The sequence below is a fragment of the Streptomyces sp. NPDC046866 genome (assembly GCF_040704625.1).
Lineage (GTDB): Bacteria > Actinomycetota > Actinomycetes > Streptomycetales > Streptomycetaceae > Streptomyces.
In genome coordinates, this window is record NZ_JBEYXN010000002.1 from 1 (window position 1) to 54,544 (window position 54,544).

The 54,544-nt window shown below is 75.3% G+C and carries 52 protein-coding genes and 1 tRNA gene (1 of these 53 cut by a window edge); 12 read left to right on the top strand and 41 right to left on the bottom strand.

What is annotated here, in order from left to right:
* Window positions 1-231 precede the first annotated feature (231 nt).
* The 7 genes from AB0953_RS03295 to AB0953_RS03325 form a co-directional block, all read right to left on the bottom strand.
* Window positions 232-1,359 carry an acyl-CoA dehydrogenase family protein gene (locus tag AB0953_RS03295; RefSeq protein WP_366857678.1) on the bottom strand — a complete coding sequence of 376 codons (1,128 nt, stop codon included), beginning with the start codon at window positions 1,357-1,359 and terminating at the stop codon, window positions 232-234.
* Window positions 1,356-2,543 carry an acyl-CoA dehydrogenase family protein gene (locus tag AB0953_RS03300; protein ID WP_366857679.1) on the bottom strand — a complete coding sequence of 396 codons (1,188 nt, stop codon included), beginning with the start codon at window positions 2,541-2,543 and terminating at the stop codon, window positions 1,356-1,358. The genes AB0953_RS03295 and AB0953_RS03300 overlap by 4 nt, the downstream gene beginning before the upstream one ends.
* Entirely contained in the window at window positions 2,540-3,517 is a 978-nt protein-coding gene (locus tag AB0953_RS03305; RefSeq protein ID WP_366857681.1) for an NADPH:quinone oxidoreductase family protein, read from the bottom strand. Before AB0953_RS03305 ends, AB0953_RS03300 begins: the two co-directional genes overlap by 4 nt.
* 547 nt (window positions 3,518-4,064) lie before the next feature.
* Entirely contained in the window at window positions 4,065-4,829 is a 765-nt protein-coding gene (locus tag AB0953_RS03310; RefSeq protein WP_366857682.1) for a PIG-L deacetylase family protein, read from the bottom strand.
* Between the two features lie 270 nt (window positions 4,830-5,099).
* Complete coding sequence (locus tag AB0953_RS03315) at window positions 5,100-6,410, bottom strand: alpha/beta fold hydrolase (RefSeq protein WP_366857683.1); 1,311 nt, start codon at window positions 6,408-6,410, stop codon at window positions 5,100-5,102.
* 196 nt (window positions 6,411-6,606) lie between these two features.
* Window positions 6,607-7,692: an S-(hydroxymethyl)mycothiol dehydrogenase gene (locus AB0953_RS03320; RefSeq protein WP_366857684.1), complete on the bottom strand. Its 1,086-nt coding sequence runs from the start codon at window positions 7,690-7,692 to the stop codon at window positions 6,607-6,609.
* A 73-nt stretch (window positions 7,693-7,765) separates the two neighbouring features.
* Window positions 7,766-8,869 (bottom strand): LysR substrate-binding domain-containing protein, encoded by a 1,104-nt coding sequence (locus AB0953_RS03325; protein WP_366857685.1) that lies wholly within the window; start codon window positions 8,867-8,869, stop codon window positions 7,766-7,768.
* 70 nt (window positions 8,870-8,939) lie between these two features.
* Here AB0953_RS03325 and AB0953_RS03330 point away from each other — a divergent pair, with 70 nt between their 5' ends.
* Both AB0953_RS03330 and AB0953_RS03335 read left to right on the top strand, forming a co-directional pair.
* A complete protein-coding gene (locus AB0953_RS03330) occupies window positions 8,940-9,842 on the top strand; it encodes a dihydrodipicolinate synthase family protein (RefSeq protein ID WP_366857686.1) in 903 nt (300 codons plus the stop codon).
* A gap of 404 nt (window positions 9,843-10,246) precedes the next feature.
* The gene (locus AB0953_RS03335; RefSeq protein ID WP_366857687.1) at window positions 10,247-11,005 is read left to right on the top strand and encodes a LysM peptidoglycan-binding domain-containing protein; all 759 of its coding nucleotides are present in this window, start codon (window positions 10,247-10,249) and stop codon (window positions 11,003-11,005) included.
* 76 nt (window positions 11,006-11,081) lie between these two features.
* Here the strand turns inward: AB0953_RS03335 and AB0953_RS03340 are convergent, their stop codons facing one another.
* The 10 genes from AB0953_RS03340 to AB0953_RS03385 form a co-directional block, all read right to left on the bottom strand.
* Window positions 11,082-11,687: a response regulator transcription factor gene (locus AB0953_RS03340; protein WP_366857688.1), complete on the bottom strand. Its 606-nt coding sequence runs from the start codon at window positions 11,685-11,687 to the stop codon at window positions 11,082-11,084.
* Between the two features lie 4 nt (window positions 11,688-11,691).
* Window positions 11,692-12,858, bottom strand: a complete 1,167-nt coding sequence (locus AB0953_RS03345) for a sensor histidine kinase (RefSeq protein WP_366857689.1) — start codon at window positions 12,856-12,858, stop codon at window positions 11,692-11,694.
* An 89-nt stretch (window positions 12,859-12,947) separates the two neighbouring features.
* Window positions 12,948-13,889 carry a squalene/phytoene synthase family protein gene (locus AB0953_RS03350; protein WP_366857690.1) on the bottom strand — a complete coding sequence of 314 codons (942 nt, stop codon included), beginning with the start codon at window positions 13,887-13,889 and terminating at the stop codon, window positions 12,948-12,950.
* A 79-nt stretch (window positions 13,890-13,968) separates the two neighbouring features.
* Window positions 13,969-15,747, bottom strand: coding sequence for a protein kinase (locus AB0953_RS03355; RefSeq protein ID WP_366857691.1), 1,779 nt, complete (start codon window positions 15,745-15,747; stop codon window positions 13,969-13,971).
* 27 nt (window positions 15,748-15,774) lie between these two features.
* Window positions 15,775-17,349, bottom strand: a complete 1,575-nt coding sequence (locus AB0953_RS03360; protein ID WP_366858152.1) for a peptide-N4-asparagine amidase — start codon at window positions 17,347-17,349, stop codon at window positions 15,775-15,777.
* A 169-nt stretch (window positions 17,350-17,518) separates the two neighbouring features.
* Entirely contained in the window at window positions 17,519-17,998 is a 480-nt protein-coding gene (gene rraA, locus AB0953_RS03365) for a ribonuclease E activity regulator RraA (RefSeq protein ID WP_366857692.1), read from the bottom strand.
* 570 nt (window positions 17,999-18,568) lie between these two features.
* On the bottom strand, window positions 18,569-18,841 hold the full coding sequence (locus AB0953_RS03370) for a GlsB/YeaQ/YmgE family stress response membrane protein (RefSeq protein ID WP_361916217.1): 273 nt from the start codon (window positions 18,839-18,841) through the stop codon (window positions 18,569-18,571).
* An 86-nt stretch (window positions 18,842-18,927) separates the two neighbouring features.
* Window positions 18,928-19,290 carry a hypothetical protein gene (locus AB0953_RS03375; RefSeq protein ID WP_366857693.1) on the bottom strand — a complete coding sequence of 121 codons (363 nt, stop codon included), beginning with the start codon at window positions 19,288-19,290 and terminating at the stop codon, window positions 18,928-18,930.
* The gene (locus AB0953_RS03380) at window positions 19,287-20,177 is read right to left on the bottom strand and encodes a hypothetical protein (protein WP_366857694.1); all 891 of its coding nucleotides are present in this window, start codon (window positions 20,175-20,177) and stop codon (window positions 19,287-19,289) included. The genes AB0953_RS03375 and AB0953_RS03380 overlap by 4 nt, the downstream gene beginning before the upstream one ends.
* Window positions 20,174-21,178 (bottom strand): phosphatase PAP2 family protein, encoded by a 1,005-nt coding sequence (locus tag AB0953_RS03385; RefSeq protein ID WP_366857695.1) that lies wholly within the window; start codon window positions 21,176-21,178, stop codon window positions 20,174-20,176. The genes AB0953_RS03380 and AB0953_RS03385 overlap by 4 nt, the downstream gene beginning before the upstream one ends.
* Before the next feature lie 211 nt (window positions 21,179-21,389).
* Here AB0953_RS03385 and AB0953_RS03390 point away from each other — a divergent pair, with 211 nt between their 5' ends.
* Window positions 21,390-22,043 carry a TetR/AcrR family transcriptional regulator gene (locus AB0953_RS03390; protein ID WP_366857696.1) on the top strand — a complete coding sequence of 218 codons (654 nt, stop codon included), beginning with the start codon at window positions 21,390-21,392 and terminating at the stop codon, window positions 22,041-22,043.
* A gap of 182 nt (window positions 22,044-22,225) precedes the next feature.
* On the opposite strand, the gene AB0953_RS03395 is transcribed toward AB0953_RS03390, so the two are convergent.
* The 7 genes from AB0953_RS03395 to AB0953_RS03425 form a co-directional block, all read right to left on the bottom strand.
* A complete protein-coding gene (locus AB0953_RS03395; protein ID WP_366858153.1) occupies window positions 22,226-22,768 on the bottom strand; it encodes a TerD family protein in 543 nt (180 codons plus the stop codon).
* A gap of 231 nt (window positions 22,769-22,999) precedes the next feature.
* Window positions 23,000-24,187 carry a VWA-like domain-containing protein gene (locus AB0953_RS03400; protein WP_366858154.1) on the bottom strand — a complete coding sequence of 396 codons (1,188 nt, stop codon included), beginning with the start codon at window positions 24,185-24,187 and terminating at the stop codon, window positions 23,000-23,002.
* 62 nt (window positions 24,188-24,249) lie between these two features.
* Entirely contained in the window at window positions 24,250-25,437 is a 1,188-nt protein-coding gene (locus tag AB0953_RS03405) for an AAA family ATPase (protein WP_366857697.1), read from the bottom strand.
* Window positions 25,434-27,260: an ankyrin repeat domain-containing protein gene (locus AB0953_RS03410; protein WP_366857698.1), complete on the bottom strand. Its 1,827-nt coding sequence runs from the start codon at window positions 27,258-27,260 to the stop codon at window positions 25,434-25,436. The genes AB0953_RS03405 and AB0953_RS03410 overlap by 4 nt, the downstream gene beginning before the upstream one ends.
* The gene (locus AB0953_RS03415) at window positions 27,257-28,396 is read right to left on the bottom strand and encodes a gala protein (RefSeq protein WP_366857699.1); all 1,140 of its coding nucleotides are present in this window, start codon (window positions 28,394-28,396) and stop codon (window positions 27,257-27,259) included. The genes AB0953_RS03410 and AB0953_RS03415 overlap by 4 nt, the downstream gene beginning before the upstream one ends.
* Window positions 28,397-28,455: 59 nt before the next feature.
* A tRNA-Arg gene (locus AB0953_RS03420) sits at window positions 28,456-28,528 on the bottom strand.
* Window positions 28,529-28,585: 57 nt separating this feature from the next.
* Window positions 28,586-29,683, bottom strand: a complete 1,098-nt coding sequence (locus tag AB0953_RS03425) for a hypothetical protein (protein ID WP_366857700.1) — start codon at window positions 29,681-29,683, stop codon at window positions 28,586-28,588.
* 220 nt (window positions 29,684-29,903) lie between these two features.
* Between AB0953_RS03425 and AB0953_RS03430 the strand changes: the two genes are divergently transcribed.
* On the top strand, window positions 29,904-30,722 hold the full coding sequence (locus AB0953_RS03430; protein ID WP_366857701.1) for a glutamate ABC transporter substrate-binding protein: 819 nt from the start codon (window positions 29,904-29,906) through the stop codon (window positions 30,720-30,722).
* A gap of 60 nt (window positions 30,723-30,782) precedes the next feature.
* Here AB0953_RS03430 and AB0953_RS03435 read toward each other — a convergent pair whose 3' ends face one another.
* Complete coding sequence (locus AB0953_RS03435; protein WP_366857702.1) at window positions 30,783-31,349, bottom strand: DJ-1/PfpI family protein; 567 nt, start codon at window positions 31,347-31,349, stop codon at window positions 30,783-30,785.
* 294 nt (window positions 31,350-31,643) lie between these two features.
* Between AB0953_RS03435 and AB0953_RS03440 the strand changes: the two genes are divergently transcribed.
* Both AB0953_RS03440 and AB0953_RS03445 read left to right on the top strand, forming a co-directional pair.
* Window positions 31,644-32,471, top strand: a complete 828-nt coding sequence (locus AB0953_RS03440) for an endonuclease (protein WP_366857703.1) — start codon at window positions 31,644-31,646, stop codon at window positions 32,469-32,471.
* Between the two features lie 165 nt (window positions 32,472-32,636).
* Complete coding sequence (locus AB0953_RS03445) at window positions 32,637-32,942, top strand: DUF3040 domain-containing protein (protein WP_366857704.1); 306 nt, start codon at window positions 32,637-32,639, stop codon at window positions 32,940-32,942.
* Between the two features lie 27 nt (window positions 32,943-32,969).
* On the opposite strand, the gene AB0953_RS03450 is transcribed toward AB0953_RS03445, so the two are convergent.
* The 3 genes from AB0953_RS03450 to AB0953_RS03460 form a co-directional block, all read right to left on the bottom strand.
* Window positions 32,970-34,526: a glycoside hydrolase family 20 protein gene (locus tag AB0953_RS03450; RefSeq protein ID WP_366857705.1), complete on the bottom strand. Its 1,557-nt coding sequence runs from the start codon at window positions 34,524-34,526 to the stop codon at window positions 32,970-32,972.
* A 122-nt stretch (window positions 34,527-34,648) separates the two neighbouring features.
* On the bottom strand, window positions 34,649-35,101 hold the full coding sequence (locus tag AB0953_RS03455) for a heme-binding protein (protein WP_366857706.1): 453 nt from the start codon (window positions 35,099-35,101) through the stop codon (window positions 34,649-34,651).
* Window positions 35,102-35,159: 58 nt separating this feature from the next.
* Entirely contained in the window at window positions 35,160-36,341 is a 1,182-nt protein-coding gene (locus AB0953_RS03460; protein ID WP_366857707.1) for an MFS transporter, read from the bottom strand.
* A gap of 169 nt (window positions 36,342-36,510) precedes the next feature.
* Here AB0953_RS03460 and AB0953_RS03465 point away from each other — a divergent pair, with 169 nt between their 5' ends.
* Window positions 36,511-36,984, top strand: coding sequence for a MarR family transcriptional regulator (locus AB0953_RS03465; RefSeq protein ID WP_366857708.1), 474 nt, complete (start codon window positions 36,511-36,513; stop codon window positions 36,982-36,984).
* Window positions 36,985-37,014: 30 nt separating this feature from the next.
* Window positions 37,015-37,722 (top strand): ribonuclease H, encoded by a 708-nt coding sequence (locus AB0953_RS03470; protein WP_366857709.1) that lies wholly within the window; start codon window positions 37,015-37,017, stop codon window positions 37,720-37,722.
* Window positions 37,723-38,305: 583 nt separating this feature from the next.
* Here the strand turns inward: AB0953_RS03470 and AB0953_RS03475 are convergent.
* The 4 genes from AB0953_RS03475 to AB0953_RS03490 form a co-directional block, all read right to left on the bottom strand.
* The gene (locus tag AB0953_RS03475) at window positions 38,306-39,004 is read right to left on the bottom strand and encodes a sigma-70 family RNA polymerase sigma factor (RefSeq protein WP_366857710.1); all 699 of its coding nucleotides are present in this window, start codon (window positions 39,002-39,004) and stop codon (window positions 38,306-38,308) included.
* An 8-nt stretch (window positions 39,005-39,012) separates the two neighbouring features.
* Entirely contained in the window at window positions 39,013-39,507 is a 495-nt protein-coding gene (locus AB0953_RS03480; protein WP_366857711.1) for an LAETG motif-containing sortase-dependent surface protein, read from the bottom strand.
* A gap of 147 nt (window positions 39,508-39,654) precedes the next feature.
* A complete protein-coding gene (locus tag AB0953_RS03485; RefSeq protein WP_366857712.1) occupies window positions 39,655-41,289 on the bottom strand; it encodes a glycosyltransferase in 1,635 nt (544 codons plus the stop codon).
* A 90-nt stretch (window positions 41,290-41,379) separates the two neighbouring features.
* Window positions 41,380-41,754 carry a YbjQ family protein gene (locus tag AB0953_RS03490; protein ID WP_366857713.1) on the bottom strand — a complete coding sequence of 125 codons (375 nt, stop codon included), beginning with the start codon at window positions 41,752-41,754 and terminating at the stop codon, window positions 41,380-41,382.
* A gap of 498 nt (window positions 41,755-42,252) precedes the next feature.
* Between AB0953_RS03490 and AB0953_RS03495 the strand changes: the two genes are divergently transcribed.
* Entirely contained in the window at window positions 42,253-42,843 is a 591-nt protein-coding gene (locus AB0953_RS03495) for an SH3 domain-containing protein (RefSeq protein WP_366857714.1), read from the top strand.
* Window positions 42,844-42,867: 24 nt separating this feature from the next.
* Here AB0953_RS03495 and AB0953_RS03500 read toward each other — a convergent pair whose 3' ends face one another.
* From AB0953_RS03500 to AB0953_RS03515, 4 genes are all read right to left on the bottom strand, one after another.
* A complete protein-coding gene (locus AB0953_RS03500) occupies window positions 42,868-43,221 on the bottom strand; it encodes an NTP pyrophosphohydrolase (protein WP_366857715.1) in 354 nt (117 codons plus the stop codon).
* A 42-nt stretch (window positions 43,222-43,263) separates the two neighbouring features.
* Window positions 43,264-44,205, bottom strand: coding sequence for an AAA family ATPase (locus AB0953_RS03505; RefSeq protein ID WP_366857716.1), 942 nt, complete (start codon window positions 44,203-44,205; stop codon window positions 43,264-43,266).
* Window positions 44,206-44,208: 3 nt separating this feature from the next.
* Window positions 44,209-45,423, bottom strand: coding sequence for an RNA ligase (locus AB0953_RS03510; RefSeq protein WP_366857717.1), 1,215 nt, complete (start codon window positions 45,421-45,423; stop codon window positions 44,209-44,211).
* Between the two features lie 119 nt (window positions 45,424-45,542).
* Window positions 45,543-45,977, bottom strand: coding sequence for a VOC family protein (locus AB0953_RS03515; RefSeq protein WP_366857718.1), 435 nt, complete (start codon window positions 45,975-45,977; stop codon window positions 45,543-45,545).
* Window positions 45,978-46,019: 42 nt separating this feature from the next.
* Between AB0953_RS03515 and AB0953_RS03520 the strand changes: the two genes are divergently transcribed.
* Together AB0953_RS03520 and AB0953_RS03525 are read left to right on the top strand one after the other, a co-directional pair.
* Entirely contained in the window at window positions 46,020-46,733 is a 714-nt protein-coding gene (locus AB0953_RS03520; protein ID WP_366857719.1) for a response regulator transcription factor, read from the top strand.
* Complete coding sequence (locus AB0953_RS03525; protein WP_366857720.1) at window positions 46,730-47,443, top strand: YoaK family protein; 714 nt, start codon at window positions 46,730-46,732, stop codon at window positions 47,441-47,443. Before AB0953_RS03520 ends, AB0953_RS03525 begins: the two co-directional genes overlap by 4 nt.
* Window positions 47,444-47,483: 40 nt before the next feature.
* On the opposite strand, the gene AB0953_RS03530 is transcribed toward AB0953_RS03525, so the two are convergent.
* Window positions 47,484-48,473, bottom strand: coding sequence for a hypothetical protein (locus AB0953_RS03530; RefSeq protein ID WP_366857721.1), 990 nt, complete (start codon window positions 48,471-48,473; stop codon window positions 47,484-47,486).
* 112 nt (window positions 48,474-48,585) lie between these two features.
* Window positions 48,586-49,329: a VOC family protein gene (locus AB0953_RS03535; protein WP_366858155.1), complete on the bottom strand. Its 744-nt coding sequence runs from the start codon at window positions 49,327-49,329 to the stop codon at window positions 48,586-48,588.
* A 305-nt stretch (window positions 49,330-49,634) separates the two neighbouring features.
* Here AB0953_RS03535 and AB0953_RS03540 point away from each other — a divergent pair, with 305 nt between their 5' ends.
* Window positions 49,635-51,317, top strand: a complete 1,683-nt coding sequence (locus tag AB0953_RS03540; RefSeq protein WP_366858156.1) for a ubiquinol-cytochrome c reductase cytochrome b subunit — start codon at window positions 49,635-49,637, stop codon at window positions 51,315-51,317.
* A 25-nt stretch (window positions 51,318-51,342) separates the two neighbouring features.
* Here the strand turns inward: AB0953_RS03540 and AB0953_RS03545 are convergent, their stop codons facing one another.
* From AB0953_RS03545 to AB0953_RS03555, 3 genes are all read right to left on the bottom strand, one after another.
* A complete protein-coding gene (locus tag AB0953_RS03545) occupies window positions 51,343-51,732 on the bottom strand; it encodes a cytochrome c oxidase subunit 4 (RefSeq protein WP_366857722.1) in 390 nt (129 codons plus the stop codon).
* Window positions 51,722-53,434 carry a cytochrome c oxidase subunit I gene (gene ctaD, locus AB0953_RS03550; RefSeq protein ID WP_366857723.1) on the bottom strand — a complete coding sequence of 571 codons (1,713 nt, stop codon included), beginning with the start codon at window positions 53,432-53,434 and terminating at the stop codon, window positions 51,722-51,724. The genes AB0953_RS03545 and ctaD overlap by 11 nt, the downstream gene beginning before the upstream one ends.
* Window positions 53,435-53,620: 186 nt before the next feature.
* A protein-coding gene (locus AB0953_RS03555; protein ID WP_366857724.1) for a glutamate--cysteine ligase crosses the window boundary here: on the bottom strand, window positions 53,621-54,544 show its 3' portion. It continues 156 nt past the right edge of the window; only the last 924 of its 1,080 coding nucleotides appear in the window; its start codon lies off the right edge, out of view — the gene reads right to left on this strand; its stop codon occupies window positions 53,621-53,623.

The window sequence follows — 54,544 nt, forward strand, 5'->3', positions numbered from 1 at the left end:
CTGCTGGCGATGTCGGCGAACTCCCCGCTGTGGGACGGCCGCGACACCGGTTTCGCCCAGGTAACCCGGCTCCGCCGGGCACCGGGCTCCGCCCGGACCCGCGCCTCAAACGCCGGCGAGGCCGAAATGGCCCACCCCCCGCTTCGAAAGCGGGAGGTGGGGCGGGGGGATGCCCGGCCCCGGGGCGGAAGGGGGCGGTGGGTGCCCGGCCCGGGGCGGAAGGGGGCGGGGTTACGGAGACGGGAGTTCGGCGAAGTCGGCGACCAAGGTGTGGTGGTGGCCCGCGGTACCGAGGGCAAGGGCATCGGCCTTGGCCCGCTTCAGGTAGAGGTGGGCCGGGTGCTCCCAGGTCATCCCGATGCCGCCGTGCAGCTGGACGCACTCCTCGGCCGCCCGCACCGCGACCCCGGAGCAGTACGCCTGGGCCACGGCCACCGTGAGCGGCGCGTCCGGGGAGCCGGTGGCCAGGGCGTCGGCCGCGGCGCGGGCCGCCGCCCGGGCCGAGGCGACGTCCAGCCACAGCCGGGCGAGCCGGTGCTTGAGGGCCTGGAAGGAGCCGACGGGCCGGTTGAACTGGTGCCGGGTCCGCAGGTACGCCACCGTCTGCGCCAGGCACCACTCGGCCACCCCCAGCTGCTCCGAGGCGAGCAGCCCCGCTCCCGACAGCAGGGCCCCGGCCACCGCCGCCCGGGCCGTGGCCGGGTCGGCGATCCGGATGCCCTGCGCCCGGTCCAGGGTGACGTCGGCGAGCGGCCGGGTCAGGTCCAGCGCGACGAGCGGGCTCAGCGAGGCCGCCGAGGCCTCGACCGCATGGAGCCCGGTGTCCGCGAGGACCAGCAGCACGTCGGCGGCGACGGCGTCCGCCACGGTGGTCACCCGGCCGGTCAGGATCCCGCCGCCCGAGTCCCGTACGGGGGCGGGCAGGCGCGCACCGGGCGCGAGGGTCAGCGGCACCGCCGGCACGCACACCCGCCGCCCCGCCGCCAGTTCCCGTACGAGCGCAGCGGCATCGGCGCCGTCGCAGCCGAGCAGTACCTCGGTCGCCAGGACCGCACTGGTCAGGTACGGGACGGGGGCGACGGCCCGCCCCAGCTCCTCCAGGACCACGGCGGCCTCGCGGTGGCCGGCGCCCTGCCCGCCGAGCTTCTCCGGCACGAGCAGCCCGGCCGTGCCGATCCCGGCGGCCAGGGTCTGCCAGAGCGCCGGGTCGTGGGGCCGGGCGGTCTCGATCCGGGCGAGCACGGCGGCGGGCCCGCAGCGGTCGGCCAGCAGGTCCCGTACGGAGGCGCGAAGGCCCTCCTCGGTCTCGGAGTAGAGCAGGTCGAGCGGGGCGCTCGGGAACGTCGCGGCACCGGTCATCGGGAGAGGTCCTTCCAGGCGGTGTCCTTGTCGTCGCGCGGTTCGGCGGGCAGCCCGAGGACGCGCTCGGCGACGATGTTGAGGAGGATTTCGCTGGTGCCGCCCTCGATGCTGTTGCCCTTGGCGCGCAGGTAGCGGTAGCCGGCGTCGCGGCCGGTGAAGTCGACGAGTTCGGGCCGGCGCATCGTCCAGTCCTCGTACACCAGGCCCTCTTCGCCGAGGAGCTCCACCTCAAGGCCGCTGATCTCCTGGTTGAGCCGGGCGAAGGCCAGCTTCATGCCGGAGCCCTCGGGGCCGGGCTGCCCGGCGGCGAGCTGCTGGCGCAGCCGCTCGCCGGTGAGCCGGACGACCTCGGCCTCCACCCACAGCTGCAGCAGCCGCTGGTGCAGGGCGTGGGTGCGCAGTGCGGGACGTTCGCGCCAGGCGGCGGCGACCGGGGCGATCATCCCGCCCTCGCGGGGGACGCGCATGCCGCCGATGGAGACGCGCTCGTTCATGAGGGTGGTGCGGGCGACCTCCCAGCCCTGGCCGACCGCGCCGAGGCGGTGGCTGTCGGGGATGCGGACGCCGGTGAGGAAGACCTCGTTGAACTCGGCCTCGCCCGTGATCTGGCGCAGCGGCCGGACCTCGACGCCGGGGGCGTGCATGTCGCACAGGAAGTAGGTGATGCCCCGGTGCTTGGGCAGGGCCGGGTCGGTGCGGGCGATGAGGATGGCCCAGCGGGCGGTGTGGGCGCTGGAGGTCCACACCTTCTGCCCGTCCACCACCCACTCGCCGGCCGCCTCGTCGAGGACGGCGCGGGTGCCGAGGGCGGCGAGGTCGGATCCGGCTCCGGGCTCGCTGAAGAGCTGGCACCAGACCTCGTCGCCGACCCACAGCGGGCGCAGGAAGCGCCGCTTCTGCTCCTCGGTGCCGTACGCGAGGATCGTGGGCGCGGCCATCCCGAGGCCGATGCCGATGCGGCGCGGGTCGTTGTCGGGGGCTCCGGCGGCCTCCAGTTCGGCGTCGACGACGGCCTGGAGGGCGCGGGGCGCGCCGAGTCCGCCGAGGCCCTCGGGGTAGTGCACCCAGGCGAGGCCGGCGTCGAAGCGGGCCCGCAGGAAGGCGGTGCGGGGCGTGTCGGCGGGCGGGTGCGCGGCGAGGAGGTCGCGGACCCGGGCGCGCAGGGCGTCGGCGGTGGTCACCCTCGGGCACCCCCGTCCAGGGACGGTACGACGACCAGCCGGCCGGTGGTGGTCCCGTCGGCGACGCGCTGCACGGCGTCGGCGGCCGCGGCGAGCGGGAGGCGTTCGCTCACGAGCGGGGTGACGGCGCCTGCGGCGGCGAGGCGGGTGAGCTCGGTGTGGCAGGCGAGGACCGCGGCCGGGTCCTTGGCGGCGTACAGGCCCCAGTGCAGGCCGAGGATGGAGTAGTTCTTGACGAGGGCGTGGTTGAGGGCGGGGGCGGGGACGATGCCGCCGGCGAAGCCGACGACGACGATCCGGCCCTCGAAGGCCACGCACTTGGTGGAGGCGGTGTACGCGTCGCCGCCGACCGGGTCGTAGACGACGTCGGCGCCGCGGCCGCCGGTGAACTCCTTGACCCGCGCGGCGACGTCCTCGGCGGTGCGGTCGACGACCAGGTCGCAGCCGAGCTGCTCGGCGGTGCGGGCCTTGGCCTTGCCGCCGACGACCCCGATGACGGTGGCGCCGGCGGCCTTGCCGAGCTGGACGGCGGCGCTGCCGACTCCGCCGGAGGCGGCGTGCACGAGCAGGGTCTCGCCCGGCTGGATGCGGGCCCGGCGGTGCAGGCCGAACCAGCCGGTCTGGTAGCCGATGTGCAGGGCTGCGGCCTCCGCGTCGTCGAGGCCGTCGGGGGCGGGCAGCAGGGCGCGGGCCGGGGCGGTGACGTACTCGGCGAAGCCGCCGTGCGGGAGGCTGGGGTTGGCGATGACGCGGCGGCCGTCCTCGGTCTCGCCGCAGATCTCCACCCCGGGGGTGAAGGGCAGCGGCGGCCGGATCTGGTACTGGCCGCGGGCCAGCAGTGCGTCGGGGAAGTTGACGTTGGCCGCGAGGACCTTCAGCCGCACCTCCCCCTCGCCGGGGACGGGTTCGGGAACCTCCTCGAGGCGCATGGCCTCGAGGGGTTCGCCGGGGGTGTGCACTCGCCATGCCTGCATCCGGGGCCTCCAGCCGCCGTCGAGGAACCACGCTCCGCGGGCATACTAAGCAGTCGCTTGCCCATCTGTGAACCGGCGGCTGGGGTGGATGCGGGCCCCGGCCGTCCCGGCCGAAGGAATCCGGACACCGGGCGGCGTCCGCCGTCGGGCGCACCCGGACCTGCCGGCCGCCGGCGGGACGGTGCGGCTCGGCTTCCCCCGGAGGCCCGGCGGCCCACGGCGGGGCAGCAGCCGGGCGGCTCAGCCCCGTACGCACGTGGCGCTCGCGGCGGTGGCGGTCGCCGGCGAGGGGGCGCATCCGTGCGGGGCCGGGGCCCGGACACCGTGCCGGGGGACGGCGCTGCCGGCTGGACGAGGCCCCGTAGGGAACGAACGGCCTCGGCCGGGACCGGGCACACGGCCCGGACGGCGAGGGCCTGTGGGGGGAGTTCTCCAAGTGGCCGGTGCTCGACCTGCGGTGAGGTGCGGGAGCGGGGCGCGGATCCCGGCCGCGGCTCAGCGGACCGGTCCCGCGCACCCGGCTCCCTTTGCGGTGGGGAAGGCGCTGTCAGCGCGGGAAGAGTTCGAACGTCACCGCCGGGCGGCCGCCGAAGCGGGCGCCGGCCTGCTCGGCGAATCCGCCCAGGAAATTGCGGCAGTACTCCTCCGGGTCCTGGTCGGTGAGGACCTCTATGTACGCCTTGTGCTCCATCAGGGACTTGACCGCCCGCTCCATGCCCGGACCGGCGTCCGTGGCGTGCGTCGGGGTCGGGGAGCCCGACACGGCGACCCAGCGCACCCCGTTCCAGGGCTCCAGGCCGTGTTCCGTGCGCAGCTCGGGGAAGATCCACCGGTTGCCGGCGTCGGCGGCCGCGTCCAGGACGGCCCGGCCGACGGCCTTGTGGTCGGGGGTGTTCCAGAAGCCGCCGCCGTCCCGGCCGCCCCAGGTGTCGCGGTGGTTGAGGGTGATGACCAGCTCGGGGCGGTGGCGCCGGATGGCGGCCGCGATGTCCCGGCGCAGGTCCAGGCCGTACTCGATGACGCCGTCGCGGTAGTCGAGGAACTCCACCTCGGACACGCCCACCACGGCCGCGCTGGCGCGCTGTTCGGCCTCGCGCAGCGGACCGCACTCCTCGGGCGCGATGGTGTCGATGCCGGCCTCGCCCCGCGTGGCCAGCAGGTAGACGACCTCGCGGCCGCCGTCCGTCCAGTCGGCGATGGCCGCTGCGCAGCCGTATTCCAGGTCGTCGGGATGGGCGACCACCGCCAGGGCGCGCTGCCAGTCGGTGGGCATGGGCTCCAGGGGCGCGTGCGAGTGCTTCTGTTCGGTCATGTCCGCACCCTAACCAACTCCCCCTCACCGCAGGCCGGATGAGCCGTAGCCGGACCGGGTCGTGGGGGTGGTGGAGCGGGCCGAGCCGATGCGCGGCGGCCGGCTGCACCGCATCGCGAGGGTCGTGGTCCGCGACCCCGCCGGGCGGATCCTCGTCCACCGCCGCCCCGCGGAGGCCTCCCGCTTCGCGGGGCAGCTCAACGGCCTGGTCGGCGGGTACCGCAGCGCCGGCACTCGCTGGGGGGCGTGGCGGCCGGGGCGGGGGGCCGGTCAGGCCTCGTCGCGGGTGAGGGACAGGAGGCGGTTCAGGACGCGGGGGCCGCCGGCGCGGATGCCGTCGTGTTCGAACTCGTCCGTCACCCAGGTCCGCAGGCCCCGTACGGCCGCGGCGGTGGCCAGGGAGTGGGCGGTGTCCACGTACATGTCGTCGTGGTAGACGGCGGCGGCCACCGGGACCTCGTTGGCGGCGAGCCGCTCGGGGTCGTAGAGGGGGCCCCAGCCGGTGCGGGCGGCCAGCAGTTCCGCGGTTTCCCGCAGCGGGGCGAGGGCCGGGTCGACGGCGAAGTGCCAGGGGTGGATGGTCTCGCCGGTGAAGAGCAGGGGCTCCCCGCCCGCGAGGGCCTTGGCGGCGTCGAAGCCGGCGTGGTCCGCGCGGACCCGCTCGGCGGCCCAGGCGGTGGGCGCGGCCGGGTCCTGGGCGTAGATGGCCTCGTGGAGGACCGCGTACAGGGGGTGGCCGGCGAAGGAGAGCCGCTGGTGCACGCCCTCCAGGAAGGCGTCGGAGAGGACGGGGCCGGCCGTGGACGGCACGAAGGCGTCCTCCAGCAGGTAGTGCAGCTGGTGGCTGCCGTCGCCGCCGCCGAGCATGATGCCGAGGGACTGGAAGGCCTCGACGGTCAGCAGGTAGCCGCCGGGCAGTTCGGCCGGGCGCTCGGCGAGGTGGGCCGCGATGCGGCGGGCCCGTTCGACGTCCATCGGGTAGCGGGCGTAGTGGGCGAGGTTCTTGCGCCGCATGCGCGGGTAGGCCGCCGCGTACACCTCGTCGGCGGTCGCGTCGAGTGAGGGCAGGCCGCCGGCGATCAGGGCCGCCGCCAGTCCTTCGGGGGCCGTGGACAGGTAGTGGGTGGTGCAGAAACCGCCGAAGCTCTGCCCGAGGACGGTCCAGGGGGCGCCGCCGGTCAGCACCCGGCGGATGGCCTCGGCGTCGCGGACGATGGAGTCGGCGCGGAAGTGCGCCAGGTAGGCGGCCTGCTGCTCGGGGGTGCCGCGCAGGGGCAGGGTCTGCCGGTTCAGCGGGGTGGAGCGGCCGGTGCCGCGCTGGTCGAGGAGGAGGACCCGGTGGTCGGTCAGGGCCCGGTCCAGCCAGGCCTGCCGGCCGGTGAAGCGGCGGGCGCCGAAGCCGGGGCCGCCTTCGAGGTAGAGCATCCACGGCAGCGCCTCGGGGTCCCGTCCGGCCGCGACGACCTCGCGCGCGTACAGCTCGATCCGCTCGCCGTCGGGCCGGCTGTGGTCGAGCGGCACGGTGAAGCGGTGGTCGGTGAGGACGACCCCGGGCTGGCGGTAGGTGCGTTCGGCGGTCACGACGGCCCCTGGGGGTTGAGGGTGCGGGTGCGGGCGGGCGCGGTGTGCCCGCGGCCCGGTGGGGCCGCGCGGGACACGGGCCGCGGCGGTGCGGCCGAGTGTATTACGGGCCCCTCCCCGCCCTTCCCGGCCCCGCCTCCGGGGTGCGGGCACGGGGGGCGGGACCGGCGGGCGGGACCGGGGCGGCAGGCGGCGGCTAGAACTCGACCACCGAGCGGAGGACCTCGCCGCGCTCCATGCGGGCGAAGGCGGCCTCGACGCCGTCGAGCGGGATCGTCTCGGAGACGAAGGCGTCGAGGTCGAGCCGGCCCTGCAGGTAGAGGTCGATCAGGAGCGGGAAGTCGCGCTCGGGCAGGCAGTCGCCGTACCAGGAGGACTTCAGGGAGCCGCCGCGGCCGAAGACGTCCAGCAGCGGCAGTTCGAGCTTCATGTCGGGGGTCGGGACGCCGACCAGGACCACGGTGCCGGCCAGGTCGCGGGCGTAGAACGCCTGCTTGTAGGTCTCGGGGCGGCCGACCGCGTCGATGACCACGTCGGCGCCGTTGCCGCCGGTGAGGTTCTGGATCGCCTTGACCACGTCCTCGGTGCGGCCGTTGACGGTGTGGGTGGCGCCCAGGCCGCGGGCCCACTCCAGCTTGCGGTCGTCGAGGTCGACGGCGATGATCCGGGCGGCCCCGGCGAGCCGGGCGCCCGCGACGGCCGCATTGCCCACGCCGCCGCAGCCGATGACGGCCACGGAGTCGCCGCGTCCGACGCCGCCGGTGTTCAGGGCGGCGCCGAGGCCGGCCATGACCCCGCACCCGAGGAGCCCGGCGGCGGCAGGCGACGCGGCCGGGTCGACTTTGGTGCACTGCCCGGCGGCGACCAGGGTCTTCTCGGCGAAGGCGCCGATCCCGAGGGCCGGGGAGAGCGGGGTGCCGTCCTCCAGCGTCATGGGCTGGGTGGCGTTGTGCGTGGCGAAGCAGTACCAGGGGCGCCCGCGCTTGCAGGCCCGGCAGGTGCCGCACACCGCCCGCCAGTTCAGGACCACGAAGTCGCCGGGCGCCACGGAGGTGACGTCCGGACCGACGGACTCCACGATCCCGGCGGCCTCGTGGCCGAGGAGGAAGGGGAACTCGTCGTTGATGCCGCCCTCGCGGTAGTGCAGGTCGGTGTGGCAGACCCCGCAGGCCTGGACGCGGACCAGCGCCTCGCCGGGGCCGGGGTCCGGCACGAGGATCGTCGTCGTCTCCACCGGTGCGCCCTTGCTCCGCGCGATGACCCCGCGTACGCGATGCGTCACGTCATACCCCGCTCTGTTCGGATCTGTCTGGATCACGAAACGTACACGGGACGGGCGTCGTACGGGAGTTGTGTCACGTTCCGGCCTGCGCCGTGGCGAGTTCCCGCGGTACGGCGGCGCGCAGTGCCGCCGTGAAGGCGGCCACGGCCGGGTGGGCGGCGGCGCCGCTGCGGAAGGCCACCTTGGTGCGCCGCTCCATCAGCAGCCGGGTGAGGGAGACGCCGGGATCCGGCCGGGCCGGAATGCCGAGCTGCGGTACGACGGCCACGCCCTGGCCGGCGGCGACCAGGGCGAGCACGGTGGCGAACTCGTCCACCCGGTGGCGCACGCGCGGGGCGAAGCCGGCGGCCTGGCAGGCCCGTACGGCCATGGCGTGGCACAGGGTGCCGGGCGTGGCGGTGATCCAGGGGGCGTCCGCGTGGGCGCGCAGGACGGAGCCCTGGTCGAACCGGGGCACGGGTTCCGCGGCGTGCACGGGAGCCGGGAAGGGGCCGGCGGCACACCGCGGGTCGGGGTCAAGGTCGGGAACCGGATCCGGGTCCGGGGCCGGACCCGGGCCCGACGCCGGATCCCGGTCCGCGGCCGGGTCCGACGCAGGGTCACGCTCCGCGGCAGGGGCGGGGTTCGGGGTGCGGGTCGGCGGGTCCGCGGGGGCGGCGAGGTACATCGCCTCGCTGCACAGGGGCGTGGTGGCGAGCCCCGGCTCGGGCGGCGCGGGCACGAAGTCGTACTCGTGGACCAGCGCCACGTCGAGGTCCCCGGCCCGCAGCGCGTGCGCCACGGCCGCCGGATCGATCTCCGACACCATGGGCTCCAGCCCCGGATGGCGCCGGGCCAGCGTGACCAGAGCGGCCGGGACGATGGCCCGGGTGGCGGTGGGGAAGGCCCCGATGCGCAGGGCTCCGGCCAGGCCGCTGCGCGCCTCGGCGAGGTCGGCGGCCGCCTCCTCCAGCCGCTCCAGGACGGCCTCGGCATGCCGGACCAGGTTCTGGCCCACCGGGGTGAGCCGGACCCGGCGGCCCGTGCGCTCCAGCAGCGGCAGGCCCGCCTCGCGTTCGAGGACCCCCAGTTGCTGGGACACGGCCGAAGGGCTGAAGGAGAGGGCCTCGGCCACGGCGGCGATCGTCCCGCGGCGGGCCAGTTCGCGCAGCAGGCGCAGGCGTCGTACGTCGAGCATCGGATCAGCTTACGGTTCGGGTAAGAAATGCGAACTGGATTCGGCGGTCCGGGCGGGCGAGGCTCCTCCCATGGCACAGGACATCGCCCTTCACGGGATCCACGTACCCCTCATCACCCCCTTCTCCCCCTCCGGCGGCGTCGCCGCCGAGGCCCTGGAGGCGCTCGCCCACGAGGTGCTCGACGACGGCGCCGCCGGGATCGTCGCCCTCGGCACCACCGGCGAGGCCGCCGCCCTCGACGAGGCGGAGCGCGACCTCGTCACGGACGTCTGCGCCCGGGTCTGCCGGGAGCGCGGGGCCGTGCTGACCGTGGGCGCCGGGGCGAGCGGCACCCGGGCCGCCGAGGCCTCGCTCGCCCGGCTCGCGCGGTGGCCGGAGGTCCGGGCGGCGCAGGTGACGGTGCCGTCGTTCGTCCGGCCCGCGGCGGAAGGGGTGTTGGCGCACTTCACGCGGCTGGCCGAGGTGAGCCCCGTACCTCTGGTCGTCTACCACATCCCGTACCGGACCGGGCAGCCGCTGGACGCCGGGGCGCTGCGCCGGCTCGGGGAGATCCCGGGGGTCGCCGGGATGAAGTACGCCGGCGGCGGCATCGACGCCGACACGGTGGCGCTGCTCGGCGCCCTGCCCGAGTCCTTCTCGGTGCTGGCGGGCGACGACGTGTACCTGTCGCCGATGCTGGCGCTCGGCGCGACGGGCGGGATCCTCTCCTCGGCGCACCTGGCGACGGCGCGGTACGCGGAGCTCGTGGCGGCCTGGCGGGCGGGCGACGTGGCGCGGGCCCGGGCGCTGGGCCACGCCCTCGCGGCGCTTTCGGCGGCGGCCTTCGGCGAGCCGAATCCGACCGTGGTCAAGGGTGTGCTCCATGCGCAGGGGCGGATTCCGACGGCCGACGTGCGCCTTCCGCTGCTGCCGGCGAGCCGGGCGTCGGTCGAGGCGGCGCTCGGCGCGCTGGAGGAGCTCGCCCGGCTCTGAGGTCGTGGCGAAACCCCTCGAAACGGCAGCGGGCGCGCCGGAAAGCGCCCGCTGCGGGCGGTTGGGAAGGAACCGGCCCTGATGCCCCGAAACAGGTACATGAATAGAGGGTTTGTCCGTTTTGAGAATCGGGCTCCGCGCCCGTGATGTCAGTCACGCAAACACCGACAACATCAATTTCCCCGGAGAAGCGGTTCCCCTTTCCCGGAAAGGAATTCCGGGTTTTCGCAAAGGGCCCTCCAAGGTCATTTTCCGCCCCGGCACGGGAAAGTCGATCACCGGGTGCAATTCGAGCCTTGTTCCCTCCCCGCGGACTCGCTTACGGTCACGTCGTTCCCGGCGGGCAGCTACCGAATCCGGCCGCCGCCAGGGGTCCCCCGCACCCGTACGTGAGGAATTCCGCCATGCCCGGACAGGGTAAGCACCGCCGCCCGAAGCAGCGTCCGATCGTCCGCAAGCTGGCCTTCGCCGGCACCGGCGGCGCAGCCCTGGCCCTGCCCCTGATCAGTGCGACGACCGCCGGGGCGGCCGTCACCCAGGAGCCGGCCGCCGCGCCGGCGGCGACCACGGCGGTCCTGCCCGCCGCCCAGCCGGCCGCGGCCCAGGCAGCGGCGCCGGTGACCTACTCCGTGGCCGTGGGAGACACCCTGTCGAAGATCGCCGCCGAGCACTCCGTCAGCGGCGGCTGGCAGGCCCTCTACGCGGCCAACCGGGCCGTCATCGGCAGCAACCCCTCGGTCATCCGTCCCGGGACCAAGCTGACCCTCGGCGCCGCGGCCAAGGCGGCCGTCGCCAAGGCGAAGGCGACGGCCAAGGCGGCGGTCAAGCCCGCGGCGAGCTACCCGAACAACCTCGACGGCTGGATCCGCGAGTCGCTGGCCATCATGGCCAAGCACGGAATCCCTGGTACGTACAACGGAATTCACCGCAACGTGATGCGCGAGTCCTCGGGCAATCCGCTCGCCATCAACAACTGGGACTCCAACGCCGCGATGGGCATTCCCTCCAAGGGCCTGCTCCAGGTCATCGACCCGACCTTCCGCGCCTACCACGTCCCCGGAACGTCGATGAACTCCTACGACCCCGTCGCCAACATCACGGCCGCCTGCAACTACGCGGCCGCCCGCTACGGCTCCATCGACAACGTCAACGGCCCCTACTAGTCCGGCCCCTCCGGGCCCGGCCCGTACCGCTCCGGCCGGTCCCCGGTCCCGCCGCTCCGTGCCCGCGGGCCCGCCGTCACAGCCACCCCTGGCGGCGGGCCGCACGGACGGCCTCCATCCGGTTGCGGGTGCCGGTCTTGCCGATGGCCGACGACAGGTAGTTGCGCACCGTCGACTCGGACAGGTGCAGCCGCGCGGCGATGTCGGCGACGGTCGCGCCGTCGGCCGCGGCGTTCAGCGCCTCGGCCTCCCGCGGCGTCAGCGGGTTCGGCCCGGCGCTCAGCGCGGCGGCCGCGAGCGCGGGGTCGATGACCTTCTCCCCCGCCAGCACCCGCCGTATCGATGCGGCCAGTTCCTCCACCGGCCCGTCCTTGACCAGGAACCCCGCGGCCCCCGCCTCCATCGCCCGGCGCAGGTAGCCCGGCCGCCCGAAGGTGGTCAGGATCAGCACCCGGCAGCCCGGCAGGCGTGTGCGCAGCTCCGCGGCCGCGTCCAGGCCGCTGCGGCCCGGCAGTTCGATGTCGAGCAGCGCCACGTCCGGCCGTGCCTCCAGGGCGGCGGGCACGATCCGGTCTCCCGCGCCGACCTGGGCGACGACCTCGATGTCCTCCTCCAGCCCCAGCAGCAGCGCCAGCGCCCCGCGCATCATGCCCTGGTCCTCCGCCAGCAGGACCCTGATCATCGGCTCACTCCTCGGTTGCATGTCCGCCGGCCTCCACCGGGAGTTCGGCCGCGACCCGGAAGCCGCGCCCGGCGGCCGGTCCGCCCTCCAGGGTGCCGCCGGCCGCCGCCAGGCGTTCGGCCAGGCCGGTCAGGCCGCTGCCCGGCGGGGCCGAGCCTACGCCGTTGCCGTCGTCGGTGATCACCAGGCGGACCCGCTCCGCCGAGCTGCGCAGCTCTATCTCGCACCGGGCGGCCCCGCTGTGCCGGATGGCGTTGGTCACGGCCTCCCGGACCACCCAGCCGAGCAGGGCGGCCTCCTGCGGCGGCAGCGGGGGTCCGGACTGCCGTACGACGGGCTCGATGCCGGCGGCGGTCAGCGCGCCGCGGGCCCGGTCGAGCTCCGCGGCGAGGCTGGCCTCGCGGTAGCCGGTGACGGCTTCGCGGATCTCGGTCAGCGCCTGCCGGCCGATGGATTCGATGTCGCCGATCTGCGCGAGGGCCGCGTCCATGTCCCGGGGGGCGATCCGGCGGGCCGCCTCCGACTTGACCACGATCACCGAGAGGGTGTGGCCCAGCAGGTCGTGCAGGTCGCGGGAGAAGCGCAGCCGCTCCTGGTCGACCGCGGTCCGCGCCAGCTCCTGCCGGGTCTCGCGCAGGGTGCGGACGGTCTCGGCCAGGGCCAGGATGGCGGCGGTGACCATCCCGGACAGCAGGGTGCCGTAGACGATGCCGAGCGCGTCCCAGCCGTCCTGCCGGCCGGTGACGGCCCCCGCGAGGCCGGTGACGGCCAGCATCACGGGGCCCAGCGCCCGGCCGCGGACCACCGCCCCGGTGGCCAGCCCCCACAGCGGGAAGAACAGCAGCCAGTTGCCGCCGTACGCCAGGGCGAGGGCGCAGGTGGTGGCGCCCAGGGCGGCCAGGCACCACCGGGTGCTCGCTGCTTCCCGGGTCCGCTCGTCGAAGGCGCGGAACACCAGCGTGACGTAGAGCGAGTCGAAGACGAACAGCCCGAGGATGCCGACCCACGGGTTCGGGGTCTCGCCGTGGACGATGTTGGAGACCGCGCCCATGCCGAGCAGCAGCCAGGGCAGCAGGGTGTAGGCGTTGGGCGCCTTCAGCGGGCCCGGCGGGTCCTCGGGGCGGCGCTCGGGGGCGGCTCCGGCGTGCGGTGGTGCGGTCTTCTGCGGCATGGCCCCCACGCTACGGAGCGGCGGGAGCCGCCCGGCAGAGCCGCTCGTACCGACCCGGGCCGTACGAATGTCACGGCCGCCCGGCGCCGTCACCCGGCGGCCCGCAGCCAGTCACGGGTCCCGGAGCCGGCAGCGGAACGGGCGCGGGCGCGGGCCAGGGTGCGCAGGGGGGCCATGAGGCCGTAGCCGACGTCCCGGCGCAGCGCGCCCGCGCCGGCCCGCTCGACGGCCGCCAGCTGGTGGGCCATGAGCTCGGTCATCGCGGCGACGACCGGGCGCAGCCCCGGCTCGGTCAGGTCGAGGATGCCGTCGGCGGCCTCCAGGGCTGTCCGGGCGCGCTGCGCTTCGGCGGCGAGCAGGGCGCGTACGGCCGGGGTGTCGCGGGCCTGTTCGAGGTCGGCGCGGGTCACGGAGTGCTCGGCGAGGCGGGCGCGCGGCAGGCAGAGCCGGCCGTCGGCGAGGTCGCCCGCGAGGTCGGCGAGGAAGTCCACGCGCTGGGCGGCGTCGACGAACCGCCGCCATCCGGCGGCCTGTTCGGCGTCGGGTCCGCCCCGGTACTGGAGCCCGATGAAGGCCATCAGGCCCGGCCAGGCGTAGGCGTCGAGGTAGGCCTGGTAGTCCTGCTCGGTGTCGAAGCCGTCGAAGCGCGCCTCGGCGGAGGCGGCGCCGTCGAGGAAGCGGCCGACCCACGGCTCGGGCAGGCCGCGGGAGGCGACGGCGTGGACGTACGCCCGCAGCAGCGGGTCGGGGCTGTCGCCGGTGCCCAGCGCCTCCTCGACGCGCCCGGTGAGCGCGGCCAGGTTCTCGCGGCGCTGCCGGGCGGTGCCGGTCTCGGCGACGTCGTCGACCAGGTTCATGAAGCAGACCCCGGCCGCCAGCGCGGGCACCAGCGGCGGCGCCGCGAGCAGGCGCAGCGTCAGGTAGGGGGCGGGTTCCCGGCGCAGGACCCGGCGCGCGACGTGGGTGTAGTCGTCGCGCAGCCGGGCACTGCGGATGCCGGCCGCCGTGAGGGTGGTGCGCCAGGTGGGCATGGTGGCCGTGCTCCTCGGACCGCGGGTGACCCGTACGCGCGTTCGTCGCTCGTACGGCTGGGCGTACGGGTACACGATGTCAGGAGTGGTAGACCTTCTTGACGTTGCCCTGGGTGTCGGCGTGGACGTAGCCGCCCTGGCCGTACTCGTCGGTGAGGTAGGGCCGCATCGAGGGGGTCTGGTCGAAGAGCCAGGGCTCGATGATGACGTAGCGGGAGCTCGGCTTGTCGACGCCGAGCTCCTTCTTGGCGGTGTCGAGGAGGCCCGGCAGGGCGTCCCAGCTGACGGCGGCCATGTCGATCAGCGGTTCGTCGGCCTTGACCGTGCCGCCGGGGCCGGTGCGGCTCGCGCCGCCGCCGTCGTAGCGCCAGTGGTCGTAGGTCTTGGCGCCTGGGGCGGTGGGGATGTCGGCGAGGACGTACTCCTCGTAGACGGTCATCTCCACGAAGGAGGTGGTGCCCGTCTTCTGCTGGAACGCCTCCACGGCCGCGCGGACGTTGGCGGGCGTGAGCAGGCTGCCCCGGGAGGCGGCCTTGCCGCCGCTCGCGCGCGGGGAGTCCGCCTTCGCACCGGAGGCCGACGCGGAGGGGGCGGGCGCCGCACCGGACGAGGACGGTGCACCGCCTCCCTTCTCGGACGTGTCCGGGGAGCCCGCCCCGGACAGCCCCTGGACCATCCAGAACACCCAGCCCGCCAGCGCCAGCGCGAGGAACCCGCCGATCAGGACCAGGCGGCGGCGCGGGGCGCGCAAAGGCGGCGGGACGGCCGCGGTGACGGAGTACGGGGATCCGCCCCCGGGAGCGAACGGCGGGGGCGCGTACGGCCCGGCGGAGTACGGCATGCCGGCGGGCGGCGTGGCGGACGGCGGGACGGCGCCGGACGGCACGGCGCCGGACGGCACGGCGCCGGACGCGACGGCGCCCGGCCGGGGGCCCGCGAGTTGGGTGCTCGGCGGACCGTACTGGCCCGGCGTCGCCTGCGGGCCGGCCGGCGCCGTGCCCGCGGCGGCGGCCGCGGCCGCGTCCCGGAGCATCTGCTCCAGCTGCGCCGCGTCCGGCCGCACGGCCAGGTCCCGTACGAGCAGCCGCTCCAGTACGGGCCCCAGCGGGCCGGAGCGCACCGGCGCCGGGATCGGGTCCTCCAGCACGGCGACGACGGTGGCCAGGCTGGTGGCCCGGCGCAGCGGGCTGGTCCCCTCGGCCGCCACGTACAGGAGCATGCCCAGCGACCACAGGTCGGAGGCCGCGAGCCCCTCCTCGCCGCGCGCCCGCTCGGGCGCGATGTACTCCGGCGAGCCGATGAGCACACCGGTGGAGGTGAGCGCGGTCGAGCCGTGCAGGGCGGCGATGCCGAAGTCGGTCAGCACGGCCGAGCCGTCGGGGCGCAGCAGGACGTTGGCCGGTTTCACGTCGCGGTGGAGGATTCCTTCAGCGTGCGCGGCGCGCAGGGCGGACAGCACGTCCAGGCCGAGGCGGATCACGTCCGCCACCGGCATCGGCCCGGACTCCAGGAGGTCGCTCAGGGAGCCGCCCTTGACGAGCTCCATCACGATCCACGGGTGCCCGTCCGCGCCGTCGGCCGGCTCGACGATGTGGTGGATCGTCACCACGTTGGGGTGCGCGAGGCGGGCCAGGGCCCGGGCCTCGCGCACCGCCCGCTCCCGCAACTGGACGGTGAGGCCGGGCTGGGCCGCGGCCGTCGCCGGGTCCGGCGGGCGCACCTCCTTCAAAGCGACGTCGCGGTGCAGTGCGATGTCGCGGGCGCGCCACACCGTGCCCATGCCACCGGCGCCCAGGGGCGCCATCAGTTCGAATCGGCCGTCGACCAGCTGTCTGCCGGCCGCCTCACTCATGTCCATGGCGGGTCATCGTAGGCGCCGCCGGTGTCAGCAGCGTCGGCGGTCCACCGTCACGGTGCCCTGCGCGGTCGAGACGGTCCTGTCGTAGCAGCCGCGGCCGGTGGGCGCCCCGTACAGCTGGTAGTGCTCGGTGCTGGTGCCGACGGCGTGGCGCTGGTCGCGGGGCACGTTCGCCGTGTAGCTCGCGTCGCCGGTGTACCGGTCGTCGAGGCGGGTCCGGTCGACGGTGCGGCCGCCGCGCAGGGTGGTGGTCTCGGCGCGGTCGCCGAGGGAGATGACGGTGCGCAGCCGGTCGCCGGCGTCGAGGGTGGTCTCGCCGTCCATCGTGTACGTGCGCACGGTGCGGGTGGTGGAGTTGCCGCGGGTCACGCTGTCCTCGTCGGTCCAGGTGCCGGTCAGCGCGTCCTGGTTCTCGCCGTCCGTCCAGGTGTGGGCGGAGGTGTGGTGGACGGAGCGCGTGACGGTGGTGGTGACGCGGCCGTGGGAGGTGTCCAGGCGTCCGGCGACGGTCAGTCGGTGGGCGGCCTCGGTGTCGAGGCGGTGCCGGGCGGTGGGCGTCGCGGGTGTCCAGCGGCTGGAGCCGGCCGGTGCGCTCTCCTCGTGCCGGGTCAGGGCGCCGGTGACGACGGCCCGGCCCCCGTCCTGCCACAGCAGCAGGTTCGCCGGGGTGCTCCAGCCGCTCTGGCCGGCCGGGACCCCCGCGACGGAGACCTCGATGCGGTGCTCGCGGCCGTCGTTGAGCAGGGCGGCGTAGGGGGTGAGGTCGTAGACCACCGGCTGGACGTCGAAGGCGCGCGGCGCGGGCGTGACGTACCACAGGAAGGGGTTGGACCAGCCGCCGGTCCACACCGTCGGGAAGGGGGCGGCGATCCCGGCGAGTTGTCCGTCGACGGCGATGCGGACCTCGCGGTGGGGGCCGCCGGCGGCCTTGCAGGAGTACGGGGCCGCGTCGGGGACGGTCAGGTACCAGAACTCCTCGCAGCCGCCGCCCGATCCGGTGGCGTACACCTCGGCGAGGAGCCGCTCGGTGTTGCGGGGGGTGGTGACGGCGGGGGTGGTGAGGGGGATGACGCGGTCGGGGGTGTCGGGGGCCGCGGAATGCCGCTCGGCGGCGTAGAAGGTGAGGGTGGCCTTGACGTCGATGACGCCGGTGTAGACGTCGTTGACGACGTTCCCGATCAGCATCTCCACGGGCTGGGGCCGGCTGAGGGTGTCGCGGTAGCGGGTGACGTCCTTCTCGACGGACCAGGCGATGCCGTCGGGCGAGGGCTCGGGGGTGGAGGTGCGCAGGATCTCCACGCCGCCCACGGAGAGGTGGCCGAGCCGGTCGAACTGGCGGCCCTTGACCTTGCCGTCGAGGCGCAGGATGACCTTGGCCCAGGGGCCGGTGCCGCAGTCGGCGGGCGGCGTGTAGGTGCCGGTGTACGGGGTGAAGTCGCGGAACTGGGCCTCGGCGAGGGTCAGCTCGCAGGAGCGGGTCGCGGGGCGCTCGACGGGCGGGGCGGCGGTGAGCGGGTCGTGCCAGTCGGTGCCGAACTCCGCGGGGGGCGCGTCGGCCGGGGCCGCTGCGGTGTGGGCCTGCGCGGGTCCCGCGGCGGCCAGCGGGGCCACGGCGAGCGCGAGCGCGCCGAGCAGGCCGGTGATCCGGTGTCGTGTCATGGCCCCGCAGTGAACCGGCCCCGCCCCGCCGCCCGCCAGGCCCGCGGCACCGCGCATGGCCGGATCCCGCCCCCGGGGCGCGGGCGGGGCGCAGCGGCAGCGGTACGGGGGGTCAGGCGGGGAGGACGACCACGCCGTCGTCGTCGGCGTACACCGTCTCGCCGGGGCGGAAGGCGGCCCCGCCGATGGTGACGGGCTCGTCGACGGTGCCCGCGCCGGTCTTGCCGCTCTTGCGCGGGACGGTGCCGAGGGCCTTGATGCCGAGGTCCAGGCCGCCGAGGGCGACGCTGTCCCGGACGGCGCCGTTGATGATGAGCCCGGCCCAGCCGTTGCGCTGCGCGGCGCCGGCGATGAGGTCGCCGCTGAGCGCGGTCCGCAGCGATCCGGCCCCGTCCACGACCAGGACGGCGCCTTCGCCGGGGCTGTTGACGAGGTCGCGCAGCAGGGCGTTGTCCTCGTGGCAGGAGAGGGTCCGCACCGGACCGGCGAAGAGCCGGCGCCCGCCGAACTGGCGGAAGGCGGTGGCGCAGACCGCCAGGTCCTCGCCGTGCTCGTCGTACAGGTCGCTGGTGGGGACGGGTGTGACGGTCATGTCGCTCGGGACTCCTCGCAGCCGGTGGGTCGCGCCGTTCGGCCCAGCCTATGCGGGGCCGCCTGCGGGCAGCTCCGGCCCCCCGTGGCTCCGCCCCGGGGGGCCCGCGCCTCAAACACCGGCGGGGCTGACCCCGCCGGCCCCCACCACGGGCGGAGCCCCACGCCCGGCCGCGCCGGGCCCACTCGGCCTCCGCCCCAAACCCCGCCCCTCAAACACCGGCGAGACTGACCCCGCCGGCCCCCACCACGGGCGGAGCCCCACGCCCGGCCGCGCCGGAGCCGCTGGGACGCCGCCCCAAACCCCGCGCCTCAAGCGCCGGCGGGGCTGGATTGGCCGCCCCTCATGCCAGGCGTCGGCCGGGCGGAGGCCGCCCTCCAGCCTCGCCGGCGCTTGAGGCACGGGGTGCGGGGCGGAGCCCCGATCCTTGTGCCGCCGGGCCGAGACGGCCGGGGCCGGGGCGGAGGCCCCGGGATACGGAGAAAGGGCGGGGCGGGGAGGAGGCTTCGCGCAGCGGCCCCCGGCACCGCTCCGGCTCCGGCGCCGACTCCGGACCGGCCCGGGCCGGCGTCAGTCCCGGGAGCGGGAGTGGCCGAACAGGATGCGGTAGCCGATGAGCAGGACGAGGGAGCCGGCGATGGCGGCGCCCCAGGTGGCGGGGTCGTAGAACTCGTTGGCGATCGGCTTGTCGAGGAACTTCGCGGAGAGCCAGCCGCCGATGAAGGCGCCGGCGATGCCGATGAGGGTGGTGCCGATCAGGCCTCCGGGGTCGCGGCCCGGCAGCAGGAACTTGGCGATGGCGCCGGCGAGCAGCCCCAGGACGATCCAGCTGACGATCCCCATGCCTGTTCACTCCGCTTCGTGGGTGGGTGGTGCGTGGTACGTGTGTCCACTCACCCGGGAGGACGCGGAAGCGGCCGCGGCGGTTCTCAGCTGCGGCGGAGGCGCAGGCAGGCGGCCGTGGTGAGCGCGGCGGCCGTGAGGGCGGCTGCCGCGAGGGCGGTGCGCGAACGGCCGCCGAGCGCGGGCAGGGGCGGCCGGCGGGAGTGGGCGCAGAGCACGGAGCGGTGCGAGGCGAAGGACAGCACCGAGCTGCTGGACAGGGCGCTGAGCAGGGAGCCCGTGCTGAGCCACGAGCCGGCGGAGCCGAGCGAGAGCGCGGAGCCGGCCGATCCGACCGAGAGCACGCTGCCGACGGAGCCGATGGACAGGACCGAGCCCACCGAACCGATGGACAGCACCGAGTGCTTGGACCAGAGCGAGAGGTACGACCCGTCAGCCATGCGGGTCATGCTGCCACACGGGTGGCCGTGGTGGGGGCGGCCGCCGCCGGCGGGGCCGGGATCCCGGTGTGGTCGGCGGCCGGGGCGGTACGGGTCAGCAGCAGGACGCCGCGCGCCGCGGCCAGGGCGCCGGCGAACGCGAGCAGGAGCCCCGGCGCGCCGCCCTGGATGCGCTCGCCCAGCAGGGCCATGCCGATGACGGCCGCGGCCAGCGGGTTGGCCAGGTTGACCACCGCGAGCGGTGCGCCGAGGCCGCCCCGGTAGGCCCGCTGCGACAGCAGCAGCCCGCCGACGGCGAAGACCACGACGAGCAGGGCCACGGCGACGACCCGCCCGCTGAACAGCGATCCGCCGCGGCCGCCGGCCACCGCCACGGTCTGGGTGAGCGCGGAGGCGACGGCGGAGGCGAGCCCGGACGCGGTGGCGTGCCGCAGCCCGGAGCGGACGTCGCGGCGCACCGTCAGGAGCAGGATGGCGGCGGCGGTGGCACCCGAGACGGCGAGGGCCTCGGCGAGGGTGAGGGTGTCGTCGGGGGCGGGCCCGGAGGCGGGGAGCAGGAGCAGGCCGAGCCCGAGGACGGTGGCGAGGGTGCCGCGCCATTCGGTGGCGGCGACCCGGCGGCCGGCGCCGCGCGCGCCCATCGGGACGGCGGCGACGAGGGTGAGGGCGCCGAGGGGCTGGACCAGGGTGAGCGGCCCGTAGCGCAGGGCGGCGGCGTGCAGGAGCGCCGCGGAGGCGTTCAGGCCGGCGGACCACCACCAGGCGCCGTTGCCGAGCAGGGCGCGGGCGGTACGGGCTTCGGCGGCGCGGGCGAGCCGCTCCTGCGCGACTGCGGCCGCCGCATAGGCGGCGGCGGAGGCGAGGCAGAGCACGACGGCGAGGGCGGTGGCGTTCATCGTCCGACCCCCGCGGCCGTGCCGGCGGCGGCCCGGGGCGCCACGGCGCGGCTCCGGGCCCCGGCGGCCCCGGCGGCCCCGGCCCCCCGGACCGCCCCGGGCCCCGCATCCGCGGTCCCGGTCCCGGAGGACTGCGCCCCCTCCGGCCCGGCCCCGGCGGGCTCGTGGTCCGCGGTGCGCCACCGCTGCGGCAGGTGGCGTACCACGGCCAGGGAGCGGGCGGGGGGCTTCGGGCGCCGGATCAGCAGCAGCGCCGCACCCAGGAGGGCCGTGGCGACGACCGCGTCGAGCCAGTAGTGGTTGGCCGTGCCGACGATCACGACCAGGGTCAGCAGGGGGTGCAGCAGCCACAGCAGTCGCCACCGGGACCGGGTGGCCGCGATCAGGCCGAGGGCCACCATCAGCGCCCACCCGAAGTGCAGCGAGGGCATGGCGGCGAACTGGTTGGCCAGGGTGTCGGCCTCGGGGGCGGACCGGTAGACGGCGGGCCCGTACACCTGCGCGGTGTCCACGAGGCGGGCGGCGGCCAGCATCCGCGGCGGGGCGAGCGGGAAGGCGAGGTGCAGGGCGAGCGCGGCGCCGGTCAGTGCGGTGAGCACGCGCCGGGTCCACAGGTAGTGGGCGGGCCTGCGCAGGTACAGCCAGACGAGGAAGAGCGCGGTGGCCGGGAAGTGCACGGCGGCGTAGTAGGTGTTCGCGGCGTGGACCAGCACCTCGCCCGTGCCCCCGGCGACCGCTCCGCCCCCGCCCGGCGCGCCGCCCGGCAGGAGCAGCCGCTGCACGGCGCCCTCGCCGGGCAGGTGCAGGGCGCGTTCGGCGTCCCAGATCCGTCCGGCGTTGCGGAAGGCCTCGTCGGTGCGGTCCGTGGAGAGGAGCCGGCCGCCCTTGTAGACGGCGAACAGGCCCGCGACGAGCAGCAGCTCGCGTATGAGGCGGCGGCGCTGCCCGGTCCCGGCGCCGGGGCCGCCCGCCGGCCCGGCAGGTGTGGTGTGGGAGGTCATTCCCCCGGTCTCTCTTCCTGTACTCGGGCGCCGCCTGTGCGCGGTTGGAGCGTCGGTGCAGAGCGACTGGTCTCGACCACCCCGCTTACCGACACGCCAGTGTATCGATACATTCGCGTATCGATACGCAGGTGTACCGATACGCTCGCGTTCCCGTACACTGGCACCACGCCCCCGAACCGCGCGGAGCCCCCGAGGAGAGCCGCCCACCATGACGTCGACGCCGCCCGCCGCGCGCCGCTCCAAGATCACCCCGGAGCGGGTGCAGGAGTTCTACGACGCCGTCCTGGAGCAGCTGCGCGAACACGGGTACGAGGCCCTGACCATGGAGGGCATCGCGGCCCGGGCCTGCTGCGGCAAATCCACGCTCTACCGGCAGTGGAAGACCAAGCCACAGCTGGTCGCGGCGGCCCTGCGCGCGAACCGCAAGGGAACCCTGGTGGCGGTGGACACCGGCACGCTCGCCAGCGACCTGCGCGAGGCGGCCCGGATCGCGGCCGGCAACTCGGGGCGCGACACGCGCCTCACCGAGGCCGCACTGGCCCACGCGGTGCTCAACGACGAGAAGCTCCAGGCGGCCCTGCGCGAGGCGCTGGTCGAGCCGGAGCTCGCGGCGTTCGACGCGATGGTGGCGCGGGCCGTGGAGCGCGGGGAGATCGCCGCGGACCACCCGGCGGTGGAGTTCCTCCCGGCGCAGCTCATGGGCGTCCTGCGGATCCGGCCCGTGCTGGAGGGGCAGTACGCCGACGCCGACTACCTGGTCCGGTTCGTCGACGCGGCCCTGCTGCCCGCCCTGGGCCTGGCCGGCGAACCGGCGCCCGGGCCGCTCGCGGCCGGCCCGGCGGGCCCGGCACCGGCCCCCTGAACCGGCGGCCCGCCGTCACCGATGACCGGACGGCGGCCCGCCCGCGCTGCCTCGTGGGGACGGCGGCAGCGCGCCACCCGGACCGGGCGGCGCTCACCCGCGGGACGGGGTGAGCGCCGCCCGGTCCGCGCAGGACCGGGCCCCGGCCCTGCCGGCCCGGTCTGCGGCCGCTCCGCACGCCGTCAGGGGCGCGCGGCCCCCATGACCCGGACGAACTCCTCCGGTTCTGCGTCGAAGCCCCGTACGGCGGCGTCCAGCGACCAACTGCCCGCGCCGTCACGGGTGAACAGGGCGACGGTGGCCGCGGTGGCCTCCGGGACGGAGCCGAAATCGCTGACCGCGAGCTCGGTGTACCCCTCGCGGATCCGGACCCCGGTCCCCCCTATGGCGGCGAACGTCTTGCGGCGGCCGCCCCGCGGCCCGGCGTCCTGGATCACCACTCCCACCACGACGCGCACCGACTCCGGTGCCATGCGGTTCAGTTCGAGGGTCATGACCTCGTCGAAGCCGAAGCCCTGGCCGGTGCGGCTGTCCCGGTCGAGGGTGATCGTGCCGTCGGGGGAACGGCTGTCGAAGTGCACGAGCTGGGCGGGCTCGCCGTACGGGTCGGCGGCGGCATAGACCGCCGCGACGATGTCCAGGTCGTGCGGGGGCGCGCCCGCCGGGCTGGGATCCCACCGCAGGGCGATCTCCACCTTGGCCAGCCCCTTGCGCACTGCGTCCACCGCGCTGCTGCTCATCGAACTCCCCCTTCACCGAACGGGTGTTGCTCCGCCATGCTGTCATGCGACCGCTGCCGCGGTCCGGCCGACCGCACGTTCCCGGCCAGTCGGCCGCGCGGAGCCCCCGGAGGCAGGGGAGGGGCGCGCGGTCCGCGGTGCCGGCCCCCGGGCGTTCGGGACGGCGTGGGGGGCGGAGCCGGAGGGCAGAGGCGGCGCCCCCGGGGGCGCCGGTGGTCAGCGGCGGGGGTCGACGCGTACGGTCTCCACCCACGGCGGCGGCTGCGGCGCGGCCTCCCCGATCAGCGCGGCGATCAGCCGGCAGGACGGGGACTCCTCGGGCCACGGCGTGTACCCGTCGGTCAGGACGACGACGATGTTCGGCCGGTCCGGCATGGCCAGGGCGGCACCGATGCCGACCCGCATGTCCGTGCCGCCCCCGCCGGCCAGGGCCACCTGGTCGGTGCTGGTCACCCGGGCCACGGCCTGCACGTCCGCATCGCAGGCGAGGACGGCGACCCGGTTGCCGCGTACGCCGACCTCCCGCAGGACCCCGGTCACTTCGCCGAGGGCGGCGGCGAGGTCGTCCTCGCCCATCGACCCCGAGGTGTCGATGACGATGGCCACCCGCGGCAGCGGCCGGCGCAGGCTCGGCAGCACGACCCGGCCGCCCAGGGCGGGGGTGCGGCGCGAGGGGCGGCGGTAGGTGTAGTCGACCGCGCCGCCCGCCCAGGCTGCGGCCTCCCGGACTGCCCCGGACAGGGCGGTGCGCCAGTCGACGGTGGGTTCGAGGACCTCCTGCGCCCAGCGCTGCCAGCCGGCCGGCAGGGTCCCGCGGCTGCGCTGGTGCGCGCGCATGGCCTGGGCGGTCTGCCGGCGCAGCGCCTCGGCCTCGACCGGGCTGACGCGGGCCGGGCCGGCGCCGCCGAGCTCCCAGGGGCCGGGTACGCCGTGGGCGCCCGACCCGCAGTCCCACGTGCCGGGCGGGGTCGCCGGGATCGCCGGCAGGTACGCCTCGAACAGGCCGCCGGTGTCCAGGCCGAAGAGCCTGGGCTCCATCCGGCCCTCGGGCAGGGCGAGACCGTCGGCGAGGAGGTCGTCGTTGATCTCGCAGTCCTGGGCGATGTTGACCCGCACCCCGTCGCGCTGGTCGGCGGCCGGGAGCCGCCCGGCCCGGCCGTGGTGGTCGCGCAGCAGGTGGGAGACCTCGTGGATCCACACGCCGGCCAGCTCCGCCACCGGCGTCGCGTCCACGAAGGGGGGCGAGACGTAGACCCGCCAGTGCCGGTCCACGGCCATCGTCGCGAGCCGGGCGGAGGGGACGACGGTGAGCGCGTACAGGGCCGAGGCCAGGTACGGCCGGTCCTCGGCCGCCTTGTACCGGGCGGCGAGCAGCTTGGCCCGGTCCAGGCGGCCCTCCGCCACGGCGGGGCCGTCGGCGCCCGCCCCGGACCCCTGTGCGTCCGTCGGACGGTCCACGGCCGGGCTCAGCCGTTGCCGGGCAACGCGCCGGAGAGCTGGAGCAGCTCGACGAAGGCGTCGATGCCCGAGGGCACGGGCCAGTCCAGGTCGCGCATGGCGGCCAGGTCGGCGGCGGCGCGTGCGGCCACGTCGGGCACGCCCGCGTCCACGGCCTTGGCCAGCACGGCCCAGCCCGCCTCCCAGCGGGGCCGGGTCAGATCGCCCTGCACCGCCGCGACCACGGCGATGAGGAACGCCAGCTGCCGGTCGCCGCGTTCGGGCAGGGCGAAGGCGTCGGGGTCGGCCAGGACCCGGTCGGGGTCGGGCAGGTCGAGGTGTTCCAGGTACGAGAGCAGCTCGATCCCGGCGGCTTCCCCGACCGCGCCGGTGAGCGCGGCCGCCAGGGCCTCCCGGTCGGCGCCGGACGCGTACCCGGTGGCCAGCAGCCGCAGCGCCATCTCCCAGGTGCGCGGGGACGGCCAGGCGCGGCCGCGGCCCTCGGCCTCCCCGGGCATGTGGTGGACGAGGCCGGGGCGGGCGGTCAGGAAGCCGGAGACCACGCCGCGGGCGCGGGCGACGGCGCCGGGGATCCGGCCGGGGTCGACCGCGGGGATGGCCACCTCGGGCCAGGTCCCGGCCATGCCGCGGGCCACGGTGCGCGGGCTGTGGGTCCAGTCGAGGTGCACGAACCGGTTGGCCAGGGGCGGGCTGAGGTGCCAGCCGTCCGCGGCGCTGGACGGCGGGTTGGCCGCGGCGACGATCCGGACGGACTCGGGGAGTTCGAGGCTGCCGACGCGGCGTTCGAGGACCACGCGCAGCAGGGCGGCCTGCACGGCCGGCGGGGCGGAGGACAGCTCGTCGAAGAACAGCAGTCCGTGGCCGGTGCGGGCGAGGCGCACCGCCCAGTCCGGCGGGGCCATGGGCACGCCGGTGGTGGCGGGGTCGTCGCCGACGACGGGCAGGCCGGCGAAGTCGGAGGGCTCGTGGACGCTGGCGATGACGGTCTCCAGCTCCACGCCGAGCACGTCGGCGAGCTGCTGCATGCCGGCGGACTTCCCGATGCCGGGTTCACCCCACAGCAGGACCGGCTGGTTGGCCGTCACGGCCAGGGCCAGCGCCTGGAGCTGGGGGTTGGCCGCGGGTTCGGTGCGGGTGGCGCGCAGCCGGGCGCCGAGGGCGTCGGCGGCGGCCAGGGCCGGCGGCTGGGGGCTCATGCGTCCTCGTCCTGGTCGTCCGCGTCCTCGTCGTCCGCGTCCTCGTCGTCCGCGTCCTCCTCGCGGAATTCCATCCAGTCCTCGAACCAGTCGGCGCCGATGTCGGGGAACTCCTCCTCGACCCGCTTGCGCAGGAACGCGAGATCGGTGCGCTGGTAGCGGCGGATCAGCTGGGCCAGGGAGAGTTCCGCCTCGTCGGTGACGTCGATGCGGCAGCCGGCGTCGAGGAGCGCCTTGACCAGGTCTCCCGAGCCGCCGTACTGGACGGCGACCTGGAGCGGGGTCAGGCCGCCGAGGACGGAGCGGGCCTCCCGGTCCAGGCCGGCCGCGAGCAGCCGCGGCAGCAGCTCCTCGTGGTCCAGGAGGTTCAGCACGTGCAGCAGCGTGTAGCCGCGGCCGTCGCGGACCCGGGGGTCCGTGCCGGCGTCCAGCAGGGCCGTGACGCCCGGGGTGTCGCCGTGCTGGGCGCGCAGGAACAGCTCGCGCCGCTCCTGCTTCAGGGCGCGCGGCAGCCACCCCTGGCCGGTTGTCCAGTCGTGCTGGACGGCGAAGCAGCCGGCGACCTCTCCGCCGAAGGCCCGCATGGCGCGCTCGCGCTGCTGCTCCTCGGCGCTGTGGCGCAGCAGGTCCAGGACGCCGCCCTGCGAGCGCACCTCGTGCCACTCGCCGCGGCAGCGCACCCGTACGGCCTCGGGCAGGGCCGGGGCGGCGGGCGGACCGGCGGCGGGGCCGGCCTCGGGGAACAGGGCGGCGGCGACCAGCGGGTGCAGCTCGCGCGGGGTGGTCCGGCCGGTGCGGACGAGGTCGAGGTCGGGCAGCCGGCTCCAGGCGAACAGCGGCAGCCGGGGCACCGCCGGGGCTTCCTCCCGCCCGAGCAGGGACACCTTCAGGCCGCGGGATCCGGTCGGCTCGACCGCGAGGTTGCCGTTCCAGGACAGCGGGATGCGGAACCGGTCGCCCTCGCCGGCCGCCTGCAGGCGCCGGGCCTCCGCCTCCAGGCGGGTGATGTCGAGCAGGCGGCTCCTGGTCAGCGCCCCCGTGTCCGCGGGGCGGCCGTACACCGGGGAGGCCTCGGGTGCGGTCAGGTCGCGCTCGATGCCGGCGGCCTCGTAGGCCTCGTCGAACTCCCCGCGGGCGCAGAGCAGGGCGATCCGCTCCGTGTGCGCGGCCGGGTCGGCGGCGCCGGGGTCGGCGGCCGGCAGCTCGTCCTCGGTCAGCGGCGTGCCGTCGGGCGCGAAGAACGGCAGCCGGGCGGCGCCGGCCGTGAGGCGTTCGCGCAGCTCGGCGGTGTGCCGGCCGTCCCACAGCGGGCGGGCCGCGATCCAGTTCTCGAACCGGTAGCTGTCCGTGTAGGTGTAGTGGTCGTCGCTCTCCTGCTCCTGGCGGAGCTCGCAGTGCAGGCGCAACCGCTGCGGGCCGTCGACCATCGGGCCCGTGGTGGCCGACAGGACGGGTGCGTCCGGGCCCGCTCCGTAGCGGGCGAGCAGGACGCGCACGCCCGGCTTGAGCGTGGTGCGGCCGCCCAGCGTGCGGGGCAGGTGCCAGCGCACCAGGTCGGGGGCGAGGTGGCGCAGGTCGTCCTCGACGGCCTCCGCGACGGAGGTCCCGTAGCGGGAGGCGAGGTCGGACAGGGTGAAGTCGACGTCCACGGCGGCGGCCGCGCAGGCGGCCTGCCACTCGCCGGCCAGCCGGTGTGCGGTGGCCTGCTCGATCATCCAGCCGGGTACGGCGTAGCGGCGGATCCGCTGCCAGGACGAGGCGTCCTCCTGGAGGAAGCCGCCGGGCAGCCGCGCCGGTTCGGGGTGCGTGCCGCGGGCGCTCATCGGTACACGCTCGTGATCGCGCCGAGGTCGGGGTGGGCGGGCCGGGCGGGCCGCAGGCGGGTGGAGAAGGAGCGCTTGACCTTGCGGGGCAGGCCGGGGCCGAGGCCGACGTACTCCAGCGGGGAGCCCTCGGGGACGGCGGCGAGCAGGCACTTCGCGCCGCGCCCGGTGAGTCCGGTGTGGCGCAGCTCCAGGCGGCGCAGCGGGCTGCCGGGGAGCGCGGCGGCGAGGGCGTATGCGCCTTCGTCGCCGGTGGAGTTGGCGGTGGAGCCGAGGCTGCGCTCGGACGGGGGCCGGCCGAGGTCGAGGGTCTCGATGCCGCCGAGGGCGTCGGCGAGGGCGAGGGCGCCGGCGGGGCCGATGCCGTTGCCGCCCAGGCCGAGGCGGACGGGGCGCGCGGGGTCGGCGGCCGCGGCGGCGGCCAGTACCGCGGCGCCCTCGTCGCCGAGGTGGTTGGCGGGCAGGTACAGCTCGCGGACGCCGGCTTCGCGGATGAGGGCGGCGAGCAGCGGGGCGTCGTCCGCGGTGAGGCCGTTGCCGCCGAGGAAGAGCCGCTCCACCGGCGTCTCGCGCGTGCGCAGGGCGTCGAGCAGGAGGCGTACGCCCTCGGTGCCCAAGCCGGTGTTGACCAGGTCCAGGGTGCGCAGGGTGCGGTTGCGCCGGAGCAGGGCGGCGAGGGTGCGGGCCCCGTCCTCGAGGACGGGATTGCGCTTGAGCCACAGGGCCTTGACGGAGCCGTCCTCGGCGAGGGCGTCCGCCAGGGCGGCGACGCCGTCGGGGCCGATCCGGTTGCAGCCCAGGTAGAGGGTGTGCAGGCCGTGGCCTTCGGTGAGGGCGCCGGCGAGGGTGCGGGCGCCCTCGTCGCCGATGGAGTTGGTGCCGAGGAGCAGGTGGCGGGCGTGCGGGGAGCGGGCGGCGGCGGCGACGACCCGGGCGGCGCCGGCCGGGCCGAGCCCCTGCTTGCACAGGTCGACACGGCCGTCCGCCCGCAGGGTGCCGAGGGTGAAGGTCTCGTCGGCCGCGACGGCCTCGGCGGAGGCGAGGCGGGCGAGCAGCGGGTCGAGGCCGGCCGGGTCGGCGAGCGGCAGGTCGGGGTGCTCGATCGCGGGGCACCGTACGGGTATCGGCCGTGTCATCACCACTCCACCGGTTTCCATCGCCGGTGCCCGGCGTCGACTGCGACGTGAAGAAAACGCAAGACCGGTCGGATTCGAACCGACGTCCTCCAGCTCGATGCTTGGGCGCGACGACCTCTGCGCTACGGCCTTGCTGCGCAGATCATAGCGGTACTCCGGACCGAACTCGATCACCAGTTTGAACGGGCGTCACCAGTCGCCGTCCTGCACCGGCTTGCCCGGCCTGGGGGCGTTGCCGAGGGGCGTGACCTGGCCGGGGGCGGGCGGCGTCCACGGCGCGTGGTCGTCGCCGAGCCAGTCGCCGACCGGCTTGACGGAGGCGAGGGAGTCCGTGGGCGCGAGGTCGGTGCCGCTCTCGTCGTAGTAGTCGAACCAGGGCAGCCCGGCCCGGGTGTACGCGGCCCGGTCGACCGGCGAGGGCGGGGCGGGCTCGCCGGTGATCCGGCTCCAGGCCGGGGGCGGCACGAGGTGGACGAAGACCCGCCCGGCGGGCTCCCCGGCCCAGTCCGACAGCGGCCGCTCGTCGCGGTAGACCTCCTGCTGCATGGAGCCTCCGACGCCGAGGCCCATGGCCGGCGCGGGTGCGGCGACGGGCGCCGGGCCACCGCCGGGCCGGGGCGCCTGCGCCGCCGCCGGCGGCGGTACGGGGCCGCCGAAGCCGGGGGCGGAGCCGTAGCCCGGGGCGCCGCCCGGTGCAGCGCCGTACGCGAGGGAGCGGGCGGCGGCCTCCCGGGCGGCCGCCTGCTCGGCCCGCCACCGGGCCAGCGGCGCCGGGGCGAGCGGGAACGCCTGGAGCTGCACGCCGCCGGTGGTCTCCTCGCCGGTGACCTGGCCCTCGACGGTGGCTCCGAGTCCGAGCGGGACGGCCACGAACTGGCGCACGGTGCCGTTGCCGGAGTTGATCCCGTCCAGCCAGGGCTGCCGCGGGAGGACCACGTAGTTCTGGGGGTCCTGCGGGCCGCGCGCGAGGCGGCCGGTCCAGGGCTTGCCGGAGACCGCGCACACCTTGCCGACGCCGACCTGGAGCGCGGCGGGCTCGGTGCTGCGGCCGAAGCTCAGCCACATCGCCTCGCGCAGGTACACCGGCAGCATCACCCCGCCCTTGGCCAGCCACTCGGGCGGCACGGTGTCCGGATGGTCCTCGACTCGGCGCAGCGGGAACTCCCCCAGCCCCGGGGGCAGGGCGTGGGTGCCGGACTCCGGAAGGCGCAATGTCCGGATAAACCGGATTTGCACTCCTTCACCCAGAAACAGCGCATCTCCATCGACTCGTACCGAACCCGCCACCGCGGACGCCCCCCTATATCCCGTTCGAAGCCGTATTCGCCGCAGAAACGCCGGTCGTGCCGGATCGTTACCTCAAGTTTTGCTCAATTCCAGTGACACCGCGGCGGCGGCATTCCTAGCTTCCTCGTACACGCGTCTCGACGCTTTTCACGTACCCCGCGGTTCCACGCGCACCGGCGATCCCGCTCCGCGTCCCGCGTCCTGAGGAAAGAGTTGCAACATGAAGGTCCCCAAGGCCGGAGCGATGGCCGCTGTGATCGGCCTCGCCCTGACCGCCACCGGCTGCGGCGGCGACGAAGGACCCAAGGGGACCCTCTCCATCGGCATCAAGTTCGACCAGCCCGGTGTCGGCCTGCGCGAGGCCGGCGGCACCTTCTCCGGCTTCGACGTGGACGTCTCCACGTACATCGCCAAGGAGCTCGGCTACAAGCCGGAGCAGATCGAGTTCAAGAAGGTCGACAGCTCCGACCGCGAGCTGCTGCTCCAGTACAACGAGGTCAAGTTCGTCGCCGCGAGCTACTCGATCAACGACAAGCGCCGGGAGAAGGTCGACTTCGCGGGCCCGTACTTCACGGCCCACCAGGACCTGCTCGTGCGCGCCGACGACGCCACGATCACCAAGGCCGAGGACCTGAACAACAAGAAGCTCTGCTCGGTCACCGGCTCCACCTCGGCGCAGAACATCAAGCAGAACCTGGCGCCGAAGGCCAGCCTGCTCGAGCTCGACGGCTACTCGGAGTGCGTGATCGCCCTCCAGGACGGCCTGGTCGACGCCATGACCACGGACAACGCGATCCTGGCCGGCTACGCCGCCCAGAAGGGCAACGCGGGCAAGTTCCGGCTCGTCGGGCTGAGCCTGAGCAACGAGAGCTACGGCATTGGCATCAAGAAGGGCAACAAGGATCTGCACGCCAAGATCAACGCCGCCCTCAAGAAGATGGTCCAGGACGGCTCCTGGGACGCGGCCGTGAAGAAGAACTTCGGCCAGGCCAACTTCAAGCACGAGCCCGCCCCGCAGGTCACCTCCGCGAGCAGCTGACGACGCCCGGGGCAGCGGCGAGCGGGAGCGGGCCTCCCCTCGCCGCACCCCGCCCGGGGCTCAGAGCGCCGGCGCCTGGCCGGCCAGCACCTTGAGGAACTCGCGCATCCACGCGGGGTGGTCGGGCCAGGCCCGGGCCGAGACCAGGGCGCCGTCGACCACCGCCTCGGAGTCCTCGAAGGCCGCCCCCGCCGCCTTCATGTCCGGCTCCAGGGCCGGGTACGCGGTCACGCGCCGGCCCTCCAGCTTCGCGGCCGCGGCGGTGATCAGCGGGCCGTGGCAGATCTGGGCGACCGGCTTGTCGGAGGCGGTGAAGGCCGCCACGATGCGCTGCACCTCGGGATCGTTGCGCAGGTACTCGGGCGCCCTGCCGCCCGGCACGACCACGGCCGCGTACTCCTCCGGGTCCACGTCGGCGAAGGCCACGTCGGCGGGCCAGGTGTAGCCCGGCTTCTCCGTGTAGGTGTCGAAGCCCTCCTCGAAGTCGTGCACCACGAACCGCAGCCGCTTCACCGCCGGAGCGGCGATGTGCACCTCGTACCCCTCCTCGCGCAGGCGCTGGTACGGGTAGAGGACCTCCAGCGACTCCGCCGCATCGCCGGTCACGATGAGGATCTTCACTGCCATGGGCTGCTCCCGGTGGGGTGTGCACGGTGGGGTGTTCACGGTCACGGTCTCGAAGCGGCCCGGCCGCGGTCGGGCCCCGGCCACCCTGCCCGGGCCGGCGCGTCCTGCCAAGACCGGGGGGCGGTCCTCACCTGATCGGGGGATTCCGGATGTTCGGCCCAGAGCGAAAGTCCCAGCTCCGCACACGTTGTGTTTACCTGTAGGGCACATGACAATGCGACCCTCTGCTCTGCCACCTGACGTCCCGCCAACTGCCATGGCGGGAGCGGTGCGTGTGAAGAGGTCCCCCACATCATGAAGATCTCCCGCAGAACCCCCTGGGCCATAGGCCTCGCCGCCGGGGCCCTGCTCGTCCTCCCGGCCGCCGCCTCGGCCGGGACGCCGTCCGGGCAGGCCCCCCGTACCGGTGCGACCGCCGCGGCCTCGACGGCCGTCTCCGTCGACACGTACTACGCGGCCGCCGAGGGCAAGACCGGCGCCGAGCTGAAGGCCGCGCTCCACTCCATCATCAAGAACCAGTCCAAGGTCACCTACGACGGCGTGTGGAACGCCCTGAAGGTCACCGACCAGGACCCGAACAACCCGAACAACGTCATCCTGGTCTACTCCGGCCGCTCCCAGTCCAAGTCCAGCAACGGCGGCGGGGCCGACGACTGGAACCGCGAGCACGTCTGGGCCAAGAGCCACGGCGACTTCGGCACCGTCACCGGCCCCGGCACGGACCTGCACCACCTGCGCCCCGAGGACGTCACGGTCAACAGCACCCGCGGCAACAAGGACTTCGACATGGGCGGCAGCCCGGTCGCCGAGGCCCCGGGCAGCTACACCGACGCCGACTCCTTCGAGCCGCGCGACGCGGTCAAGGGCGACGTGGCGCGCATGCTGCTGTACATGGCGGTGCGCTACGACGGCGGCGACGGCTTCGCGGACCTGGAGATGGACGACAAGGTCAACAACGGCACCGCCCCGCTCTTCGGCCGGATCAGCGTGCTCAAGCAGTGGAACCGGCAGGACCCGCCGGACGCCTTCGAGCAGCGCCGCAACCAGGTCATCTACGACGTCTACCAGCACAACCGGAACCCGTTCATCGACCACCCGGAGTGGGTCGACTCGATCTGGTAGCCGCCGCGGCCCCTGCCCGCTCCACGGGGCGGGGGCCCGCGCGGGCCCCGCGGGCGCCGCCCTGGCGGCCGGCCGGGGCCCGCGGGATTGGCCCGCTCGGGGGCGGGTACGCGCAGGTCAGCGGCTGCGGTACGCGCCCGTCGACGGCAGCCGGTGGAGGTCGTGATGGACGGAGCCGGACTCTCCGACCGCGAGCGGCGAGCCCTCTCTGCGATCGAGGACCATCTCAGGCGCGACCGCTCCCTCGACCGGATCATGCGCTTCACCCGCCTGCGCCACCGCGTGATGGCCGCCGCGGGGCTGGCGGCGCTGACCGTGGCCCTGCTGGTCGCCGCCTCCGTGACCGTGTCGGCACCGCTGATCTGGGGCTTCGCCGCCGCCTGGACCCTGACCGTGGTCGCGGCGCTGCCGCTGGTCGGCGGATGGGCCCGGCGCCGCTGGCAGCGCCGGGAGCAGCCGGGCCGCCCGTAGCGCCTCCCCCGGCCCCCGCCCGAAGGGCTACAGCCGGTTCGCCAGGGCCTGGAAGGCCGCCCAGGACCGCTGCGGCGGCCGGGCGTCCCAGACCTTCTGGGACAGCGCGGCGAGCGGCAGCCGGATCCCGGCGGCCACCTGGTCCTGGGTCTGCGCGCCGGCCAGGTCGCACCAGACGGCGAGCCGTGCGCCGAGCACCTGCGGGGCGTACCGCGCGGGCACCGGCGTGGTCCCGCGCAGGACGAGCGGGGTCCACTCCTCGTAGATCCGCCGGCCGGTCGGGTAGGTGAACCCGTTGGGCTGGCCCAGCACGTAGTACAGGTACGCGTCGTTGAGGTTGACGAGCCTGCGGCCCTCGTCCAGGTACTGCACGGGCGGTCGGGCCCCGAGCTCCCGGCCGGTCCAGTACTCGACCCGCAGGTCGGCGGCGGGCCGTACGACACCGCCGGCGAAGAGGCCGTCGTTCCACGCCTCGGGCACCCGGCCGGCGGGCCGCACCACGGCCGCCCGGTCGTTCAGCCAGCCCGTCGCGAGGTCCTGCACCCGTGCGGTGGGCCCGTACCGCTGCTGCGCGGCGCGGGCCAGCTGCGGGAAGGAGGCCTGCGGGTCGCGGTAGACCAGGGCCTGGTACTCGTCGCCGCCCAGGTGCCAGGCCGTGCCCGGGAACAGCGGCAGGTACTCGCGCAGCAGTTCGTCGACCAGCCGGGCGGCCGCCGGTTGGGAGATGTCCACGGCGCCCTTGACGGCGCGGCCCCGGACGTCGCGCAGTTGCAGCTCCGGGTGGGCGCGCAGGACCGCGCCGAGGTGGCCGGGCGAGTCGATCTCCGGGACGACGGCGATGTGCAGGCGGGCGGCGAGCGCCGTGATCCGCCGGACCTCCGCCTTGGTGAGGTGGGGGGTGGAGACGATCTCGGGGTGGGTGTCGGACTGGATCCGGAAGGCCTGGTCGTCGGAGAAGTGCAGGCCGAGCCGGTTGAGCTTGATGTCGCCCATCTCCCGCAGCCGGGCCTCGATCCAGTCGGCGGTGAAGTTCTTGCGGGCGATGTCGAGGTTCAGGCCGCGGTGCGGCTTGGCCGGGGCGTCGCGGACGGTGCCCTCGGGGGCCGAGCCGGCCGTCCGCACCTCCTGTTTGAGGGTGCGGGTGCCGTAGAAGACGCCGGCCTCGTCGGGTCCGGTGATGCGGACGCGGCCGCCCCGGACGGTGACGGTGTACGACTCGGGCGCCCCCGACCCCGGAGCCGCGAGGGCGAGTTCGACGTCGCCGGTGCGGGCGGCGGCCGTGTCGGTGAAGTCCAGGTGCAGTTCGCCGGCCAGCAGCCGGCCCTCGTCGGCGAGCTTCCCGCTGTCGCCCGGGGGTACGACGACCCGCGCGCCGGCGGCGGGCCGCCAGCCGGGGCCCCGGGCGGGGACGTGCTCCCGTACGGCCGGGATGGTCTGCGGGGCGGCGGACAGCGGGGCGGACGGGTCCGGCGAGGGGGCGGTCGGCGAGGGGGCGGCCGCGGAGGAGGCGGTGGAGGTGCCGGCGTGGCTGCGGACGTCTCCCGGTGCTGCCGCCGTGCACCCCGCAACGGCAAGGCCTGCCATCGCGGCGGCCGTGGCCGTCGCGATGGCATGGCTTCTCCTGATCCCTGTGGACTGCCGCATCGTGCACCGTGTCCCCCGTACCAACCTGGCACGGGGGACGCGGGCACGCGAGCCGGGGGCGGTCAGACCGCTGCGGCGAGCGCCGCGAGCGCCGCGGCGGCGAAGCCGTGGTCCTGCTCGGGGCTGGCCCCGCCGACGCCGACGGCGCCGACGATGCGGCCGTCGCGGTGGACGGGCAGCCCGCCCGCGATGAACAGCAGCGGCCGGTCGAGGGCGGTGGGCAGGGTGTGGAAGGGCCCGTCGGGCCGCACGGCGTCGGCGAGAGAGGCGGTCGGGGCGTCCAGCTGGAGGGCGGTGTAGGCCTTGCGGGTGCTGGTCTCGCCGGAGATCAGCACGGCCCGGTCGTCGCGCAGGAAGGCGAGCAGGTGCCCTCCGGCGTCGAGGACGGTGACGCTGACGGTGGCTCCGGCCTCCGCGGCCGCGGCCCGGGCGGCGGCGACGAGGAGCTCGGCGTCCTCGGTGGTCAGCGGGGCGACGGCGGTGCGGGGACGGGCGGGGCTGCCGGGGACTGGCATGGCGCGGTTCTCCGGGGTGAGGGGTGGCGGGGTGGCGGATCGTACGGGCGGGGGCGGTTCAGCGGTGTGCGGCGGCGACGCGTCCCGGGCGGGAGGCGGTGCGCCGCTCCAGTGCGCCGGAGACGGCGGCGAGGACCAGGGCGGAGCCGGCGAGTGCGGCGCCGACCCAGTTCGGGGCGGTCCAACCGAGTCCGGCGGCGATGACGAGCCCGCCGAGCCAGGCGGCGAGCGCGTTGCCCAGGTTGAAGGCGCCGATGTTGACGGCGGAGGCCAGGGTCGGTGCGCCGGCGGCCTGGTCGAGGACCCGCTTCTGCAGCGGGGGCACGGTGGCGAAGCCGAGGGCGCCGATGAGGACGACGGTGGCGGCGGCGCCGGCCTTGGTGTGGGCGGTGACCGTGAAGAGGGCGAGGACCAGGGCGAGGGCGCCCAGGGACCCGTACAGCATGGGCATCAGCGCGCGGTCGGCGAACCGGCCGCCCACGAGGTTGCCGGCGACCATGCCGAGGCCGAAGAGGACGAGCAGCCAGGTGACCGAGGTGTCGGCGAAGCCGGCGACGTGGGTCATCATCGGCGTGATGTAGGTGATCGCGGCGAAGACGCCGCCGAATCCCAGGACGGTCATCGCCATCGCGAGCAGGACCTGGACGTTGCGGAAGGCTGCCAGCTCGTGCCGGATCCGGACGCCCTCGGGCCGGGGCAGCTCGGGGACGAGCCGGGCGATGCCGAGCAGGCCGAGCACGCCGAGGGCGGCGACGATCAGGAAGGTGGTGCGCCAGCCGAGGGTCTGGCCGACCAGGGTGCCGAGGGGGACGCCGACGACGTTGGCCACGGTCAGGCCGGTGAACATCATGGCGATGGCGCCGGCCTTCCGTTCGGGGGCGACGAGCTCCGCGGCGACGACCGAGCCGATGCCGAAGAAGGCGCCGTGGGCGAGGGAGGCGACGACGCGCCCGGCGAGCATGACCCCGAAGACCGGGGCCAGGGCGGAGAGCACGTTGCCGGCGATGAACAGGCCCATGAGGAGCATCAGCATCCGCTTGCGGGGGATGCGCGTGCCCAGGACGGTCATCAGCGGGGCTCCGAGGACGACGCCGAGGGCGTATCCGGTGACGAGGAGGCCGGCGGTGGGGATCGAGACGCCGTATGCGGCGGCGACCTCGGGGAGCAGGCCCATGATCACGAACTCGGTGGTGCCGATCCCGAAGGCCCCGATGGCGAGGGCGAGGAGGGCGAGAGGCATGAGGGGAGGTGTCCTTCAGCGGAGTGGGGGTGCAGTCGGGGAGCCGCTCCAAGCTCACTTGCGGCCGCCGCTTACATGCGTTCACATTAATTGCAGACGCGGGATATTTGCAAACGCGGGCTATTTCGCGTGTGGCCTATCCTGGAGGCCCGGACCGAAGGAGGAGCCCATGACGGCCACGGACAGCGCGCTCACCGCCCTCTCCCAGGGCTGGTGCGCCCTCTCCCTGCTGCACGGGCGGATCGAGGCGCACATCGAGCGGGCCCTGCAGGCCGGGCACGGTCTGAGCGTGCGCGAGTACTCCCTGCTGGACGTGCTCAGCCGCCAGCACAACGGACCGGGCGGCCATCTGCGCATGCACCAGGTGGCCGACTCCGTGGTGCTCAGCCAGAGCGCCACCACCCGGCTGGTCAGCCGCCTGGAGGACCGCGGGCTGCTCAGCCGCTACCTGTGCGACACCGACCGGCGGGGCATCTACACCGACGTGAGCGAGGCGGGCCTGGCCCTGCTCGCCGCCGCCCGGCCGACCAACGACGCCGCCCTGCGCGAGGCGCTGGACGAGGCCGCGGCCAACCCCGCACTCGCCCCGCTGGTCGCGGCCGTGGAGGCCATCGGGCCGCGCGAGGCAGGGCCGCGGTCCTGACCGGCCCCGCGGCTGGGGCATGATCGAAGGATGTCGACACGGATCATTGCCGCCTGTGACGGGGCGGCCAAGGGCAATCCCGGGCCCGCCGGCTGGGCGTGGGTCATCGCCGACGCCGAGGGCCGCCCGGAGCGCTGGGAGGCCGGCCCGCTGGGCCGCGCCACGAACAACGTGGGCGAGCTGACCGCCCTGCAGCGGCTGCTGGAGGCGCTCCCGCCGGGGACGGCCGTCGAGGTGCGGATGGACTCGCAGTACGCGATGAAGGCCGTGACCCAGTGGCTGCCCGCCTGGAAGCGCAACGGGTGGAAGACGGCCGCGGGCAAGCCCGTCGCCAACCGGGAGCTCGTGGAGGGCATCGACGCACTGCTCGCCGAGCGGGACGTGGAGTTCCGCTACGTCCCGGCGCACCGCACCGACGGCGACCGCCTGAACGCCATCGCCGATCAGGCCGCCAGTGACGCGGCCGTCTCCCAGCAGGCGGCCGGGACCGCGCTCGGCAGCGGCGAGCCGCCCGTGCCGGACCCCGGCCGGGCCGCCCCCGCCCGGGGGCCCTCCGCCGCCCCGGCGAAGAAGGCGGCGGCCTCCCGCGCCCGCGGTGGCGGCGGCCGGGTCAAGGCCAAGTTCCCCGGCAGCTGCCCCTGCGGCAAGCCGTACGCCTCCGGGGAGACGATCACCAAGGTGGGCGCCCGCTGGGGCCACCTGGCCTGCGCCGGCGCGGCCGCCCCGGCCGGGGACTGACATCCGGCTCCGGGTGCGGGCGTCCGCCGGGCGGGCGCCCGCCCGGCTCAGGGACGGGTCGTACTCGGGCCCGGTGACGGCGGGAACGGGGTCGGCGGCGCGGACGGGGACGCAGACGGGGGCGCGGCCCGCGACGGGGTCGGCGTCCGCGACCCCGAAGGCGACTGCGGCGGGGTCGTCACCGGCGCCGGCCTGGTCGCGGCACCCGTCGGCGGGGCCGTCGGCCGCGCGGAGGGAACCGCGGAGGGCCGCGGCCCGCCCGGGGCCGGCGACGAGGGGCCCGGCGGGGGGAGTTCGGGCGGCGCGGCCGGCGGCACCGGGCGAGGGGGCCCCGGGTCCGGCGCGAGGAGGGCGTACCCGGCCACCGCCGCGGCGGCCGCCGCGGCGAGGACGGCGGCGGGCAGGGCGAAACGCCGCCACGGCGGCGCCGCACGCACGGACCGGCGGTGCGGGTGCAGGCCCGGCGGCTCGGCGGGCCGCAGATCGCGCACCGTGACGGAGGAGGCGCGGGCGTCCAGGGCCCGGCGCAGCCTGTCCTCGACGGGGCGGCCGCCGGGGCGTTCCACGGACGTGTTGCCGTGCGTCATATGCGTCCCTCCAGAATCCGTTCCAGCGCGTCCAGGGCGCGGCTCGCGTTCGACTTGACCGCGCCCCGGCTGATCCCGAGGGTCGCTGCGATCTCCGCCTCGCTCAGCTCGGCCCAGTAGCGCAGCACGAGGACCTGGCGGCGGCGCGGGGTCAGCCGCCCCAGCGCGGCGAGGACCTCGCGGTGGGCCTCGTCGAGGACCACGTGCTCCTCCGCGGAGGGCACGTCCGCCACGGCCGGAGGCGTCCACGCGCGGGCGGTGCGGCGGCGGCGCAGCACGGAGCGGGAGGTGTTGACGACGGCGGTGCGCAGGTAGCCGAGGGCGTTGTCGACCTCGGCGACGTGTTCGCCGTGGCGCCGGTAGAGGGCGGTGAAGGCGTCCTGGACCACGTCCTCGGCGGTGGCCAGGTCGTCGACGAGCAGGACGGCCAGCCGGACCATGGGCAGCCGGTGCGCGTGGTACAGCTGGGAAACCGTGGGCCGGGTCGCATCGCCGCCGGGGCCGTGGCCGCCGTCGCGGGCGTACGGGTACGCAGACGGGCGGGCGGGCCCGGCGCCGGGTGCGCAACGGGTAGCGGGAGCGGCCGTCCCCGGGCGTTCGCGGCGCAGCACCCGCGCCCGCAGGCCCCGCCACACCCGGCGCAGGCCGGGTACGGCGGGGCCTGCGAGGGGTGCAGGCGGGACGAGGTGGAGCACGGGGGTCCTCAGCCGTTGGCGCGCCGGCGGACGGCGAACAGGGTGCCGGCGCCGGCGGCGACGAGCACGGCCGCCCCGATGCCCAGGGCGGCGGTGGTCGCCGAGGACCCGGTCTGCGCGAGCTCGTGTCCGGCCGGGACGGCGCCGGGCGCCGGCGAGGCCGGAGCGCCGCCCGGGCCGGTGGGCACGGCGCTGGGAGCGGCGGTCGGCGGGTGGCTGACGGACGCCGTCGGGCGGGGGCTCCCCGGCGAGCTCGGCACGGGGGTCGGGCGGGCGCTCGGCGGGGTGGTGGGCGTGGCGCTCGGCGGGGTGGTCGGGACCGCGCTCGGGGCGGGCGACGGCGTCGCGGACGCGGGCGCCGAGACGGGCGCCGCTGCCGGCGCCGGCGCCGCGTACGCGCCGGACACCGGCCCGGCCAGAGCGAGCACGAGGGCCGCCCCGGCGGCGGCGGTGGCGGCTGCGGCCGCCCGGCGGGCGGACGGCAGGGCGCTCTCGAGGTTCATCACGGTGGTTCTCCACGGTCGGTTCGGTCGGTTCGCCGGGCGCGGGATGACGCCCTTCACCCCCGCACGACGCGCGACCCCGCGGGAGGTTGCCGCTGTCGGCGAAAAAGTTTTCGCATCCTCAGGAGCGGGCGCGCCGGGGCCGGTTCATCCCGTGGGCAGCGGGATCCGGCGGACCACCTCGAAGCTCAGGTTCCCGTAGCCCGTGAAGAAGGGGGCCGCGGCGAGTTCGGTGGCGCCGTCGGGATCGCGCGCGAGGACCCGGGCCCGACGGGCCGTCCGGTCCAGGTCCGGCGCGTGCCGCCGGCCCAGCCGGACGGTGCGGGTGACCCCGTCCGCGCGGACGTGGAGGAAGCAGTCCCAGGTGCCCGGCGGGAGCGGGTCTCCCCCGGCCACCGTGGCGAGGTCGAGGTCCGCGCGGAACCCGGCCAGCTCCAGGCCGGGGCCGTGGTCGGCGAGCTCCGGCGCGGGGCGGGCGGTGGCCGGCACCGTGTACTCGCGCGCGGTCTCCCGCTCGCGCAGCGCCAGCTCGCTGGCCGTGCGGGCGGTGCCCAGACCCGGGATCCAGGCGTGGCCGGTGAGCCGGACCCGGGTGCCCTGCCAGGTCATCGACGCCAGCCGGTGCTGGGCCTTGAGCGTGTCGGTCACGTCGAAGAGCACGTCCGGCAGCGCCGCGGCCGGGTCCCGGAAGAGGGGGTAGCAGCGGTAGACGCGGCCGCCCTCGACGCGTTCGCGCGGCGGGGGCTCCTTGGCGGGGTCGTACTCCATGAGCTGTTCGAAGGCGGGCAGCGGACCGCAGGCGAAGGCGTACAGCCGGATCCAGTCGATGCGCGGCAGCTCGCCGCCCATGTCGGGGGTCCAGTACGTCTCCACGAGCGTCCGGGCCCGCGCGTAGACCTCGGCCGTGAACGCCGGGTCGCCGTGGCGGGCGGCCACGGCCGGGCGCAGGGCGGTGCGCAGCAGGCTGCGGAAGTGCCGGCCGAGCATCCGGCGCCGTCCCACCGGGTCGCTCACCCGCTCGGCGACCAGCGCCATGACCCGCTCGATGTGCGCGACCGTCTCGTGGGCGGTCCGGGTGCGGCTGGTGAGGTTCTGCCCGTCGTCGCGGCGGCGCAGGAAGTAGCAGTCGTAGTCGCCGACCACCGATATCCGGCCGGCGGCCAGGTACACGGCGGTGACGAAGAGCTGGTCCTCGCCGTACCAGAGGTCCTCCGGGTAGCGGAGGTTCCCGTCCTCGATGATCTGTCGGCGCATCAGCTTGGCGGAGTGCAGGGACCGGTAGACCTCCGAGGTGTACAGGTCGGCCTGCGGGGCGTGCCGGTGGGCCTTCTCCGACACCGTGCGGCCGATGCCGACCTGCTTGGCGAGGACGACGTCGCTGCCTTCGGCCTCGGCCATGTCCAGCAACCGCTGCAGCGCTTCGGGGCCGAGGCGGTCATCGGCGTCGGCGAAGAAGACGTACCGGCCTCGGGCCAGTTCCAGGGCGCGGTTGCGCGGGGCGCCCGGGCCGCCGGAGTTCGGCTGGTGCAGCACCCGCAGCTGCGGGTGGCGGGCCGCGAAGCGGTCCAGCTCGGCTCCGCTGCCGTCCGTGGATCCGTCGTCCACCGCGATGACCTCCGTGCGGCCGGGGCCGAGGCTCTGGCCCAGGACCGATTCGAGGCATGCGGTGAGGTAGGGCATCGCGTTGTACACGGCGATGATCACGGAGACGTCCGGTACGGGCCCGGAGCCGGACCCGGGCTCGGAGGCGGGCGCGGGCGCGGTCACGGGCTGGTGGTCCATGCACCGAGCATAGGGTTCGGCGCCGGGGACCCGGCCGGGCGGTCCGGACCGCGCGCGCCCGCCGCCTCCTGCGCGGCGGGCGTCGAGGGGTCAGGAACCGGTGGGGGCGAGGACGACGGCCGTGCCGTACGCGCACACCTCGGTCCCGACGTCCGCGGCGTCGGTCACGTCGAAGCGCATCATCAGGACGGCGTTTCCGCCGCGTGCCTTCGTCGCCTCGATGAGGCGCTCCATGGCCTGGTTGCGTGTTTCGACCAGGGTCTTGGTCAGGCCCTTCAGTTCGCCGCCGATCATCGACTTCAGGCCGGCGCCGATCTGGCTGCCGAGGTGGCGGGAGCGCACGGTCAGGCCGAAGACCTCGCCGATGACGTGCTCGACGCGGTATCCGGGGACGTCGTTCGTCGTGACGACGAGGACGCCGGTCCGGTCGGCGCCGGGACCGCCGCTGTAGTCGTTGATGCCCATGCGTCCCACTGTGCGGGCGGCGGCGGGCACCCGCATCCGCAGGGCCGGGCCGCACGACAGGCGGGCGGGCCGTCCCGCTCCTCTCCCCCGGCCGCCGGCCGTGCGCGCGGCTGCACGTCAACCCCCTCGGGTACCACGCTGGTTGTACGGCATGGCCACCCTGGGCGGTAGGCCGAATTCACCCTGTGGATGGGCGAGCCGGGGCGGCACCCGCGCGTAGATTCGCCGGGTCGGCAGCTGTCGACACCGGCCCTGCCGCGAGCGGGGCCCGTCGCGCGGCCGTGCCCGTTCGGGGGCGGGCACGGCCCTGCGCGGTTCCGGACCGGCGGCGCCCCGCACAGACAGGGCAGATTGGGTATTTCGGGCTAAACCGCGGTGCGTCATCGGGGCGGTGCGACGTCCTCTCGCCATAGTCGTGCTTGGCGACCGCCTGGTTGCCGCCCCCGGCCCGCCGTGCAGCGCGCGGCCGGGCGGACGTCTCCACAGAGGAGCCTGCCCATGCAGAAGCCTGCCAGGACCGCCCTCGCTCTCGCCGCCGGAAGCCTGGTGCTCGGCGTGGTCGGCACGGGCGCCGCCGTCGCGGACGGCGGCCGGACCGAAGACCCGTCGTCGCAGCAGGTCGTGCTCGTCGAGCCGCGGGGCGACCAGCCCGGGAAGTACGACGACAGGGACTACGCGGTGGGCAAGGTCGTCGCGCGCGGCTCGCTGAAGGTCCGCAACTACCCGTCCACCAGCGCCCGCGTCATCGGCCAGGTGAAGTCCGAGCAGAGGGTCGCGATCCTGTGCAAGATCCGCGGCGAGAAGGTCGACGGGAACGACCTCTGGTACCGCCTCTACATCAAGAACAAGCACTCCGACGAGCACGGCGACGGCCGGGAGGACGACGGCCGCGGCGACGAGGAAGAGGAGGCGACGGACGAGGGGGCGACGGACGAGGAGGAGGGAGCGGACGACTGGGGCGACTCGGACGACTCGGCCGACCGCGCGGTTGCCCGCAAGGACCGGGGAGGGGATGACAAGCAGCAGGAGAAGGCCTGGGTGTCCGCCCGCTACGTGAAGAACCTGAGCACCGTGATCTGGTGCAACTGACCCTCCGGTCCCCGGGCCGTCCGGTCAGTTCTCCGGGCGTACGGCACGCGGCCCCACGCACTGCGCTCCGTACGCCCGGACCCGGGCGCGCAGCTCCCGGTCCGCCGTGACCACGGTGCAGCCGCGCTCCGCGTACGACGCCGCCAGCTCCACGATCCGGTCGTCCCCGCTCCCGGGCGCCGAGTCCACGCGTACACCGGGTACGGACTCGACGCCCCGGGCGGCTCCTTCGACGACGAGGACGACGTCCTCCCCCTCGGCGCGCTCCCGACGGGCCAGCAGGTCGCGCAGCCGCTCGGCCGCGGCCCGCCGGTCCCGCCACCAGCCGTCGGGGACCGAGCCGACGACGTTCGCCCCGTCCACGATCAGCACGCTCACGTCCCCAGTATGGTCCGCGCGCGGCGCGTCGTGCGCGGCGGCCTAGAAGTCGCCGTAGTTGACCTGCCAGGTCGGCAGCCCCATGCGGCGCCAGACCGCGACCACCCGGTCCCGGTCGTCCAGCGACACCCGTACCGCGTAGCGGTGCCGCACGTGCGCGTCGAACAGCTCGGCCTTGACCACGTCGTCGCGGCGGGTGTCGCCGAGCGGGCGCATCCACAGCTCGTCGTAGGGCACCTCGTGCCGCTCCAGCCACTCCTCCGTCTGCGGACGGTGCTCCTCCCCGCGCCCCGACAGCAGGACGATCCTGTCGCCGTCGGCCCGCCGGAAGGCGTCCAGGGCGTAGCGCACCGGCTCGTTCAGCGCGTCGATCCCGCAGCGCGAGAAGTCGTACGGGCTGCGGTCGCCGGTCAGCGCGAGCGTGCCGTCGATGTCGCACATGACCGCGGAGGGCAGCGAGGGATCGGGCGTGTACGGCTCCACCGGCGGCTGGTCGTTGAACCACTCCGCGGTGAGCCGCCAGCCGCCCTTCCTGGCGCCGGCGTGCTTCTGGGCGAGGATCCGGATGACCTCCTCGCCGACCGGCCGCTCGCGCGCGGCGTCGCGGCGCAGGCACTCCTCCACCGGCACGTCGGTGAAGTCGTGGACGACGAAGGTGGCGCGCCCGGCGACGGCCGCCTTGAGCCGCTTGGGGATGCGGGACGTCAGGTGCGTGTTGTCGACGACCACGTCGAAGCCGTCGTCCACGGCCGCGCGGACCGCGGCGTCCTGGATCGCCAGCACGGTCTGCTCGTGCCGGTACGAGCGGCCCCGCCCGGGGTCCGGCACGTCGAGCATGCTGCGCAGGTCGTCCAGGTTGACGCGGCGCATCCGCCCGGCGGCCTCGGCCTGCAGGGCGCGCGCGGCGGTCGTCTTCCCCGAGGCCGGCAGCCCTGTCATGACGTGGACGACGGGACGTGCGGGCCCTTCGGGTACTGCGGACACTGGTCAGTTCTCCTCATCGGTCGTGAACGGGTCGGACGCCTGCGGCCGGACGTGCCGCCACACGACGAGCTCCGTCGGCCGGTTGTCCAGACGCAGGAATGCCGCTGCGCGGATCCCGCTGTCGGGCAGCAGTTTCGCGGCGCGCGCGAACGCGCCCCGGTCGGCGGCCAGGTGCGCCAGCCCCGCGAACGCCTCGTCGATGGCCCGCTCGCGCCGGGCGGCCTCGTCCTCCAGGCGGGCGATCACCTCGCGCACCCAGGCGTCGAACTCGTCCGGCACCTGCTCCAGCAGCGCGTCCAGCGGCTTGCCGCCCGAGGCCTCGACCTCGGCGGTGCTGCAGCCCAGCGCCTGTGCGACCTGCCCGGCGGGCAGGCCGGCGAAGCGCTGGATGCCGTGGCTGCGCCAGATGTCCCGTTCGGTGACACCGGTGAGCACCTTGTGCAGGCGTACGTACTCCGACAGCTTGGCCTTAGCGCGCACGCCCGAGGCGAAGCGCAGGACGAAGCCCTCGGCGTCGGTGCCGGTGGCGGCGGAGCCCCCGGGCAGCGTGTTCGACTCGGTCAGTGCGATCAGCTCGTCGAGCGGCATCGCCGGCCAGACGGTGACCACGGAGCCTATGCCCTCCCAGTGGGCCGCGGCCTCGGCCAGCGGGACCTCAGTGCCGTCCCGGCCGAACGCGGCGAGGAGCACAAGGTCCCGGCGGTCGCCGTAGTCGACGACGATACGGTTCTGCGGGTAGAGGATCTCGGCCAGGTACGTCACTCCGGGCACCAGCGCCGAGGTGTCGCGGCCGTCGAGGCGCCGCTGCGCCCAGGTCGCCTGAGCGCTGATGAAGGAGCCCTTGGAGGCGACCCGCCAGGCGCCCGCGTAGTGGAAGACGACCGCGAGGCTGCCGTCGACCTTCTCGTACACCTCGAACGGCTCGTCGGGCAGGGCCGGGGCGTAGGGCCGGCCCGCCTCGTGCTCGCCGACGTTGAAGAACTTCGGCAGCGGCAGCGCGACGACTTCCCCGGTGGCGTCGTCGGCGACGAGTCCCCGGCAGCGCACGGTCACCCGGTTCCAGGCCCCCTCGTACTGGGCCGTCCGCGTGTACGTGTAGAGGGACAGCGGCAGTTCGGGGTGTGCCTTGCGGCTGACGAGGCCGGCGTCGATGGCGGCGGCCAGCTCCTGCCGCGGCAGCAGGTCGTGCAGGTTCAGGTAGGCCTGGCTGTGGCCCATGGGGTTCCTCCCGTTGCGAGTTGCCTCATTCTCGGCTGCGGGAGGGCCGGCCCGGTAGCGAATTATGCCTGGTGGAAGGGGCACGGGTGGCGGCCGGCGGCCCTGCGCTCCCGGACTCGTCAACGGGACACGCAGAGCTCGTTGCCCTCGGGATCGGCGAGCGTGGTCCAGGTGAAGGGCCCCTGGCTGCCCTCGTGCAGGAGCGTGGCGCCCTTGGCGACCAGCCGTTCGACCACGGCCTCCGGGGCGTCGGAGCCGGTGCGCACGTCGAGGTGGACCCGGTTCTTGACGGTCTTGGCCTCCGGGACGAGCTGGAACAGGACGCGGGGCGCCCGCTCGAGGCCCTCGGGGTGGCGGATGGCGGCGCCCGCCTTCCAGACCAGCCTGCCGCGGTGCGTGGCGATGTCGTCCTGCGCGGCCCGTCCCTCTTCGAGCATCCGGCGGATGAACCCCTCGTCGGTCGGCTCCACTTCCCATCCGAGTGCATCCGCCCACCAGTCGGCGAGCGGGTGCGGGTCGCTGCAGTCGATGGTCACCTGGAACGTGTAGGTCATGGGGGGACCCTACTGAGGAGCACTGACAACCGGGGTGCGTGCATGGAACGGGGCCACGTGGCGCGGGTCGTCGTCGCGGACGACGAACCCGTGGTCCGCTGGAGCCTGCGGACGGGCGTCGAGTCGAGCGGGGAGTTCCACGTGGTGGCCGAGGCCGCCGACGGGGAGGAGGCGCTGGAGGCCGTACGGGCCCACCTGCCGGACGTCCTGCTGCTGGACACCCGCATGCCGCGGCTGAACGGCGTACGCACGACGGCGGCGCTGCACGCGGAGGCGGCGGCGGAGGCGGGGGAAGGGGACGTCGGGGCGGGAGCGGTGGCGGGGCCGGTCGGCATCATCGTCATGACGGCCCTGGGCCTCGACGCCGAGGTCGAGCAGGCCCTCGTCCTCGGCGCGGACGGCTTCCTCCGCAAGGACGCGTCCCGGGAGGAGCTGCTCGCCGCGCTGCGGGCCGTCCGGGACGGCGACGCCGTCCTGCCGGCGGAGGTGCTGCAGCGCGTCCTCGGCGCCGTGCCGGCACCCGGCGCCGCCGCGCGGCGGCAGGCCCGTGACCGGCTGGCCGAGCTGCCGCCGCGGGAGGCCGGGCTGCTGGCGCTGGTCGCGCGGGGGCTGACGAACCGGGAGATCGGCGAGCGGCTCGGACTGGACGAGGAGACCGTGGCGGGCCGGGTCGGCCTGCTGCTGGCCGAACTGGGCGCCGCCAACCGGCTGCAGCTCGCGCTCCTCGCGCACGCCGCCGGGCCGGAGGGCGGGTGAGGCGGCGGACCCGGCGCGGGATCCTGCAGAGACTGGCGGAGCTGCTGTTCCCCCCGCCGCGGGAGGGCGGCGGCCTGCCGCACGGGCTGTTCCCGCCGCTGCTGGTGGCGCTGACCTTCGTGAGCGGGCTGGTCGATGCGGTGAGCTACCTGTCCCTCGGGCACGTCTTCGTCGCCAACATGACCGGCAACGTGGTCTTCCTGGCCTTCGCCCTCGCCGGCGGGCACGGAGTGTCCTCCTCGGCCTCCCTGCTGGCACTCGCCGCCTTCGCGGCCGGGGCGCGCGCGGCCGGGCGGGTGCACCGCGACTGCCCCGCCGAGCGGCTGTTCGTACCGCTGGTCCTGACGCAGGCCGCCCTGGTGGCCGGTGCGCTGGTGCTGTCCGTGGCCGTGGCGTGGCGGCTGCCGGTGGTCGGGCTGCTCGCGCTCGGCATGGGCGTGCAGAACGGGGTCGTGCACCGGCTGGCCGTTCCCGACCTCACCACCACGGTGGTGACGCGGACCCTGACGGGCCTGTTCGCCGACCTGTGGGGGCCGGCGTCCGTCCGGCGGCTGGTGTCGGTCGGGGTGCTGTTCGCCGGGGGTCTGGCCGGAGCCCTGCTCACGGTCCACCGGGAACCGTGGTGGGCCCTGGCCCTGGCGGTCGCCCTGCTCCTGTGGACCACCGCCACGGCCCGCACCGCCCTTTCCGCCCGACCCCGGACTCGGTAGGCAGGCCCGGCGACTCCGGACCCGCCGGCGTGCCCGGGGGTCAGGGGCCGCTGCGCGGGGTCGGCCCGGCGCCGGCGGCCGGGCGGCCGGCGGCGAAGGCGGCGAAGGTCAGGAGCCAGGCGCCGACCGCGATCCAGAGCAGCACCTCGCCGATCGGGCGCAAGGCCCCCACCCCGGTCGGCCCCGCCGCGGACAGGCAGGCCGTGGCCGTCATCCCGAGCGGGAAGACGGTCGCCCAGCGCCGGCCGTCGTAGTGCGGCCGCCACCGCCGCACCTCGGCGGCGAGCAGCAGCACGTACCAGGCGAGGGACAGCGCGAGCGTCACCAGCGTGGTCCGGCGCAGCACCTCGTGGCCCCCTCCGGTCCAGACGGGCTCCGCGGTGAGCCGGGATGCGGCGAGGGCGGAGACGGCCAGGGCCCCGCCCGCCACCCAGTGGTCACCGGCTCCCCGCACCACCTCGCGCAGGTCGAACCGGCGCAAGGCCTGCACGTAGAGCAGCAGCCCGAGGCAGAAGGCGGCCAGCGACGCCCAGGCCAGCCAGTACCAGTCGCAGGCGGCGGCCAGGACCGCGGCCAGCACGGCGAGACCCTGGGTGGCGACGCAGACCAGGAAAGCCGTTCCGGGCAGTCGCCGACCCCAGTGGCGCAGGACGGCGAGCAGCAGCCCGGGCCACAGGGCGGCCGCCAGGGCGAGGAGGGCGGCCGCGGCGGTGTTCCACCCGAACAGGGAGATCCGGCAGCCGATGACGGTGGTGGCGGCCACGGCGGTCAGGGCCGCCGGGGTGACGGCCTCGGCCCGGAACCGGCCCCGGTCGCCGACGAGCCGGGCGGTGAAGTCGAGGGCCAGGACCAGCCAGAGCGCCGCCGCCAGGGCGAAGGCGATCAGCGAGGGGGTCGCGCGGCCGGCCAGGTGCAGGCCGACGGAGAGGATGCCGGGGGCCATGACCGCGGCTCCCGCGGCCGGGGTCAGCCCTGTCCACCCGCGGCGGCCGCGCGGGGAGAGCGCCTGCTTCACCCTCCCACCGGACACCGCGGGCCCGTGCCGCGCGACCGCGGTGGCCCATTGGTGGCGCGGTGCCCCTCGGCGCGCGGAGCCGAGGGGGGTCGTCGCGGCCGGGCAGCGGTGCGGGGGGGGGCTCCGGTCAGGGGGGTGTGGGGCGGGTGGCCGTGAGGGTGAGCATGGCGCCCTCCGGGTCCCGGATGGTCACCCAGCGTTCCGCGGGGCTCGAGACGATCGTCGACAGGGTGGTGCCGCCGGCGGCCGTGACCGCGTCGATCGCCTCGTCCAGGTCCGGGACGCGGAAGTAGACGTGCCACCGCGGACGCGATTCCGGGACGTGCGACGCCGCGTCGGCCACGCCCCCGTTCAGCCGGGCCACCGGCTCCCCTGCCTGCCGCAGCACGACCTGGTCGTCCTCGTAGCCGACCTCGCAGCACCCGGGCCGGCCGGTGGCCCACTCCAGCACCTCGCCGTAGAAGATGGCGGCCTCGAAGGCGTCCCGCGTGCGCAGTTCCAGCCAGGCCGGCGAGGGGCCCCGCCCCACCCGCCAGTCGGCGGAGACCCCGCCCTCCCAGATCCCGAACACGGCGCCGTCCCGGTCGGCGGCGACGGCGCCCCGGCCGCCGGAGGCGAAGGAGACCGGCCCGACGGCGATGGTGCCGCTGCGCTCGCGGATGCGGTCGGCGGTGACGTCCGCGTCGTCGACCGCGAAGTACGGCGTCCAGGTCACGGCGACGGCCAGGTCGCCGGCCAGCGCACCGATCCCGGCGACCGGGACCCCGTCCAGTTCGGCGACGGTGAACGCGTCGCCGAGCCGCGCGGGCCGGAACTTCCAGCCCAGCACCGCGCCGTAGAACTCCTGTGTCCGCTGGAGGTCGCGGGCCATGAGGCTGACCCAGCACGGGGCGCCGAAGACCTCCCTCGTAGAAATCTCCACGATGCACGCTCCGTCCTTGTCTCGCCCATCGTCGCGTCGGCGGCCGCGCCCCGCACGTCGGGCGCGGGCGCAGGTGCCGGGGCGGGGTGGTCACCACCATCATGCGCCGCGCCGCCGTGTCTTGATTGATCCCCGTTTGTGGCGTTGGGTAGCGTTGCCGTCACTTCGGGCGCTGTGCCCGGCCCTCCCGGGAGGTGTACGCGGTGGCGGCGTCGACACGGACCACGGGCCCGGGGCCGGCCGGGCCGCCAGGGCTGCGCAGGACGCCGCCGCGGCGCGCCGGATGGCGGGCGGCGGGGCGGCTGGACGAGCGGCTTCCGCTGGCCGAGCTCACCCGGTCGGTCCTGCGCAAGGTCTTCCCCGACCACTGGTCCTTCCTCCTGGGCGAGCTGGCCCTGTACAGCTTCGTGGTGCTGCTGCTGACCGGGGTGTTCCTGACCTTCTTCTTCGACCCGTCCATGGCGGAGGCGGTCTACCGCGGCTCGTACGCGCCGCTGCGCGGGACGCGCATGTCGCTGGCGTACCTGTCCACGCTGCGGATCAGCTTCGACGTGCGCGGCGGGCTGCTGGTCCGGCAGATCCACCACTGGGCGGCCATCGTGTTCGTCGCCGCGATCGGGGCGCACATGCTGCGCGTGTTCCTCACCGGCGCCTTCCGGCGGCCGCGCGAGGTGAACTGGACGATCGGGGTCACCCTGTTCATGCTGGCCCTGCTGGAGGGCTTCGCCGGCTACTCGCTCCCCGACGACCTGCTGTCGGGCACGGGCCTGCGCATCGCCCAGGGGATCATGCTGTCCCTCCCGGTGGTCGGGACGTACGTGGGCATGTTCGCCTTCGGCGGCGAGTTCCCGGGCCACGACATCGTCTCGCGCCTGTACCCCTTGCACATCCTCCTCGTGCCGGGCCTGCTGCTGGCGCTGATCACCGTGCACGTGCTGCTGGTCTTCGTACTGAAGCACACCCAGTGGCCCGGCCGCGGCAGGACCGGCCGCAACGCGGTGGGCCTGCCGATGTTCCCGCGGTACGCGGCCAAGTCCGGCGGGCTGTTCTTCTGCGTCTTCGGGGTGCTGGCCGCGCTGGGGGCGCTGGCGCAGGCCAATCCGATCTGGGTGTACGGCCCGTACCGGCCCGACCTGGTCTCCACGGGTTCCCAGCCGGACTGGTACATCGGGTTCCTGGAGGGTGCGCTGCGGCTGATGCCGGGGGTGGAGACCCGCTTCCTCGGCCACACCCAGAGCTGGAACCCGCTGGTGACGGGGGTGCTGCTGCCCGGCCTGCTGTTCACGCTGCTGTACGCGTACCCGTTCTTCGAGCGGTGGATCACCCCCGGGGCGGGCGAGCGCCACCTGTGCGACCGGCCGCGGGACCGGCCGGTGCGGACCGGGTTGGCGCTGGGGGCCCTGTCGTGCTACGCCGTGCTGCTGGTCGCGGGCGGCCAGGACGTGGTGGCGTTCGTCTTCGACGTGCCGGTGGCGGCGGTGACCTGGGCGCTGCGGGTGGCCTTCTTCGTGCTGCCGGCGGTGGTGTTCTGGACGGTCCGGCGGCTGTGCCTGGGGCTGCAGGCCGGGGAGGTGCGGCGGCTGGCCGAGGGCGAGGAGTCCGGGCTGGTCCGGCAGGACGAGGGCGGCGGCTTCCATCCGGAGCACCGGCGGCTGACGGCCGAGGAGAGCTACGCCCTGCTCGTACGGGAGCGGCCGCGCCCGCTGGACCGTCCCGACCGGGCGGCCGCGGGCGGGCGGGTGCCGGCCGCGGTGCAGCGGGTACGGGCCGGGCTGAGCGCCTGGTACTACGCGGACCGGGTCCGCTACCCCGAGACGGCGGCCCGGCGCCGCAAGACCAGGGCCGTCCTGGCGGGGCCGGACCGCCCGCCGTACGGGGCCGCCGACGAGGACCCGGAGGACGGCCGGGGGGAGGAGCGGGGGTCGCAGGCCCCCTGATCCGCCGCGGCGGCGACGGCACCTGCTACTGCGGATGGTCCAGCGTGCGGAAGGCGAAGCCGAGCACGGCGGGCAGCAGCACGCCGAACCCGATGAGGCACAGCCACAGCCCCTGGACCACGCCCAGGCCGATCAGCGCGCTGCCGGCGGCGGCCGTGACGGGGACGTAGGTGCCGGCCGGGAAGAACTCGCGCCGCCCGCCGGCCTCCCGTACCTCGCCGGAGCTGCGGTCCTCCGGGCGTTCGCCGCCGCGCCGGTGCTGGCGCCACAGGAAGGCCGCGATCAGCGACGTCATCAGGAAGGACACGGCCAGGGCGGCGGTTCCGGCCGGTTCCCGGGAGAAGGAGGCGTAGACGGCCGTGGTGGCGGCGAAGAACAGGGCCGTTCCGGTGAACAGCCAGGCCTCAGTCTTCACGGGCTACCTCCGGGTGGTGCAGGTCGAAGGCCGGGGACTCGGAGCGGATCTGGGGCAGGGAGTGGAAGTTGTGCCGGGGCGGCGGACAGCCGGTCGCCCATTCGAGTGAACGCCCCCAGCCCCAGGGGTCGTCGGAGGTGACGCGCGCCCCGTACCGCCAGGTCTTCCAGACGTTGTAGAGGAAGGGCAGGGTGGACAGGCCCAGCAGGAAGGCCCCGATGCTGGAGATGCTGTTGAGGACGGTGAACCCGTCGGCGGCCAGGTAGTCGGCGTACCGGCGCGGCATGCCCGCCTCGCCGAGCCAGTGCTGGACGAGGAAGGTGGTCTGGAAGCCGATGAACAGCGTCCAGAAGTGGATCCTGCCGAGCCGCTCGTCCAGCATCCGGCCGGTGAGCTTGGGCCACCAGAAGTAGAAGCCCGCGAAGGTGGCGAAGACGATGGTGCCGAACAGGACGTAGTGCAGGTGGGCGACGACGAAGTAGCCGTCCGTCAGGTGGAAGTCCATCGGCGGCGAGGCCACCACGACGCCCGTGAGGCCGCCGAGGAGGAAGGTGACGAGGAAGCCCACCGACCACAGCATCGGCGTCTCGAAGGAGAGCGAGCCGCTCCACATCGTCCCGATCCAGTTGAAGAACTTCACGCCCGTCGGCACCGCGATGAGGAAGGACAGCAGGGAGAAGAACGGCAGCAGCACGGCGCCGGTGGCGAACATGTGGTGCGCCCACACCGTCGCGGACAGCCCGGTGATGGCGATGGTGGCGCCGATGAGGGAGACGTAGCCGAACAGGGGCTTGCGGCTGAAGACGGGCACGATCTCGCTCACCACCCCGAAGAAGGGCAGCGCCACGATGTAGACCTCGGGGTGGCCGAAGAACCAGAACAGGTGCTGCCACAGCAGTGCGCCCCCGTTGGCCGCGTCGAAGACGTGGGCGCCGAACGTCCGGTCCGCCTCCAGCGCCAGCAGGGCGGCCGTCAGCACGGGGAAGGCCAGCAGGGCGAGGATCGAGGTGAACAGCACGTTCCAGGTGAAGATCGGCATGCGGAACAGGGTCATGCCGGGCGCGCGCAGGCAGACGATGGTGGTGATGAAGTTGACCGAGCCGAGGATGGTGCTCAGGCCGGCCACCACCAGCCCCATGGCCCACAGGTCGGAGCCGGTACCCGGGGCGAACGCGGCCGAGTTGAGCGGGGCGTAGGCGAACCAGCCGAAGGGGGCGGCGCCGTCCGCGGTCAGGAAGCCCGACACCACGATCAGCCCGCCGAAGAGGTACACCCAGTAGGTGAAGGCGTTCATCCTGGGGAAGGCGACGTCGGGCGCGCCGATCTGCAGCGGCATGACCGCGTTGGCGAAACCGGTGAAGGTCGGGGTGGCGAACAGCAGCATCATCACGGTGCCGTGGATGGTGAAGAGTTCGTTGTACTGCTGGTTGGACAGGATCTGCGTGCCGGGGCGGGCGAGTTCCGCCCGCATGAGCATGGCCAGGACGCCGCCGAACAGGAAGAAGGCGAAGGCCGTCACCAGGTAGAGGTTGCCGATCACCTTGTGGTCGGTGGTCGAGAGCCAGCGCAGCACCGCCGAGCCCTGGCCGATGCGCCGCGCGGTGCGCTGCTGCTGCGCTGTGCGGGCCCGCGCCGCCCGCTCGGATGGGGGCGCCTCGGGTGCTTCGGGCGCCCCGTGGGGCGAGGGGTCCACTGACGCCATCCGTCCTCCCGAGCCGAGCACTGCCCTGTGCCCTGCCTACAGGCTCCGCGTCCGCCGCGGCGGGCGGCGCGCCGCACGGGTGGCCCGGCCGGACCCGGTCAGCCCGCCGGGGCCGGTCAGCCGCCTGCCCGGTCGGAGTGGCCGGGGCCGGTCAGGGCGCCGGGGCCGGTCCGGGCGCTGCCCGGCTCATGCGGTGATGAGGTCCGTGAGGGCCGTGATGCCGCCCTCGGCCAGGGCGCGGCGCTGGCGGTCGGCGGGGGTGCCCTGCTGGAGCAGCCGGTGCAGGAGGGCGCTCACCTCCCGCAGGTCCCCGGAGTCCTCCAGGGCGGGGGTGATGTGCTGGACCAGCATGCACAGCACGTCCCCGGCGCTGCGCCGGCGGCCCTGCGGGTCCATCAGGGTGCTGCCCAGGCCGTGGCGCGCCGCGTGCCAGACGGCGGCCTGGAGCAGTTCGGGAGGGCAGCCCACCGGTGCCGCCCCCGCCTGCTCCTCGGCGATCGCGGTGGTGACCAGGGCGCGGACGATGCCGGCGAGGAGGACCGCGTCGTCGGCCTCCAGCTGCACGTCGAGGCAGCGCACCTCCAGGGTGGGGTAGCGGTCGGAGAGCCGGACCTGCCAGTACAGCTGCCCCCGGTCGGCGATCAGGCCCGTCTCCAGCAGCATGCCGATGCGGTTCTCGTAGTCGGTGAGCGTGTGGAAGTACGGGGGCGGGCCGCTGACCGGCCAGCGGCCGAAGACGATGGTGCGCCAGCTCGCGAAACCGGTGTCGCGGCCGTCCCACAGCGGGGAGTTCGCCGACATCGCCAGCAGGGTCGGCAGCCAGACCCGAAGCCGGTTCATGACGGCCACGGCCGTCTCCCGGTCGGGCACCGCGACGTGCACGTGCATGCCGCAGATGAGCTGCTCGTCGACCAGCCGGCCGGCCTCCTCCCGCATCTTCAGGTAGCGGGCGTTCTGCGTGATCGGGACCGGCGTGCCGTCCCGGAGCGGGGCGGTGGCGGTCATGGCGACGCGGCAGCCGTTCTCCTCGGCCGCGGTGCCCACCGCATGGCGCAGCCGCAGCAGGTGGCCGCCGACCTGTTCCAGGTCGGTGCACACGGGTGTGGCGAC

Excerpts from the sequence above, each read along its gene's own strand:
- AB0953_RS03310 (WP_366857682.1), bottom strand. The coding sequence starts at position 4,829 with ATGACCGAACAGAAGCACTCGCACGCGCCCCTGGAGCCCATGCCCACC.
- AB0953_RS03325 (WP_366857685.1), bottom strand. The coding sequence starts at position 8,869 with ATGCTCGACGTACGACGCCTGCGCCTGCTGCGCGAACTGGCCCGCCGC.
- AB0953_RS03405 (WP_366857697.1), bottom strand. The coding sequence starts at position 25,437 with ATGAGCCCCCAGCCGCCGGCCCTGGCCGCCGCCGACGCCCTCGGCGCC.
- AB0953_RS03510 (WP_366857717.1), bottom strand. The coding sequence starts at position 45,423 with ATGGGCCACAGCCAGGCCTACCTGAACCTGCACGACCTGCTGCCGCGG.
- AB0953_RS03385 (WP_366857695.1), bottom strand. The coding sequence starts at position 21,178 with ATGACCTCCCACACCACACCTGCCGGGCCGGCGGGCGGCCCCGGCGCC.
- AB0953_RS03515 (WP_366857718.1), bottom strand. The coding sequence starts at position 45,977 with ATGACCTACACGTTCCAGGTGACCATCGACTGCAGCGACCCGCACCCG.
- ctaD (WP_366857723.1), bottom strand. The coding sequence starts at position 53,434 with ATGGCGTCAGTGGACCCCTCGCCCCACGGGGCGCCCGAAGCACCCGAG.
- AB0953_RS03410 (WP_366857698.1), bottom strand. The coding sequence starts at position 27,260 with ATGAGCGCCCGCGGCACGCACCCCGAACCGGCGCGGCTGCCCGGCGGC.
- AB0953_RS03415 (WP_366857699.1), bottom strand. The coding sequence starts at position 28,396 with ATGACACGGCCGATACCCGTACGGTGCCCCGCGATCGAGCACCCCGAC.
- AB0953_RS03435 (WP_366857702.1), bottom strand. The coding sequence starts at position 31,349 with ATGGCAGTGAAGATCCTCATCGTGACCGGCGATGCGGCGGAGTCGCTG.
- AB0953_RS03345 (WP_366857689.1), bottom strand. The coding sequence starts at position 12,858 with ATGCCGCAGAAGACCGCACCACCGCACGCCGGAGCCGCCCCCGAGCGC.
- AB0953_RS03480 (WP_366857711.1), bottom strand. The coding sequence starts at position 39,507 with ATGAACCTCGAGAGCGCCCTGCCGTCCGCCCGCCGGGCGGCCGCAGCC.
- AB0953_RS03535 (WP_366858155.1), bottom strand. The coding sequence starts at position 49,329 with ATGGCCCGCGACCTCCAGCGGACACAGGAGTTCTACGGCGCGGTGCTG.
- AB0953_RS03490 (WP_366857713.1), bottom strand. The coding sequence starts at position 41,754 with ATGGGCATCAACGACTACAGCGGCGGTCCCGGCGCCGACCGGACCGGC.
- AB0953_RS03460 (WP_366857707.1), bottom strand. The coding sequence starts at position 36,341 with ATGCCTCTCGCCCTCCTCGCCCTCGCCATCGGGGCCTTCGGGATCGGC.
- AB0953_RS03455 (WP_366857706.1), bottom strand. The coding sequence starts at position 35,101 with ATGCCAGTCCCCGGCAGCCCCGCCCGTCCCCGCACCGCCGTCGCCCCG.
- AB0953_RS03355 (WP_366857691.1), bottom strand. The coding sequence starts at position 15,747 with ATGGACATGAGTGAGGCGGCCGGCAGACAGCTGGTCGACGGCCGATTC.
- AB0953_RS03380 (WP_366857694.1), bottom strand. The coding sequence starts at position 20,177 with ATGAACGCCACCGCCCTCGCCGTCGTGCTCTGCCTCGCCTCCGCCGCC.
- AB0953_RS03520 (WP_366857719.1), top strand. The coding sequence starts at position 46,020 with ATGGAACGGGGCCACGTGGCGCGGGTCGTCGTCGCGGACGACGAACCC.
- AB0953_RS03340 (WP_366857688.1), bottom strand. The coding sequence starts at position 11,687 with ATGATCAGGGTCCTGCTGGCGGAGGACCAGGGCATGATGCGCGGGGCG.
- AB0953_RS03370 (WP_361916217.1), bottom strand. The coding sequence starts at position 18,841 with ATGGGGATCGTCAGCTGGATCGTCCTGGGGCTGCTCGCCGGCGCCATC.
- AB0953_RS03485 (WP_366857712.1), bottom strand. The coding sequence starts at position 41,289 with ATGGACCACCAGCCCGTGACCGCGCCCGCGCCCGCCTCCGAGCCCGGG.
- AB0953_RS03390 (WP_366857696.1), top strand. The coding sequence starts at position 21,390 with ATGACGTCGACGCCGCCCGCCGCGCGCCGCTCCAAGATCACCCCGGAG.
- AB0953_RS03440 (WP_366857703.1), top strand. The coding sequence starts at position 31,644 with ATGAAGATCTCCCGCAGAACCCCCTGGGCCATAGGCCTCGCCGCCGGG.
- AB0953_RS03375 (WP_366857693.1), bottom strand. The coding sequence starts at position 19,290 with ATGACCCGCATGGCTGACGGGTCGTACCTCTCGCTCTGGTCCAAGCAC.
- AB0953_RS03450 (WP_366857705.1), bottom strand. The coding sequence starts at position 34,526 with ATGGCAGGCCTTGCCGTTGCGGGGTGCACGGCGGCAGCACCGGGAGAC.
- AB0953_RS03470 (WP_366857709.1), top strand. The coding sequence starts at position 37,015 with ATGTCGACACGGATCATTGCCGCCTGTGACGGGGCGGCCAAGGGCAAT.
- AB0953_RS03330 (WP_366857686.1), top strand. The coding sequence starts at position 8,940 with ATGGCACAGGACATCGCCCTTCACGGGATCCACGTACCCCTCATCACC.
- AB0953_RS03465 (WP_366857708.1), top strand. The coding sequence starts at position 36,511 with ATGACGGCCACGGACAGCGCGCTCACCGCCCTCTCCCAGGGCTGGTGC.
- AB0953_RS03445 (WP_366857704.1), top strand. The coding sequence starts at position 32,637 with ATGGACGGAGCCGGACTCTCCGACCGCGAGCGGCGAGCCCTCTCTGCG.
- AB0953_RS03350 (WP_366857690.1), bottom strand. The coding sequence starts at position 13,889 with ATGCCCACCTGGCGCACCACCCTCACGGCGGCCGGCATCCGCAGTGCC.
- AB0953_RS03430 (WP_366857701.1), top strand. The coding sequence starts at position 29,904 with ATGAAGGTCCCCAAGGCCGGAGCGATGGCCGCTGTGATCGGCCTCGCC.
- rraA (WP_366857692.1), bottom strand. The coding sequence starts at position 17,998 with ATGACCGTCACACCCGTCCCCACCAGCGACCTGTACGACGAGCACGGC.
- AB0953_RS03295 (WP_366857678.1), bottom strand. The coding sequence starts at position 1,359 with ATGACCGGTGCCGCGACGTTCCCGAGCGCCCCGCTCGACCTGCTCTAC.
- AB0953_RS03335 (WP_366857687.1), top strand. The coding sequence starts at position 10,247 with ATGCCCGGACAGGGTAAGCACCGCCGCCCGAAGCAGCGTCCGATCGTC.
- AB0953_RS03495 (WP_366857714.1), top strand. The coding sequence starts at position 42,253 with ATGCAGAAGCCTGCCAGGACCGCCCTCGCTCTCGCCGCCGGAAGCCTG.
- AB0953_RS03305 (WP_366857681.1), bottom strand. The coding sequence starts at position 3,517 with ATGCAGGCATGGCGAGTGCACACCCCCGGCGAACCCCTCGAGGCCATG.